The 57084-nt window shown below is 41.3% G+C and carries 61 protein-coding genes (2 of these 61 cut by a window edge); 21 read left to right on the forward strand and 40 right to left on the reverse strand.

What is annotated here, in order from left to right:
• The 5 genes from QT327_RS02220 to QT327_RS02240 all read left to right on the forward strand — a co-directional run.
• Positions 1-345: the 3' portion of an ADP-ribosyltransferase gene (locus tag QT327_RS02220; protein ID WP_130855193.1), read on the forward strand. It extends 213 nt beyond the left edge of the window; 345 of the gene's 558 nt are visible here — the last part of the coding sequence; its start codon lies off the left edge, out of view; the stop codon is at positions 343-345.
• A 1-nt stretch (position 346) separates the two neighbouring features.
• A complete protein-coding gene (locus tag QT327_RS02225; RefSeq protein WP_289551886.1) occupies positions 347-700 on the forward strand; it encodes a hypothetical protein in 354 nt (117 codons plus the stop codon).
• A gap of 148 nt (positions 701-848) precedes the next feature.
• Positions 849-1010, forward strand: a complete 162-nt coding sequence (locus tag QT327_RS02230; protein WP_289551887.1) for a hypothetical protein — start codon at positions 849-851, stop codon at positions 1008-1010.
• A gap of 601 nt (positions 1011-1611) precedes the next feature.
• The gene (locus QT327_RS02235) at positions 1612-2406 is read left to right on the forward strand and encodes an SDR family NAD(P)-dependent oxidoreductase (RefSeq protein ID WP_289551888.1); all 795 of its coding nucleotides are present in this window, start codon (positions 1612-1614) and stop codon (positions 2404-2406) included.
• 17 nt (positions 2407-2423) lie between these two features.
• Entirely contained in the window at positions 2424-3335 is a 912-nt protein-coding gene (locus tag QT327_RS02240; RefSeq protein ID WP_130855186.1) for a helix-turn-helix domain-containing protein, read from the forward strand.
• Positions 3336-3617: 282 nt separating this feature from the next.
• On the opposite strand, the gene QT327_RS02245 is transcribed toward QT327_RS02240, so the two are convergent.
• The 8 genes from QT327_RS02245 to QT327_RS02280 form a co-directional block, all read right to left on the reverse strand.
• Positions 3618-4238 carry an RpnC/YadD family protein gene (locus QT327_RS02245; RefSeq protein ID WP_289551890.1) on the reverse strand — a complete coding sequence of 207 codons (621 nt, stop codon included), beginning with the start codon at positions 4236-4238 and terminating at the stop codon, positions 3618-3620.
• Complete coding sequence (locus tag QT327_RS02250) at positions 4178-4543, reverse strand: hypothetical protein (RefSeq protein ID WP_289551891.1); 366 nt, start codon at positions 4541-4543, stop codon at positions 4178-4180. Before QT327_RS02250 ends, QT327_RS02245 begins: the two co-directional genes overlap by 61 nt.
• 864 nt (positions 4544-5407) lie before the next feature.
• On the reverse strand, positions 5408-6784 hold the full coding sequence (locus tag QT327_RS02255) for a DUF3748 domain-containing protein (protein ID WP_289551892.1): 1377 nt from the start codon (positions 6782-6784) through the stop codon (positions 5408-5410).
• Between the two features lie 3 nt (positions 6785-6787).
• Positions 6788-7759, reverse strand: a complete 972-nt coding sequence (locus tag QT327_RS02260) for a WD40/YVTN/BNR-like repeat-containing protein (protein ID WP_289551893.1) — start codon at positions 7757-7759, stop codon at positions 6788-6790.
• 220 nt (positions 7760-7979) lie between these two features.
• Positions 7980-9449, reverse strand: coding sequence for a RagB/SusD family nutrient uptake outer membrane protein (locus tag QT327_RS02265; protein WP_289551894.1), 1470 nt, complete (start codon positions 9447-9449; stop codon positions 7980-7982).
• A 4-nt stretch (positions 9450-9453) separates the two neighbouring features.
• Positions 9454-12519 (reverse strand): SusC/RagA family TonB-linked outer membrane protein, encoded by a 3066-nt coding sequence (locus QT327_RS02270; RefSeq protein ID WP_289551895.1) that lies wholly within the window; start codon positions 12517-12519, stop codon positions 9454-9456.
• Between the two features lie 80 nt (positions 12520-12599).
• Positions 12600-13538: a dihydrodipicolinate synthase family protein gene (locus QT327_RS02275; RefSeq protein WP_289551896.1), complete on the reverse strand. Its 939-nt coding sequence runs from the start codon at positions 13536-13538 to the stop codon at positions 12600-12602.
• Positions 13539-13565: 27 nt separating this feature from the next.
• Positions 13566-15131 (reverse strand): sodium:solute symporter family protein, encoded by a 1566-nt coding sequence (locus QT327_RS02280; protein ID WP_289551898.1) that lies wholly within the window; start codon positions 15129-15131, stop codon positions 13566-13568.
• A gap of 352 nt (positions 15132-15483) precedes the next feature.
• Here QT327_RS02280 and QT327_RS02285 point away from each other — a divergent pair, with 352 nt between their 5' ends.
• A complete protein-coding gene (locus QT327_RS02285) occupies positions 15484-16200 on the forward strand; it encodes a cupin domain-containing protein (protein ID WP_289551900.1) in 717 nt (238 codons plus the stop codon).
• The gene (locus QT327_RS02290) at positions 16169-16360 is read left to right on the forward strand and encodes a helix-turn-helix domain-containing protein (RefSeq protein WP_289551902.1); all 192 of its coding nucleotides are present in this window, start codon (positions 16169-16171) and stop codon (positions 16358-16360) included. The genes QT327_RS02285 and QT327_RS02290 overlap by 32 nt, the downstream gene beginning before the upstream one ends.
• A gap of 141 nt (positions 16361-16501) precedes the next feature.
• Here QT327_RS02290 and QT327_RS02295 read toward each other — a convergent pair whose 3' ends face one another.
• Together QT327_RS02295 and QT327_RS02300 are read right to left on the reverse strand one after the other, a co-directional pair.
• Positions 16502-16663 carry a hypothetical protein gene (locus QT327_RS02295; RefSeq protein WP_289551903.1) on the reverse strand — a complete coding sequence of 54 codons (162 nt, stop codon included), beginning with the start codon at positions 16661-16663 and terminating at the stop codon, positions 16502-16504.
• Positions 16664-17443: 780 nt separating this feature from the next.
• Positions 17444-18406, reverse strand: coding sequence for a hypothetical protein (locus QT327_RS02300; RefSeq protein WP_289551904.1), 963 nt, complete (start codon positions 18404-18406; stop codon positions 17444-17446).
• A 170-nt stretch (positions 18407-18576) separates the two neighbouring features.
• On the opposite strand from QT327_RS02300, the gene QT327_RS02305 reads away from it, so the two are divergent.
• Both QT327_RS02305 and QT327_RS02310 read left to right on the forward strand, forming a co-directional pair.
• Positions 18577-19230 (forward strand): alpha/beta hydrolase, encoded by a 654-nt coding sequence (locus tag QT327_RS02305; RefSeq protein ID WP_289551906.1) that lies wholly within the window; start codon positions 18577-18579, stop codon positions 19228-19230.
• A 239-nt stretch (positions 19231-19469) separates the two neighbouring features.
• Positions 19470-20876 carry a TlpA family protein disulfide reductase gene (locus tag QT327_RS02310; protein WP_289551907.1) on the forward strand — a complete coding sequence of 469 codons (1407 nt, stop codon included), beginning with the start codon at positions 19470-19472 and terminating at the stop codon, positions 20874-20876.
• Between the two features lie 121 nt (positions 20877-20997).
• On the opposite strand, the gene QT327_RS02315 is transcribed toward QT327_RS02310, so the two are convergent.
• On the reverse strand, positions 20998-21369 hold the full coding sequence (locus QT327_RS02315; protein WP_130855180.1) for a type II toxin-antitoxin system VapC family toxin: 372 nt from the start codon (positions 21367-21369) through the stop codon (positions 20998-21000).
• Positions 21363-21578, reverse strand: a complete 216-nt coding sequence (locus QT327_RS02320) for a hypothetical protein (RefSeq protein ID WP_130855179.1) — start codon at positions 21576-21578, stop codon at positions 21363-21365. The genes QT327_RS02315 and QT327_RS02320 overlap by 7 nt, the downstream gene beginning before the upstream one ends.
• Before the next feature lie 463 nt (positions 21579-22041).
• Between QT327_RS02320 and QT327_RS02325 the strand changes: the two genes are divergently transcribed.
• Positions 22042-23517, forward strand: a complete 1476-nt coding sequence (locus QT327_RS02325) for an aminotransferase-like domain-containing protein (RefSeq protein WP_289551909.1) — start codon at positions 22042-22044, stop codon at positions 23515-23517.
• A gap of 153 nt (positions 23518-23670) precedes the next feature.
• Here the strand turns inward: QT327_RS02325 and QT327_RS02330 are convergent, their stop codons facing one another.
• From QT327_RS02330 to QT327_RS02395, 14 genes are all read right to left on the reverse strand, one after another.
• Complete coding sequence (locus QT327_RS02330) at positions 23671-24417, reverse strand: SDR family oxidoreductase (protein ID WP_130855177.1); 747 nt, start codon at positions 24415-24417, stop codon at positions 23671-23673.
• A gap of 337 nt (positions 24418-24754) precedes the next feature.
• A complete protein-coding gene (locus QT327_RS02335) occupies positions 24755-25663 on the reverse strand; it encodes a helix-turn-helix domain-containing protein (RefSeq protein WP_289551910.1) in 909 nt (302 codons plus the stop codon).
• A 7-nt stretch (positions 25664-25670) separates the two neighbouring features.
• Positions 25671-26027: a hypothetical protein gene (locus tag QT327_RS02340; protein ID WP_130855175.1), complete on the reverse strand. Its 357-nt coding sequence runs from the start codon at positions 26025-26027 to the stop codon at positions 25671-25673.
• A 3-nt stretch (positions 26028-26030) separates the two neighbouring features.
• Positions 26031-26228: a hypothetical protein gene (locus QT327_RS02345; RefSeq protein WP_149105923.1), complete on the reverse strand. Its 198-nt coding sequence runs from the start codon at positions 26226-26228 to the stop codon at positions 26031-26033.
• A gap of 18 nt (positions 26229-26246) precedes the next feature.
• Positions 26247-26681 (reverse strand): DUF2147 domain-containing protein, encoded by a 435-nt coding sequence (locus QT327_RS02350; RefSeq protein ID WP_289551912.1) that lies wholly within the window; start codon positions 26679-26681, stop codon positions 26247-26249.
• Between the two features lie 10 nt (positions 26682-26691).
• Positions 26692-27474 (reverse strand): SDR family oxidoreductase, encoded by a 783-nt coding sequence (locus QT327_RS02355; RefSeq protein WP_130855173.1) that lies wholly within the window; start codon positions 27472-27474, stop codon positions 26692-26694.
• A gap of 132 nt (positions 27475-27606) precedes the next feature.
• Positions 27607-28650 (reverse strand): DUF6268 family outer membrane beta-barrel protein, encoded by a 1044-nt coding sequence (locus tag QT327_RS02360; protein WP_130855172.1) that lies wholly within the window; start codon positions 28648-28650, stop codon positions 27607-27609.
• 28 nt (positions 28651-28678) lie between these two features.
• Entirely contained in the window at positions 28679-29197 is a 519-nt protein-coding gene (locus tag QT327_RS02365; RefSeq protein WP_149105926.1) for a hypothetical protein, read from the reverse strand.
• Between the two features lie 114 nt (positions 29198-29311).
• On the reverse strand, positions 29312-30634 hold the full coding sequence (locus tag QT327_RS02370; protein ID WP_149105927.1) for an MFS transporter: 1323 nt from the start codon (positions 30632-30634) through the stop codon (positions 29312-29314).
• Positions 30635-30675: 41 nt separating this feature from the next.
• Positions 30676-31452, reverse strand: coding sequence for an SDR family oxidoreductase (locus QT327_RS02375; RefSeq protein ID WP_149105928.1), 777 nt, complete (start codon positions 31450-31452; stop codon positions 30676-30678).
• A 91-nt stretch (positions 31453-31543) separates the two neighbouring features.
• Positions 31544-32473 (reverse strand): helix-turn-helix domain-containing protein, encoded by a 930-nt coding sequence (locus QT327_RS02380; protein WP_130855168.1) that lies wholly within the window; start codon positions 32471-32473, stop codon positions 31544-31546.
• 211 nt (positions 32474-32684) lie between these two features.
• Positions 32685-33419 (reverse strand): helix-turn-helix domain-containing protein, encoded by a 735-nt coding sequence (locus tag QT327_RS02385; RefSeq protein ID WP_130855167.1) that lies wholly within the window; start codon positions 33417-33419, stop codon positions 32685-32687.
• On the reverse strand, positions 33391-34179 hold the full coding sequence (locus QT327_RS02390; protein ID WP_130855166.1) for a nucleotidyltransferase domain-containing protein: 789 nt from the start codon (positions 34177-34179) through the stop codon (positions 33391-33393). The genes QT327_RS02385 and QT327_RS02390 overlap by 29 nt, the downstream gene beginning before the upstream one ends.
• Positions 34180-34522: 343 nt before the next feature.
• Positions 34523-35485 (reverse strand): aldo/keto reductase, encoded by a 963-nt coding sequence (locus QT327_RS02395; protein ID WP_289551916.1) that lies wholly within the window; start codon positions 35483-35485, stop codon positions 34523-34525.
• Between the two features lie 100 nt (positions 35486-35585).
• Here QT327_RS02395 and QT327_RS02400 point away from each other — a divergent pair, with 100 nt between their 5' ends.
• Positions 35586-35942: a winged helix-turn-helix transcriptional regulator gene (locus QT327_RS02400; RefSeq protein WP_130855164.1), complete on the forward strand. Its 357-nt coding sequence runs from the start codon at positions 35586-35588 to the stop codon at positions 35940-35942.
• Between the two features lie 438 nt (positions 35943-36380).
• Here QT327_RS02400 and QT327_RS02405 read toward each other — a convergent pair whose 3' ends face one another.
• Entirely contained in the window at positions 36381-37277 is an 897-nt protein-coding gene (locus QT327_RS02405) for an NmrA/HSCARG family protein (RefSeq protein ID WP_289551918.1), read from the reverse strand.
• A gap of 74 nt (positions 37278-37351) precedes the next feature.
• Between QT327_RS02405 and QT327_RS02410 the strand changes: the two genes are divergently transcribed.
• From QT327_RS02410 to QT327_RS02420, 3 genes are all read left to right on the forward strand, one after another.
• Positions 37352-37738: a winged helix-turn-helix transcriptional regulator gene (locus QT327_RS02410; RefSeq protein ID WP_013667659.1), complete on the forward strand. Its 387-nt coding sequence runs from the start codon at positions 37352-37354 to the stop codon at positions 37736-37738.
• Positions 37739-38222: 484 nt separating this feature from the next.
• On the forward strand, positions 38223-38909 hold the full coding sequence (locus QT327_RS02415) for an ATPase (protein ID WP_207303730.1): 687 nt from the start codon (positions 38223-38225) through the stop codon (positions 38907-38909).
• Positions 38910-39163: 254 nt separating this feature from the next.
• A complete protein-coding gene (locus QT327_RS02420; RefSeq protein ID WP_013667662.1) occupies positions 39164-39730 on the forward strand; it encodes a Crp/Fnr family transcriptional regulator in 567 nt (188 codons plus the stop codon).
• 77 nt (positions 39731-39807) lie between these two features.
• On the opposite strand, the gene QT327_RS02425 is transcribed toward QT327_RS02420, so the two are convergent.
• Positions 39808-40098 (reverse strand): hypothetical protein, encoded by a 291-nt coding sequence (locus QT327_RS02425; protein WP_210421319.1) that lies wholly within the window; start codon positions 40096-40098, stop codon positions 39808-39810.
• A 30-nt stretch (positions 40099-40128) separates the two neighbouring features.
• Here QT327_RS02425 and QT327_RS02430 point away from each other — a divergent pair, with 30 nt between their 5' ends.
• Positions 40129-40974, forward strand: a complete 846-nt coding sequence (locus QT327_RS02430) for a helix-turn-helix transcriptional regulator (RefSeq protein WP_130855162.1) — start codon at positions 40129-40131, stop codon at positions 40972-40974.
• Between the two features lie 128 nt (positions 40975-41102).
• Here the strand turns inward: QT327_RS02430 and QT327_RS02435 are convergent, their stop codons facing one another.
• The 7 genes from QT327_RS02435 to QT327_RS02465 form a co-directional block, all read right to left on the reverse strand.
• Positions 41103-41837 carry an RpnC/YadD family protein gene (locus tag QT327_RS02435; RefSeq protein ID WP_289551919.1) on the reverse strand — a complete coding sequence of 245 codons (735 nt, stop codon included), beginning with the start codon at positions 41835-41837 and terminating at the stop codon, positions 41103-41105.
• Between the two features lie 52 nt (positions 41838-41889).
• Positions 41890-42018 (reverse strand): hypothetical protein, encoded by a 129-nt coding sequence (locus QT327_RS02440; protein ID WP_289551920.1) that lies wholly within the window; start codon positions 42016-42018, stop codon positions 41890-41892.
• A 104-nt stretch (positions 42019-42122) separates the two neighbouring features.
• Positions 42123-42626, reverse strand: a complete 504-nt coding sequence (locus tag QT327_RS02445; RefSeq protein ID WP_289551921.1) for a CPBP family intramembrane glutamic endopeptidase — start codon at positions 42624-42626, stop codon at positions 42123-42125.
• A gap of 157 nt (positions 42627-42783) precedes the next feature.
• Complete coding sequence (locus tag QT327_RS02450; RefSeq protein ID WP_289551922.1) at positions 42784-43710, reverse strand: hypothetical protein; 927 nt, start codon at positions 43708-43710, stop codon at positions 42784-42786.
• 199 nt (positions 43711-43909) lie between these two features.
• On the reverse strand, positions 43910-44410 hold the full coding sequence (locus QT327_RS02455) for a DinB family protein (protein ID WP_289551924.1): 501 nt from the start codon (positions 44408-44410) through the stop codon (positions 43910-43912).
• A gap of 53 nt (positions 44411-44463) precedes the next feature.
• The gene (locus QT327_RS02460; RefSeq protein WP_289551925.1) at positions 44464-44874 is read right to left on the reverse strand and encodes a helix-turn-helix domain-containing protein; all 411 of its coding nucleotides are present in this window, start codon (positions 44872-44874) and stop codon (positions 44464-44466) included.
• A gap of 23 nt (positions 44875-44897) precedes the next feature.
• Positions 44898-45311, reverse strand: coding sequence for a hypothetical protein (locus QT327_RS02465; RefSeq protein ID WP_289551926.1), 414 nt, complete (start codon positions 45309-45311; stop codon positions 44898-44900).
• A 546-nt stretch (positions 45312-45857) separates the two neighbouring features.
• Between QT327_RS02465 and QT327_RS02470 the strand changes: the two genes are divergently transcribed.
• The 4 genes from QT327_RS02470 to QT327_RS02485 all read left to right on the forward strand — a co-directional run bounded on the left by QT327_RS02470 (position 45858) and on the right by QT327_RS02485 (position 48781).
• Complete coding sequence (locus QT327_RS02470) at positions 45858-46646, forward strand: AraC family transcriptional regulator (protein ID WP_289551927.1); 789 nt, start codon at positions 45858-45860, stop codon at positions 46644-46646.
• Between the two features lie 80 nt (positions 46647-46726).
• Positions 46727-47080, forward strand: a complete 354-nt coding sequence (locus tag QT327_RS02475) for a cupin domain-containing protein (protein ID WP_013667672.1) — start codon at positions 46727-46729, stop codon at positions 47078-47080.
• Positions 47081-47445: 365 nt separating this feature from the next.
• Positions 47446-48096, forward strand: a complete 651-nt coding sequence (locus tag QT327_RS02480; protein ID WP_013667673.1) for a DUF2306 domain-containing protein — start codon at positions 47446-47448, stop codon at positions 48094-48096.
• A gap of 304 nt (positions 48097-48400) precedes the next feature.
• Positions 48401-48781 (forward strand): VOC family protein, encoded by a 381-nt coding sequence (locus tag QT327_RS02485; RefSeq protein WP_130858361.1) that lies wholly within the window; start codon positions 48401-48403, stop codon positions 48779-48781.
• Between the two features lie 17 nt (positions 48782-48798).
• Here the strand turns inward: QT327_RS02485 and QT327_RS02490 are convergent, their stop codons facing one another.
• The 5 genes from QT327_RS02490 to QT327_RS02510 all read right to left on the reverse strand — a co-directional run bounded on the left by QT327_RS02490 (position 48799) and on the right by QT327_RS02510 (position 53870).
• Positions 48799-50346: an FtsX-like permease family protein gene (locus QT327_RS02490; protein ID WP_354004804.1), complete on the reverse strand. Its 1548-nt coding sequence runs from the start codon at positions 50344-50346 to the stop codon at positions 48799-48801.
• Positions 50328-51194 carry an ABC transporter permease gene (locus tag QT327_RS02495; RefSeq protein ID WP_289551930.1) on the reverse strand — a complete coding sequence of 289 codons (867 nt, stop codon included), beginning with the start codon at positions 51192-51194 and terminating at the stop codon, positions 50328-50330. Before QT327_RS02495 ends, QT327_RS02490 begins: the two co-directional genes overlap by 19 nt.
• 197 nt (positions 51195-51391) lie before the next feature.
• Entirely contained in the window at positions 51392-52306 is a 915-nt protein-coding gene (locus QT327_RS02500) for a helix-turn-helix domain-containing protein (protein WP_130858363.1), read from the reverse strand.
• Between the two features lie 89 nt (positions 52307-52395).
• Positions 52396-53169: an SDR family NAD(P)-dependent oxidoreductase gene (locus QT327_RS02505; RefSeq protein WP_130858364.1), complete on the reverse strand. Its 774-nt coding sequence runs from the start codon at positions 53167-53169 to the stop codon at positions 52396-52398.
• 158 nt (positions 53170-53327) lie between these two features.
• Positions 53328-53870 (reverse strand): RNA polymerase sigma-70 factor, encoded by a 543-nt coding sequence (locus QT327_RS02510; protein WP_130858365.1) that lies wholly within the window; start codon positions 53868-53870, stop codon positions 53328-53330.
• A gap of 142 nt (positions 53871-54012) precedes the next feature.
• Between QT327_RS02510 and QT327_RS02515 the strand changes: the two genes are divergently transcribed.
• A complete protein-coding gene (locus QT327_RS02515) occupies positions 54013-55035 on the forward strand; it encodes a FecR family protein (protein WP_130858366.1) in 1023 nt (340 codons plus the stop codon).
• Between the two features lie 237 nt (positions 55036-55272).
• Positions 55273-57084: the 5' portion of a SusC/RagA family TonB-linked outer membrane protein gene (locus tag QT327_RS02520; protein ID WP_289551932.1), read on the forward strand. Its footprint extends 39 nt past the window's final position; only the first 1812 of its 1851 coding nucleotides appear in the window; the start codon lies at positions 55273-55275; its stop codon lies beyond the right edge, outside the window.

The raw sequence follows: 57084 nt of genomic DNA on the forward strand, positions 1-57084 counted from the left end.
TGTTTATCAAAGTTAGCCAATTATGAGGGGGTGGTTTACAGAAGCATTAATTTAAGCAAATCCGAGCTTGAGAAATACGCACGGGCGTTGGTTTCAAGCCATCTAATTACAGAACCAACATTTTTGTCAACAAGTAAATCTCGGTTGATAGCGATGGCTTTCAATGGAAATACACTATTCAGAATATTCTCCAAAACAGGAAAAGCTATTGAAAAAATCGCTAAATTTGGGATACACAATCCCCCGGATGAAAAGGAAGTACTATTCAGACCAAATAGAGCATTTAGAGTATTAGAAATCAAGGAGGAAGTGTCACGGATTACCATAACAATGGAGGAAGTTTAATATGACAGCTATACAGGAGATACGGGATAAGAATAAAATTGAAAAACAGGACTTTGATACTCTTTCAAATATTGTGTTTGATTCGATTTTAATTAAGGGTAGCTATAAAACCGCCATTCAGTTAGAAAAAAAGGAAAAGCTGATTGATGCGTTTTCTTCTTTTATAGAACAATTGGTAGAGTTACGCCTCGCATCTTCAAAGCAGAATAAGCTTGAGCTAATTAATTTTATTGACAAGTTGAATATGCAAAAGGAACTATTGGAGTTGGAAAAGGGTGAAACCAAAATGGATGATATTCAAACAGCGGCTAATCGATTAGGGAAAAAGGCACAATCTGCTTTTGGCGGGGAATGATTTGCGGACATTCTGCGTGTATTCTAAGGACGTGGAAAGATTACCTGTAAGATCTTTTTAGGACTAATGTTTAAATTTGTAAGGCTTTTTTAAGCCGACACGAAAAAGAAATTTCAGTTAACTTTATCTATATTAAGGAATGCAAGATATGGAAGATCATAAAGACAAAAAGAAGACGCAGAATAAAAAAGAGGCTAAACAAACTGGTTCTGTGGCTCAATACTCCAATTCAACCTTCTTTAGAAGAAAGGATGAAGAAGCTAAAAAGTTTCTTGAGGAACATCCTATCCCATCTAGTTTCTGGGAGTAACCGATTATAGCTAGGTAATTTAATTTTATCTATACTTTTCCTCAGAACAGCTTATTAGCAATTTGTCCAACGGGCTGTTGGACAAACTTTCAAGACAGCCCGATCGTTAGAGATGAGTGCGACGCATAAATTAGCATGGCCACGCCAATTACTAAAAATATCACGTCACCACCTCTTATCTTTTTGATTATAAAAGCTGCCAGATCGTCTTCCATATAGATTACCTTTACCTTCTTACCCTTTTAAAAGACGAAGGCATATATACCTGCTTCAGACGCTGGCTCTCCTACTCAAGCTCCTTCAGGCGTTTCAGTCCCCCCTCCATTCCACCATATTTTTTACGCCAGTAATAAAATGTGCTCTTGTCTATGCCCAGTTCCCAAGATATATCCCCGAAACTGCACCCTCCTTGATCCGCCTCTCACTGAATATGTGTTTTTTCATGATAACAGTTAAGTTCTAAAATAACATTTTTTGGATAAATAACTATCCTATTTCTAGGGAAGGCTACACGCCCCGACATTTGAATACAACATGCCGACATTTGAACACTTTTAACTTTTCAAACAGTCGCAATTTTGCCACATAAAATTTGAAGAAGATGGAGGTTATATTAATTACAGGTGCAACAAGCGGAATTGGTGAAGCATTAGCATACCGACTAGCAAAGAAAAAACACAATTTGCTTTTGGTTGCACGAAATGAACAAAAACTGAAACAGCAATGCGAACAACTATCAAACCAAAACGGAATTACAGCAAGTTACATTGTTGCAGATTTGAGCAAACCCGAAACCGCATATTATGTTTTTGAAGAGGCTAAAAAGAGAAACTTGTCGGTAAACGTTCTGGTGAATAATGCAGGAATTGGTTCAAGTGGAGAGTTTGTAAACAACAATTTGCAGTCCGAGTTAGAAATGTTGCAATTAAATAATTCTTCATTGGTTGCACTTTGTCATCTTTTCCTGCCCGAAATGAAAAACAACAAAAACGGAACTATTATAAATGTCGGTTCTATGGCTTCCTTCTTCCCAAGTCCATATATGAGTGTTTATGCGGCTTCCAAAATGTTTGTACGTTCATTTACCCAGGCATTGACCGAAGAATGCAAACCTTATGGAGTAAATGTAATGCTGTTTTGTCCGGGATTTACGAGTTCCAATTTTATGAATACTGCCGCCAACAATAATGAATGGGGAAAAATACTTGTAAAAGGTGCGTATACACAGACATCTGAACAAGTTGCCGCAGAAATGATAAAAGCATTGAAAAAGAAAAAAACATTTCATGTTTCAGGATTTCAAAATGCAATGTTAGCAAAAATAGGGTCTTTAATTCCATACTCTACTATTACGAGCGTTTTTGCTCAACGAAAAAGAAAAGAAATGGGATTGTAATTCATAAATTTGAACTTATGAACAAGCAGGAAGTTGCAACGGTAAATATTCGGTCATTGGCACAACAACATCAGCTATTGGGTTTAGCGAAACCGAAACATCCTTTGTTTAGTTTACTGCGATTTGAAGATTTCCCAAAAAATGAAGTGGAACAACGCACAAAATTAGTTTCGGATTTATATCAGATCACGCTTAAAAAAGATTGCCCTTGCAAAACGCAATACGGGCAAACGCAATACGATTTTGACGAGGGGGTCATGTCTTTCTTTTCTCCGAAGCAAGTGAACATTTTAGAAGTAGGCAATTTTATTCCGCAAACGGGTTGGTTGCTGTCCGTACATCCCGATTTTTTGAGAGGTTATCCCTTATCGCAAAAGACAAAAACGTATGACTTTTTTCATTATGCTGTTAACGAAGCATTGATATTGTCAGATGAAGAACAAAAGTCCATTGAAGCCATTTTTTTACAGATAGAAAAAGAAACAAGCTTACCGATAGACAAATTTAGTCAGGATGTAATTATTTCAAACATTGATTTATTGCTTACGTACTGCAATCGTTACTATCATAGACAGTTCATTACACGAAAACAAAATAGTAGTGAACTTTTAAGCAAATTTGAAAGCTTGCTAAATGCTTATTTTACGGAAACGGAAAACGGTTTACCGACTGTAAACTATTTCGCTTCTAAACTTAATTTATCACCAAAGTATTTGAGCGATTGTTTAAAACAACTCACCGGTCAAACCGCACAACAGCATATTCACGACAAATTGATTGAAAATGCTAAAGAAAAACTGACAAGCACCGGACTTTCAGTAAGCGAAATAGCGTATCAATTGGGTTTTGATTATCCGCAATCGTTCAGTAAATTATTTAAACAAAAAACCGAAATGTCGCCTTTAGCGTTCCGGCAAAACTTTAACTGATAATTACTTCAAATATCACGCGCTCGTGAATACGCATTCCTCGGATTCGAAAACCTATAGTTATTGGCTCAGCGCGAATTGTGTTCGGGGTTATTGGAAAGTGAACAGAAGATCAACTTTCTGTAGGAGTGCTGGAAGTTCTTATTATTTTACGCTCATTCCATAAGGCTGTTCTGCGATCGCACGAGAGCCTCGTTTGACTTATCTGTTGTAATTGAACAAAAAAGCCATGCACGTTTTTTTTCGGTGCATGGCTCAAATATGTATGATAAATAGATTAGTCTATTTATTCTTATTATCTAGTTTGGCGCGAATTTTTTGAACGAATTCAATTGAAACATCTGCCGCTTCAGCAGCCTGTTCTATGCTAAAGCCAAATTTTTCCAAGAGATTTGAAATAACCTGACTTTTGCTTTTTTGTTCACCCTTTTGTATTCCTTGTTTTGTTGCCCTGTCGAGCATCAGTTCTTCTATGCCCATAGCTTCGCTCCTTCCTTTAACCGTTTGTATTTGTTTATCAAAAATAACATTATTATACTGATTATCAAAATGTACATAATACTTCAAAAAATTCATTAATGCTCTGATCTTCTTACTGCTAAGCTGTGCCTTCGCCAACTTTCGCAATAGCGTTCCTTTGAATTCCAGCAGCTCGCTATCTCTTTTCTCGCTGTCCTCTGCCCTATTGCCAACAAAAGCGCTCCTGCCAACCAGTACCGCAAGAGCAAAGGGATTATCACTCTGCAGTAACTCTTGCTCATTAGAATGAGCCAGCTGGTATGTATTGAAGCGATAGGTTAGGCTGGTGCCCTGATAGCCGGTTTCGTATCTATCGGGTCGCTTCACCTTGTATCCGTCCGTAAAAATGGCATAGGCGCTGATACGTTGGTTATATTTGTCCAATATCCTGTAATAATAAGTAAACATCCTTTGGGAAAATCCTTCTGATACCTTCCCTGTACTTCCACATGGATCAGTACCCATTCCTCCTTCCCTTCCCGGGTGTTTACTCTTGCCAGCTTGTCCACAACTTTTGGTGAAAATTCATCTTCTTCGGGCGGGAATAACTGCTCGAGTTCCTTATCGAGAAAGGCGATACCTTTTTTCAGGTCGTATATCTCATCAGCCTCGGGATGCATGAAACGAAGGAAGTCATCGAAGATCTCTTCCAGTATCCCCTTCCATAACAGATCGTCTTTTTTTGCCATTGATAGGTTCGGCTTTGGTTCTATGGCAAAGATACTGAAAACAGCTGAATATTACTAACATTTTTAGCACAAAACAGTATATTGCTTGAACAGCTACAAAACATGATTAGGTTTTCTGTCAAGAGTTTTATCAATTACGCTTCGCCCTCTTGTTATCCTCCGATCACTAGTAAATATTGTTTGTTGTTAATCTTCACATAACTTGAATTTATCTTTTTAATCATGGAACGTTAAAAAGCATTTTTGATTTCATAATCGGGAAAGATCGTCTTATATTTAAGCAATTAATTGAGCTAAACGGGCTTCAAACTGTCCATTTTGAAATAAGCACTACCAGAACATTAAAATGATAGAAGCTAAAAAAAACAGCACTAATAGTGGCCATAGCATGCTTGCTTAGTAGTTCTGCTTTTTGCCAGAACCAAATTTATAACGAGCGGATTTCTACAACGATTTTAATAGATATGGCATCTGAAAGTAACAAAAGATCTAGGCTGTATGAACTTCGCTAAAGATTCAGCTCCTACACGCAATCCTGTTGAGCCGCTCTACCCGCTAACCGTACTTCGCTTCTTAACATGATTTTTAGTCCACCAAAGGCTAAAGTTATTATATATCTAACCTCCATTCCTTCTATAGTCTAGTCCGATGCGAGTCCGATAGGTATTGCTTAAAAGGCCGTGTTTGCGTCTTTTCACGTACCACATAGGGATATCACTAGGATATAGAGTGAAGGAGACAGGAATGAGACACGGATCAAAGTCGGATCTAAGAGCGTCTCTGGAAAGAAAACGAGGCGGTAACCAACTATGGTTACTTTGATTTTATATTTGGTCTTCTCGTCCGGAGTTATTGCACGGGCCATCAGTTGCGCAGCGCGTGTGTTAAAAGAAAAATCTGCAAAAACCGATGATGCCCGGAACCGACGTAGCGGTTATATGCAATATGTTCTCCATTGTGTGCATATACCGGTGCACCGACAGGTTTTTCTTGGTCTGAAAATCTAGGTGTGATGCGTTGTGTATTGCCAGAAAAGATGTTGGTAATGAACAAGCTATTGTCGGCGGGATAGACAAGCTCTTTACCATTCGGATGTACGTTAAAAGGTCCTTGAATGGAAAAATCATTATCGGTTATTTGTCTAATTTCTCCTCCTATTGTGGCTACGCTGAACAGCTGAACGAGGCCTTTTCTATCTCGTGCTAGATAAAAGATCAGACTTCCATCCGGTGTGCTCCGCAACCAATGCCTAGGCCCACCAACATGCGCCCCGTGAGTAAGGCGTCGCTGCACAACGCCTAATGGAGTATTAGGGAGCGTTGTTGAGGTGCCTTCCAATGGATAACCACTACGCGGCTTTTTTAGATCTTCGGGTAAATCGATCACGAATACTTCGGTAAGGGAAACGCCCGATTCATCATAAACATTGCCCTGAAAGGCGATTGCTCGGTGCTGCCGTGAGCCGTCGGCTTTGATATAACCCTTATTGCCTATCCACGTTTCGTCGAATGCACGATCGACTTCATCACTCCCCCACCGGGGATTGGTTATCACCTGTGCCGCTATTACAGAAAAATAGGTTCCGCTATTATTTTCCAAACTTCTATCCTCGTCAACAGACACAATTCCAGGTACCATAACACCTACCGTTCTTAAATCTTGACCAGCCTTACCCGGCTGCTGTTCTGCGAACACCGCATCATTGTATGTAAAGCTGATCATTTTTCCATCACCGCTCCAGCTGTGCGCATGTGTACCTCCTCGTAAGGCACCGGGGGTATAGGGTGCAGTAATATCACGCGCATCCATAAAAATTGGCTTTAGGGGCTGATCGGTTTGGATGGCAACCCCTGTACGTCTGGTAATAGAATAGGGTTTCTCTTCATCAGCATTGCGGATACCGTGAATGAATAGGACTTTGCTCTCGACGGGTGAAAAACTTGCTGCACCGACTCCTGGGCCGAAGGGTGTCTGCCTTTCGGTACGATAAAGTTCCTTCACCTCAGCACTGTGGATATTGACCATCTCAATACGATCAGTGCTTCCAATTTGGGTATCATCGTTCCGTGTATCATAAACTATCCACTCATTATTGGGCGAAAAAACCTGTCCGTTGTGAATAGTGTGCCCATATGAGCCAGAAGTAAGCTGCTTTTCGTTGTAGTGCATATATAAATCGTCTTGCTGTTGGCTTACCAAACCAAATATCCAACTAAAAAGGTATAAGGATGGCTTTAACATAGATTATTGTTTTTGTTTTCTGAAATTTTTAATGCGATGGAATGTCAGATAGTTGGCATCGTGGTTATTGTGCGCACCTCCCTCTCCATCGTTGTAAGCAGTTCTGGATAAGACGATCAGATCGTTGCCGTCAAAGAGCCAGTCTACATATTGGAAACCGTGCGCCTTAACGTCGGGATGCGATAATAGGGTGCTGTGTAAAGTCCAGGTACGTAAATCGGGAGAACTGAATAATTGGAGCGTATTACGGATTGTTGCGGGATTTTTCCCTTGGTTTGCCTGTTTTACGCTATCAGGTATGGCATTACTCAAGGTCCAATACAAATCGCTTTTTGGATCCCGTCGAATAGCAAATTTTTTGCTGCCTCCGGGAAAATTGATAAAACCTGAAAGCGTATCAAAACTGGCATGCTTCCCATCTGCACTTATATGCACGATAGCAGCTTTCTCATCAAGGGTAGAGTGATCATCTACGCGTAGGATATCCACTATATTGCCATCGGGAGTGGCCACGGCATTGCCCTCCAACCAGCCACCGAAATTGCCATGGAGATAGGTAGAGTCGTACAATAGGCTATTGCTAGCGGTCCAGCTACTGGCCTTCAGTAGATCTGCATCTACCGGTGCAGATAACATCATCGCGCCATAGCGTTTACCCCATTGTAAGATGGGTCCATGAGCCGTTTCTATAGCCCGCCAAAGTCGTCCTTTATATTCCATAACGGGCATAGGAGCACAATGATACTGGCCAGCCAATAGTAAACCATTTTCTTTTCCGGTAGGCTGGGTCCAGGTTTCTCCCCCATCGTTGGAGCGACGGATCAGGGCGGTTCCATGATGGCGATCGGGTCCTAAAAGATAGAGCGCCCCACGGTTGACAAAGAGACTTGACCAGAAGGCGCCGCTGATTTCACTGACTTGCTTCCAACTTTTGCCCTTATCTGATGAGCGAAAGACACGCGTGATTGCCTGCACAAATTCTGAACTATTTGGGCCAAAAAATCGTGAGAGGCAACGTAATCGCCATTCGGTAAAACTGCTAAACTAGGCGAGCCTATGTATTGTCCGCTCGATGCGGGATTATGCGTTACAACCACACCAGGAACTTGATCCATTTTCACTTGGGCCATTGCGTTTATTAAGATCGCTGCACTCAACCCTATTGTTAACAAATATATCTTCATCTTTTTCGTATTTAATAACCTTCGTTCTGAACTAATTTGGGATCGGAATCCATGACCACCTGAGGGATGGGAAAGTGCACATGAAAATCCTTGGCATTGCTTTTTCCTCTGGCCTGTGCCCCGGAAATAAACTGCCCCATACGAATCAAGTCCATCCTGCGATGACCTTCGGCATAGAACTCCCACCCTCTTTCACGCAAGATCTGCTCGCGCAGGCTTTGTTGATCAAAATTACCTTGGTTCAATGCCGCAAGACCTGCACGGGCACGTACTTGGTTGATCAGTGAGATACTCTCGTTATTGGGGCCAGTCAGCTCATTGAGCGCCTCTGCCCGGCACAGCAGAATGTCGGCATAGCGGATGTCTGGAATATCATTACCATGTGACGCTCCCTGCGCGTTGGGATCGGGCCAATATTTAAAACATCGGGTATTATTGTTGTTCAATAAAGAGATGAGCTGTCCTGATTTATCCACGTATTCGCTGATGAGCAGGTTTCGACGCTTATCACCTTCTTCAAAGGAGTTGTAAAAGCCATCAAGTATGCGAAATTCATTTGGCCAATTTAACCATGTATTTGCAAACTCAAGGCCTGTTCTAGGATCTTGTTGGAAATTATCAGGAAATGAGACATTCATCCATGAATTTGCAGACGCTCTATTCGAACTTGCAAAAGCAGGTCTCACAAAAATATATTCCGGATTGCGTTCATTTTCTACTTTAAACAAATCTTCGTAATTGGCGAAGAGCTGATAATGATTCAACGCGATAACTTGCTGCGCATAGGACGCGCTCTGCTCCCAATCTTTTATATTGAGATAAAACTTTGCCAAATAGGCCAGCGCCGCCCCCTTATTGGCTCTGCCATATTGAGCCTCATCGCTGGGGTTTGGTAAATCGTTTACAACTGCAGTCAACTCACTGGAAATAAAGCCACGCATCTCTTCGTCGGACGCCTTGGCCAGTTGAAGCTCCTGCTTTGAGCTTGTTCTTAAGGGTACGCTCCCAAAAAAGAAGTATAACTTATAGTAATTGATGGCTCGTAGAAAACGAAACTCTGCCGTAGATAGGGCCTTTTCTTCTTCGGACATGTTCGTCACATTCGCTATGTTCTCTAGCCCGATATTAGCGTCTCGAATGGCCTGGTAAGGTGGGTCCCAATTGGTAACGAGAAAATCTACCGTGGGATCCCAAGTGAATTCAATATAGTTGCGGGCGTCTCGCTCAACATTATCTCCCGATTGGAACAAGATATCCGTGGTCCATTCTTGGGGTGCAATTACATAGATCGAATTGTTCGAATTCATATTGGCTGTTCGAGCATAGGTATCCGTTAACAAAGATGCAAGGCCCTCTTTGGTATTCAGAAAATTCTCGGGAGCAAGTTGCGAAAAGACTTCTTCTTTCAGAAAATCTTTGCAGCCTTGTAGACTTCCCATTATTATGAACAGCAAACTAGCAATAAATATTGGCTTTTTCATGGTATTAAAAATTTAAGGTTGCACCAAAAAGGTAAGTACGCGGAGCGGGATATGCATTCCAGTCCATCCGGAAATTGGCTCCCCCATTGGGATTTAGCGCCGGATCGAAACCGGTATAATCCGTAATGGTATACAGGTTCTGCCCGGAAACATAGACCGTAGCCCCGGCGATAGGCCCTGACTTAATGGGTAGGTTATAGCTGATACGCACGGTGTTCAAACGTATATAGGATGCATCTTCAACGGTATAATTGTTGACACCCTTTTGCCCCTGTGTATTGGGTGTAACAAAAGACGGATAAACGTTAGAGGGGTTTTGCGGTGTCCACCGATTCAACAAAGGTTCTGCCAGTCGGTTGCGACGCAAATTAGGTGGAAAATACGTATCTACCAGGTTATTATTTAACATACTGACGCCCTGCACGCCCTCAATAAAAATATATAAACCAAATCCCTTGTACTGAAAATTATTAGTTAGTGAATAGGTAAAGTCTGGAAACGATTTGCCGATAATAACGCGATCAGCGGCATTGACTGTTTTGTCGCCGTTTACATCGAGGTACTTGAAGTCCCCCGCTTGTACGTTATCCACCGTGGAGGAGAAATCATCATTTTCCTGCCAAATACCGACAATCTGGTAACCATAAAAGGAGTTAAGGGGCTCGCCTTCTTGGATGATAGCCACCTGACTGGTTGAGCCAGCCGACCCGGTGATGATGTTTGGTATACCGCCTAAGCTCTTGACCTTGTTACGAAGGGTTGTAAACATCGCAGTGGTTGTCCACTGGAATGCTCCAATTAGATTATTGGAGGTAATACCGAGCTCCAGTCCGCTATTTTGTACGCTGCCGACGTTCGTCATCATGGTTGAAAAACCTGATGAACGGGGCACGGGCAGGTTGAGCAACATATCCTTGGTGTCTTTTTTGTACCAATCGATCGTACCGCTAATGCGGTCTTTAAATAGGCCAAAATCAATCCCAATATTTACCTGTTCGGAACTCTCCCATTTCAAGTTCGGATTGGGAATGCGACTGGGTGCAATGCCGATGACCTGCACACCATCCAGTACAGCGGTCCAGCCACTGCTGAGCGTGGATAAAGATTGATAGTTCCCGATTTCCTGATTTCCTGTACGCCCCCAGCTCGCCCTCAATTTCAAGGAGCTAATGCTATTGATCGATTTCATAAAATCTTCCTCCTTAATTTTCCACCCTAAAGCAAAAGAGGGAAAATAACCGAAGCGGTTGTTCTCCCCAAAACGGGAGGAACCATCAGCCCTAAAAGCAGTTGTAAACAGATATTTATCTTTATAGCTATAATTTATTCTCGCTAAATAAGAGAGCAAGCTATTGATCGCCTTGTTACTGGTATTTTGCCGGGTTAAGGGATCACCTAAGTTTAAATTATTGGTCCCCGTAGCATCAGAAGCGAAGCCACGTGCGGAGGCAAAAAAATTGTCGTCAATGAATTTTTGTCCGGTCATGCCGACGACGGCGTTGATTTGGTGTTCGGCAAATGACCGATTATAGGAAAGGGTGGCTTCGCCTAAGTAATTGCTGTTTTTCCCTTGTTCGATGCTACCAATACCTCCGGCAGCCAAACCATCGATGGTACTCCGGTCGACATAGGTATCGGTTCTTTGGCTCACGATATCCCCTCCTACATTTATCTTCGCCTTGAACCCATTTAGAAAATTATATTCAGCATAAGCGGTTCCAAACGTACGGTAACTATTGGAAAAGGCATCCTTACCATTCGCAATGGCCAGTGGATTATCAATATTCATGTTGGGTGATAGGAAATATCGGCCATTATCTGCCCATACGGGTAAGGTTGGATCGTAATTTATGGCAGCATAGATGACGCCTGCACGCTCATTGAGATCAAAGCCATTGGGCACGAAATCATCTTTGGTATAAGACGTATTGATATTAACACCCAGTTTAAAATTTTCCTTAACACGATGCTCCAAGTTCAACCGAGCACTGTAGCGTTTAAATGCCGAATTAATAATCAGTCCATCTTGAGCATAATAATTAAAAGAGGTGTTGAACTGCGTATTTTCATTTCCTCCCGAAAATGATAAGTTATGATTATGCGTTGGTGCATTTTTCCGAAAAACGGATCCCAGCCAATCGGTACCATCATTTGTAAGAGTAGCAACACGATCATTTTCGCTGCCACCGCCCGCGTCTATAATGTCATTCATGACCTGTTGATACTCACCAGCATTTAACAGCTTGATATTATTGGCCACCTGCTGTATGCCCCCATATGCGTCATACGTAATGCTAAGTCTGCCAGCTTTTCCTTTTTTTGTAGTGATCATCACCACGCCATTTGCCCCCCTCGACCCGTAGATAGCGGTAGCTGAAGCGTCTTTCAATATTTCGATTGATTCAATGTCTGCCGGATTAATGGTATTTAAGGGATTTCGTGGTGCCCTTGAATTGGTAAAATTCTCTCCTCCCCCACTTACCACCGTCGAATTGTCGAGTGGAAGGCCATCGACGACGTAGAGCGGACTATTGCCGGCATTGATAGACCCTACACCGCGGATATTGACCGAAAAACCACCACCCGGTTCACCGCTATTTTGTACGACCTGTACACCTGGTGCTTTACCAAAAAACAACTGATCGGCCGAAGCAATTGGTCCCTCATTAAAATCCGCTCTTTTCAAGGCGGTTACCGAACCCGTGATGTCGCTCTTTTTGACTGTACCATACCCTACTACTACAATCTCCTCAAGCTGCGATGCATCTGGTGTTAGCAGGATTTTTAACGCGCTGCGATTATTCAATTTAATTTCTCTGGGTAAATACCCCATGTAACTGACGCTTAAACTGACCTGCAGATTAGGCACCTGCAGGGAAAAATGGCCTTTCTCATCGGTGGAAACACCGATAGTTGCACCGACTACTTTGACGCTGGCGCCCGGCAACATTTCGCCGCTGAGCTCATTGGCGACGGAACCGCTAATGCGCACCTGTGCGAGCACCTCGTTGATGCACATGAGCAAGAGAACGGTGCTTACAACGACCTTTATCTTTACTATAGTTTTCATGGTTAAATAATTAGTTGTTTAACGTGTTATATCGGATGGTGCTCCCCGCACCGCTACTGCTAATTTATTATGGCGACTGTTCAACCCAGCACTGCAGGAATGTCCAATTGCTCGAACAAAAGTTTCCGTTCGCGCTCAAGTTCTTCCAAACCGCTCTTTACGAGGTCATCCAAGTCGGTATGTGCTGTTCTGCAAAAAGTGCCGATGCCTAGACCCCGTTTACGCAAATAGAATTTGGCAATAAGAGGATAATTGGTATGCATGAGGTCCATGTGCTTTATGAAGAACTGCTGTACGCGATTAACCATCGTCTCATTCTCTTTCTGCTCATAATGCTGGCACAACCAAACCACCAATTCCGGAAAATAATTTCCCTGTATGCACGATAGTCCTGCCGCGCCACTTTGCAAAGAGGCTACCGCATGCGCCATATAGGCGTCATAAAGACCGAAGGCTGCGCAATGCTGGGTGCCTGCTATTTTCTCACGTACCTGCTGTATATCTAAAGAGGTATCTTTATGATAAATGACGCGACCCGTATCCACAAACTCTGCCAAGAGATTAGGTTGTAGGAGACGCTTGTAGGGTTCGGGGCATTCATAAAAACCGAAAAGTATTCCCTCCGTACGATCAAGCAATTGATAGAAACGCTTGCGCAATATGTTATCGTCTTCCTTTTTATTCGCCAAAATGCCACTTATCAAGATAATGGCTTCTGTACCCTGGTCATGAAGTTCCTTAATGAAATCCACCTGTTGGGCAGTCGTCCCTCCAAAGCTACCTGTAGCTACTACAGGTACTCTTCCATTGGCTGTTCTGACAATATGTTTGGCAACCTGAATGCGCTCTTCTGGTTGCAGGTGGTACATTTCGCTCGACTGGCAATTGGCAAAAAGCCCAGATGCACCTGCCTCTAAATAGAACTCGGTGAGTTGCGTTAATCCCTCAAAATCAACGGCACCATTTTCTAAAAAAGGGGTGAGCATAACAGGTACAAATTTTTTCTTTTGCTGGTTCATATAATAAATGGATAGATTGTTAAAGGCCTATATATTTTTACGGGAAAATGTGCGTAAACGGGACAGCAGGCTTCCTATCAGAAAAATGCTGAGTGTGCCCACCACAATGATCATATTTTTATCCAGCGGGCTCTTCAAGGATTTCATATCCTGTGGCAGGTACTCCGAAAAGGTCATCCAGATGATGATGATGATCCCAACAGCGGTTGCAATTGCCGCATCGGCATTGTGCGCATATTTGCTAACCAAACCCAGCAGAAACAAGCCTAACATACCGCCGGCGAAAATGCCGGAAAGTATCCACCACAAGTCGAGCACACTGGATATACCGATCATCGCGATTCCTGCAGACATACCGCACAGACCAACAACGACCGTGGCAATATGTAAGGCACGTAATGTTGTCCGCTCGTTGGTAGGGGCTTTGAAATAGCGTTTATAGATATCTTCAACAAAAACGGTAGCACTGGCATTCATACCAGAACTTATCGTGCTCATAGCGGCCGATAGGATAGCCGAGATGATGATACCAATTAGGCCGGTGGGTATTTGCGTCACCATGAAATGCGGCATGACCTTATCCCCATAATCCGCAGGTTGCAGGGTGGCCGCAAGATGGGAGATTTCCGTCGCTGTAGCCCCTGATCCTAGGCGCTCAGCCGCAGCTTGTAATTTTACAGGCTCGATTAATGCGGGATTGGCTTGATAATACACATATAAGGAAGTGCCTATTAGGAAAAACAGCAGAGAAGTAGGCACATAAATCCAAACACATAACCAAATGGATCGTGCAGCATCTTTGGGTGATTTCGCTGCATGATAACGCTGCACATAGTTTTGATCCATTCCGAAATTATTCAGATTGATAAACACCCCATATAGGAAGATGACCCAAAAAGTGGAGTGATTAAAATCAAAATCAAAACTTCCTAAACTGATTTTCTTTTCACTAAGCCCAACCCAATTGATTGTTTCGATGCCTCCATCTATACGATCGATCAGTAAGTAAAGGATGAGCACGGCGCCGAAGGTTTTAATGACACCTTGTACCACTTCTGTCCATATTACAGCTTCTATGCCACCTAATACGGTGTAGATAATGATGCATATACCGGTGACCGTCATGATAAGTTCCATCGAATAACCCGTAAGCGCTTGTAGGCTTAGCGCTACACCAAAAAATACTGAACCGATACGGGCCAGCTGGGTTAATAGAAAACAGGTGACAGCATAGGTTCTGGCCCATGGTCCAAAGCGTTTCTCTAAATGGGTATAGGCAGAAACCTCACCCGAACGGCGATAAAAGGATACGAAGAAACGACTGGCGAAAAAGGCAGCGACTGGCATAGACAAACTAAAAACAAAGGCATTCCAATTGCTTCCGAAAGCTTTGCCAGGAACCCCTAAAAAGGTATTGCTACTTAAAAAGGTAGCGTAGATGGATAGCCCGATCGCCCAGGAAGGGATGTTCCCGGAGGCTTTGGTAAATTGATCCGCACGTTGATTCCGAAATGAAAACCAAAAACCAACACCGATCATTGCGATGAGATACAGGCCGATAATACACAGATCCACAATTGGTAACTTATTCATTGGTTTTGCTTGTTAGGTATAATAATTGGTTTACCAGGAACAAAAATGCTAACTTTTTAGCCGTGCCGATTTGCCCTGAATTGCCGAGTTTTTGTACAATTTTATCCTATGTATAATGGACACCTGTGCTTATTGCCGTCTAATGGTATTTGCAAGCTGGTTAAAATAATTGCTCAAAGATCAATAAGGCCAAAAGCTTGTATAATAAAACCACTTTCTATATGTTTGTGTCGTTATAGGATGTTGACATAAAACTAACGACATTCATACTTAACCAACTATATATCTGTGTAGCAGCGGCTGTCTATCCTAACCCAGATAGCTTATTGTTTAATTGATAGCAAAAGCCAATATGAAACCACATTTTCACAAAGTACCGATACAGATGAGGAGCTCATTTAGTGTTCGACATGACGTACAGCCCAATTTTGGTAATGTTTGGCATTACCACCCTGAGTTGGAATTACATTATGTGGTGAAAGGTGAGGGTACGCGTTTAGTGGGCGATCATGTTGGCAGTTTTCATGCCGGAGAGTTACTTCTGTTGGGAGAAAACCTGCCCCATACTTGGCACTGTCAGGAGGACTATTTTGAAAAATATGCAGAAAATTATGTTGAAGCAATTGTAATACATTTTTCATCCTCTTGTTTAGGACATGAATTCTTGAACCTGCCTGAAACAAATGCCTTAATGCGGCTATTTGAAAAAGCGAAACGGGGTATGCAGATTTTCGGCACCAGCCGCGAGCAATTGAAACAGCTTATGATGCAAGCTGTTATGGCAGAAGACTTACGGAAAGTCATTTTATTATTGGAGATATTGGAGATATTAACCAAAACACAGGAATATCGAAATATCAGTACAACGTTTCCGTTCTTGAAAGCTACAGAGGGAGATATGGTGCGAATGAACAGCATCTATAATTACACACTCAACAATTTCACTAAAGACATTTCGCTGAAAGAAATTGCCTCTGTTAGCAATTTGACGATGACCTCGTTTTGTCGGTACTTTAAAATAATGACAAAAAAAACCTATGCCGATTTTTTTGAACGAAGTCCGCATTAATCATGCCTGTAAACTGTTATCTGAAAACACCTTACAGATTGATGAGATTTGCTATACCTGTGGCTTCAACAATCTCTCTAATTTTTATCGGCAATTCAAACGCGTTACGCGCTACACCCCAAAGGATTTCAGACGACGTTATAATATTTATCTAAGTTAAACTCCTACTTGATTTTCTATCGAACGCTTTTCTCTCCTTGAAAATAAAAAAGCCATGCATTTCTAAATGCATGGCTTGTAGTATATATTTTTAAAACTATTAATCTAGTTTTTTCTTTTTGTTCAATTGCGCGCGAACCTTTTAAACGAATTCAATTGAAACATCTGCCGCTTCAGCAGCCTGTTCTATGCTAAAGCCAAATTTTTCCAAGAGATTTGAAATAACCTGACTTTTGCTTTTTTGTTCACCCTTTTGTATTCCTTGTTTTGTTGCCCTGTCGAGCATCAGTTCTTCTATGCCCATAGCTTCGCTCTTTCCTTTAATCCTTTGTATTTGTTTATCAAAATAACATTATTATACTGATTATCAAAATGTACAGCTTAATCTTGCCAGCTTGTCCACAACCTTCGGCGAAAATTCATCTTCTTTGGGCGGGAATAACTGCTCGAGTTCCTTACAGAAAAAATAGTGTTATATTTGTGCTACCGCAAGATCGGGAAAACGAACGAACATTTATTATCAAACAATATGAGAGCATCTTCGCCGAAACAAACTGACAGAAAAAAGGCTGTCAAGAAACGTTCTCTTTCCTCTTCGGGCAAAGAATTAAACGAGATGCACATACTGGACGTTTCGCCGGCATGCACAGCAACCTCGAAAAAGTTGAACCGGTTTTTATCCCAGGTTATAAACTGCGGGGATAGCGGTTATTTTTCTTAAACACCAAATGAACGCAAAGCTGGAAACCTTCATAAACGCCTAGAGTCAACCAGAACAGATCTATTCAAAAGTCTCCCTTTAAGTTCCGTATTTTTTGTCATTTCTTCTCTAAAATTACTTCAACTAGCTTTAAAATGATCACTGTCCCGAAACAGATCCAGAAGACAATCAACAGATTATTGACCCTTTTTTGAAATTTAGTGGTTTTTATCGGAAGCAAGCAACTCAGACTATGAGTACGGCTCAAAGCATTCAATAGGGATATCATTTTACCATAATCCCATCTATATCTATTAATTAAATAAATGCGATATAATATGCAAAATAACCCAATGACGGCAAGAATAGGCGTTATCACTTTTATCATTTCAAACCTTCAGCTCTTTTCTTAATAATCTGCAAAATATTGCTCTGGATATCCTTCATAATCCAGCATGCCCACCAACTTGCATAGAAATTGAAAGTGGTGCTTAAGGTAAACTGACTGTATAAATGCAAGCGGTAATTGTGCCCGGACAACTCCTTAAGTTGATAGGTGCCGTTTAATACATCAAAATACCTTCCTCCTATGGTTATGTGCTCATCAAGAGTTGTTGACGGAATTTCATAGGGATTTGCTTTAATGGTAAATTCCATTTTTTTTAGCGGCTCGTAATGGGTTACTGTCTCATGGAAAACCAAGCCTTTGCTAAAAATGGCTTCGCGATAAGCACCTACTCCTTCGTAGTTAAGTTCTGCCTTTATTGGACGAGGAAAACCAAGGGTACGTGTAAGCCAACCTTTGTCCTGTTCTCTTGCTATCTCAGAGACTCTTGTAACGTTTTGCCAGATGCTCTCCGGCTTACTTTGAATATCAATGTAAGTATAAGCGCTGTAGGTTCCGGGTATTGCTTTCAATAATTGCTCAATGGGGGAAAACAAAAAGGGCAATAAGACAAGTACCGAGATTTTAAAAGTTTGTCGGTGCTTTTTCTTCTTAAGGTATCCACCAATGAGTCCTCCAATGGATGCGCCTATCAGAAATAAGGGAAGTGCCATGAGCCAACATGCCCAGCCTTCTAGGTTAACTACTATGGTAATTACAAAGAAGAGGAAGATAGCGAGCCAAGGTGTAAAAATCTGATATTCTTTTTTCACCGCTTTTTCTATAGGCGAGAAATAAACCACCAAAACCCCAACGATTAAAGGCAAACAAAATAAAAAGCTCAGGCTCATTACTGAAAATAGGTCTTGCCAAGTATCAACCCCGAAAAATATACGTAGTATAATAGCATAAAGTACGGGGATTAACAGTACTTTGATGGTGGTTGACAGGGATTTCTTCATAGATCGAGAGATACTGATAGGTTTTTTTGTGTTTTTGCGTTAGCTTTATGTTGATCTAGTTTTACTTTGCGAATGTAAGCATTATCAATAGGAATTTTTTAATTTTCAAGTTTGTCACTTGAGAAGAAATAAGCAACATAAAGTCTAAATTAGACGACTTAATATTTTAAATGTATACGGTTTATTTTTTTAGCGGTTTGGGTGCTGACGAACGCGCTTTCCAATATTTGGATTTGGGATTAGATCAGGTCAACATTCATCATATAAAGTGGGTTGAGCCGCTTTCAAAAGAGGACCTTACTCCTTATGCAAAACGACTAGCCGCGAATATGTTAAAAGAAGATCCGATTTTCATCGGTCTATCTTTTGGTGGCATCATGGCTATTGAGGTGGCTAAATTTGTTAATCCGCGAAAAATAATCCTAATCGCATCTGCTAAAACTTATAGAGAAATTCCTTTTTATTTTAGATGGGCGGGTTTGCTTCGTCTGCACCGTTTAACGCCGCTCACTTGGCTTAAAAAACCCTCTTTGTTTAATAGTTGGTTGTTCGGCGCTAGAAGTATCCGCGAGAGAAAATTGCTTAAAATGATACTGCAAGATACAGACGCAATGTTTCTTAAATGGGCGATTCAATGTATTATTGATTGGAAAAATATAGACATTCCGGTCGGACTAACACATATTCATGGAGAGGCAGATCGCATTCTACCTATTCGTTTCGTTAAACCTGATATTATTATCTCGGATGGTGGACATTTAATGACAATCGATAAAGCGAAAGAGATATCGCAATATATCAGAAATATAATCTCCAACACTTAATAAACTACTAATTGAATTCAATAGAACATCCAGAATAACACCAGAATAGATTTTTGTTTTAAATATTTTTGAACATCACGTTAGTAGCGCAGAAAAAGATTTTTGATTTTAAAAAAATGAGAAGATTTAGGAAAGTATAAATTTCCTCCTATCGACGATTTGGCAAGTGTATCTACGCTATTACGTTTGAAACTTTTAAAAAATAACTTAACTTCATACCAATTATAACTTCCTATTTTATGATACAACGAATAAGTCTGTTAAGTACCGTACTTATTTCTCATCTGCTGTTAAACTGTCTGCTTGTCTCAGCGCAGGAAGACGATTCTGTAAAATTTACGGCTATTGAGGATAGTGTCATTTCTATAAGAATGCAGAAAATGCTCGGTAGCGGCCCTGATGGCAACATATCCTTTTCAATAGGGGTACAAATGGATTATCCTGAAGAAATAAAGGCCTGTAACCCTAATGTCACCGGTATTCCGGAAAGCATTCGCCAGGCAACTGCTTCCTTTTTAATATTGGATAATTTTCAATTCTATTTTCAAAATTATATTGCAGGAAAAATGCCTAAAACTTATTTCCTGCAGGAAGCAAAAAAAGCCGGATGGGATTTAAAGGATACCCTGTTCCTTTCTCGCGAACCCCTGCGGTGTATACTGCAATTTGTTACGGGTTTAAACGACAAAGGTGAAGCCATTTTTATTGCAGATATTAATGGGAATAATGATTTCTCTGATGATGCGATAAAACGCTTATCGAGTTTAGCTCATTTAACGTATGGGGCGTCGCCGATTCCCGTTCCGGTGGATTACAGTGAAAGCGGTCAAATTCTTAAAGATACAGTGCATATAATTTTAGCAAGCCACGAAAAGGACAGTGAGGGTAAACCCATGCTTACTATAACGTATCCTGAGTTTTATTACCGAAAAATATACAGTAACGGGATCCCTTATTACTTATGCTGTGGGCGTTCAATCGGTGATCCGCTTAGATTGTATGTCGTGCCGGAACAACCGAATTTCAGTCCAATGCAGAGGGACAAAGGTTACAGATTGGGCGATCTGATCCAATTAAATGGTAATTCATTTATTTTCAAAAATAGTTTGAGTCACGGCAGGATAATACGTTTGGAAGGGAAAGGCCTAGGCGCCATTCAGATCGGTCAACAGCAGCCCGGATACGCAGATGTAACCCGCGCAGATATCGATACGAAATCTGTGAGAAATCAAGTAGGTTTTATCGCCCCAACGGTAGCAGGTACAAATATAATCGATAACAAAAAGATCAATACCGATAGCCTCAGGGACCGCTGGGTTTTTATCGACTTCTGGAGCACTACCTGCGGCCCATGCATAGAGGAGTTTCCAAATCTGAAAAAGCTGTACGGAACGGTGGATAAAAGCAGGGTTGAGTTCATTGCTGTGGTTGATGAGCGTCGTGGAGCTAGCCTTCAGGAATTGATGAGGAAACATGAACTTCCCTGGCCTACACTTAAGATGGGAACCGGCACAACCATGGAAGGCTATGACATTTATTCTTACCCTACCACTGTACTGATTGATCCAAAGGGTAAAATTGTACAAAAGGATATACGCGGGGAGGAATTAAATAATGTATTGCAGGATTTGCAATTGTTGCAATAATTGGATTTTAGAGGCGTACTTCGTACGCCATACGTTCCTCCCTGCCTACCAGCATGCAGATTTAATTTCGATGTTTCTTGATAAATAATGCTCTTCTAGAAGTTTTTGCAGAACTAAGATATTAGAGGATTTCTAAGTTCTCAATGCGCTTGAAATGTTTTTTGTTCAGTGTAACAATCGGCATTTCATGAACCAAACAGGTAGCAGCGATAAAAATGTCTCTAAATTCAATCATCTTATTCTTTAGTCTTAACTCATGATATAACTGAGCCGCCTTTTGTGCTACCGAATCTGTAAAGGGAAGTACAGTAAAGTATGCCGTGATAGCTTCCACATCTCTTATTTTATCGCTCGTAGTAGCTCCCATATAGAGTTCATACAGCGTAACAGCCGAGGTATAAAGACCATTATCCGCAGAGATCTTATACAGTGTGGTTGATAGTTTATCTTTTGCCCGCAAGTGTTCGATAAAAACTCCTGTATCAACTACCATTGCTGTGGTTTTAAACTATCAAAAGCCTTTTTGCTCTCCTCAAAAATTTTCAAATCGTCATCAGACCATACGGACACCTCTGCCAGCTTCGATTTCGCCTCTGCCACATCTGTTCTTTTTTCCTGCTGAATAACTACTCCTAGTTCTTTCAGAATCTGCTTTACTAAAGCAGTTTTATTTTCCGGTATATTGATAGTCAACTTCTCCATATTACAAATTTACTAAAAACATGAGATTTGAAGAAATCGTTAATACGCATGCTTTCCTATATCAAAATGATAAGCTGACAAAACCAGGTATCTTGCCCATGCGCTACATATCAATACTATAGAGAAAACAATTAATAAAAAGAGAGTCCTGCAAATAATAGCACAGAAGATCATTAAGGAACTTCAATACTAAATACTGCCATATAATGAGTAATTACTACGCTTCAATTGTTCGAAGGTAGAAACACAAAAAAATTACGCACGTTTTATCTATTGACGTAAAGATTACATCAGTTAGTGACTATACGAACTTGTTTGGATTTAGACATGCTGCAGACCTATTGGTTTTGATTACCCCTAATGTAGTTGATTATGCCTTAAATCATGATACTTTTAGATAGAAACAAAATTTTTCCGTAAATTATGTTCCATTATTTTGTGCGTCGAGCACACACCTTTAAATATGGCAGTTCAAACATTACCTTTTAGTACCCTCATCGCTGTTGACAGACAGTCCGCAATACCTATTTTCAGACAGGTTGCAAATAGTTTGGTGGAACTGATAAAGAATGGAAAACTAAAACCCGGGTATCAATTACCGGCAAGTCGGGATATGGCGTCAATGTTAACATTAAACCGTACAACGGTAGTTGCTGCCTATGAAGAACTGCAGGCTCAGGGTTGGCTTGAAGCGATAAAGCGGAAAGGCAATTTCGTTGCGCAGCAGTTACCGGTAATGAGCCCCAAGTCGTTCGACATGGGCACCTCAGCGAAATTTCAATCAAAGGACCAAGAGATCTTTTATCGACAGGTGGCTATTCGAAAACCAATAACCAAGCAGCTAAAACCTTACCAGCTAATGATTAATGATGGTTATCCTGATGCCAGAATTGCACCGGTAGACCTGATCGTTGATCGGTACAAATTTTTATCAAGAAAAACGAATGTTCATGATAGGTTATTAGCTGACGGCTCAAAGGGTAGTATATCGTTAAGAACTGAGCTTGCTCTTTTTTTGTCGAAGACCAGAGCCCTCGATATTATCCCTGAGCAAGTGCTGATTACTCATGGTGCACAATTGGCAATAGCTGTCGCGGCCAGTATGATACTCCAGCCTGGTAGTACCGTTGTTGTAGGCGACCTTAATTACGTCTTGGCAGATAGGCTTTTTGAACAGCTAGGCGCTAAGCTTATAAAAGTTAAGGTTGATCAGGATGGTATTGATGTCGATGCAATTGAAAATATCTGCAAGCAATCAACACCGAGTCTGCTTTACATCATTCCACACCACCACCACCCCACAACGGTTACGCTCAGTGCCGAAAGGCGAGTCAAACTTTTAGACATTATTCGCCGCTATCGTCTTCCTGTAATCGAAGATGATTATGACTATGATTTTCACTACGCAAGTGCCCCTATATTACCTTTAGCCAGTGCTGAACACGATGGCTACGTTCTTTACATTGGCTCAATTTCTAAAACATTGGCTCCAACTATCAGGCTGGGATATTTAATTGGCAGTGAAGACTTTATATGGCAAGCATCGAAGCTAAAACAAGTTCTAGATATTCGTGGTGATGTATTATTCGAAGAGTCTGTTGCCCATCTTTTCAGCATCGGCGAAATGCAAAGGCATTTGAGAAGATCTGTAAAACTATACAAAAGAAGGCGGGATGAGTTCTGCGAACTATTAAATTCTTCTTTGGGAGATATTGCCAATTTCAGTACTCCTAATGGGGGTATGGCAGTTTGGACTTTATTTAATCCTGAATACTCCATACCCCAACTCTCAGAAAGGCTTGCTACCCAAGGCATATACATGAACGATGGCAGCATCTATAAATATAAGCATGACGTCAATGGAATAAGGTTTGGCTTTGCCTCGCTGAATATGAGTGAAATGCAATCTTTCGCAAATGCACTAAAACGATCCCGATAAACATCCCTGCAATTATATTAAGGCAATCTAATGGAAGGCTTAGCTCTATGCTTAAAGTGGAGCCTCATTTCCGCTGAAAGCTGGAATGTCACAACCTAAACAGAAAGATTTCAATAATATAATCCGATAGATTTTGTAAAGGTCCTCAATGTATTATGATGACTTTCTTGTCCAATCATCGAACCTTATCTTACCTGGATAGAAATCGCCGGCAGGAACCAATCCTGACTTTGGCATGCTATGGAACATGTATTTGTCATCCTCGTTAGCTACCACAACTTTATCTTCACCTTTCACCTTCAAATAGTTTTCCACGAAGTTGTTCATCAATCCGCGGTCAGGCCCTGCTATTTCAACGATCTTATTTTTAGGCTGTTCCAAAGCGAACATTACCACATAATCTACAACATCTTGCAATGCGATCGGTTGATAGTCAATTGTTGAAACATGGACGTTCCGGCCTTCGCCCTGAACAGCGATGATGGTGCTTACATGTTCATGAAATTGTGTTGAACGGATGATAGTATAGGGTATGCCTGATTCGATTACGGCATCTTCCTGATACTTTTTTGCTTGCAGATACCCTATATGTTGTGCGCGATCTGTTCCGACAATAGAAAGTACTAGGTGGTGCTTAATAGCTGCAAGCTTTTCAGCTTTAATTAGATGTTCAGCGGCGGTACGAAAAAAATCCAAAGCGATTTGATCATCTGGCGATTGCGAATTAGAAAGATCGATTACGATTTCAGTTCCCATCAAGGCTTTTGCCAGTCCTTCCCCCGTCAGGATATTGATGCCGGATGAGGGCGCTCCAACAATTACCTCATTCCCCATACTTTCCAATTTTTTACTTACTCCTTTGCCCACAAGGCCGGTTCCTCCGATTACTAAGATTTTCATGATTCATTTATTTAAATAAAACTTAATCAAACAAAAACAGACGCCGATTATAAATGCGAAGCTACTGCCTTGTTTATTTACAAAATACGATATAAAACAGATAGAGATGACCATCCAATATTCGGATTTGCGACAGTCCAGCTTTTGCATTCAACTAAATAGAATAACGAAAATATCACTGGATACTACGGCCAGTTAGGAAAAGTAGTGTTATCGAAGTGATTAATGTATAGAAAAAGACCCGACCTAATGCTTCCGACGAACCGGCTACAGTCATTTGGTTACAAGTCCAGGCAGAATTTTACTGTTGCATACTGGCCCGAATTACCTGTGCATTTCAGTTGAAGGATTGCCTGAAATCCAATGGGCTTTGCTTAGTCTTGCTTTTAAATAATTTATTGAAAGACTGAGGATGCTCAAACCCGAGTTGGTAGGCGATCTCACTTACAGACATCTGCGTCGTAGATAATTTCTCTTTGGCCTTTTCGATCAGCTTCTCATGGATGATCTGTTGCATCGTCTGACCGGTCAGTTGTTTCAACAGGCTACTTAAATACTTAGCCGATAGGTTCAAAGCTTCAGCAAAGTATTGCACGCTTGGCAGCCCTTTAGAAAGCAGCACTTCGTTCTTAAAATAGCTTGTTACGATTTCTTCCACCTGATTTAAGACGTGATGGTTAGTGATCTTTCGGGTGATGAACTGACGTTGGTAAAAACGCTCGGCGTACTGCAGCAAGGTCTCCAGGTTGGAGATAATAATATCTTGGCTGAATCTATCCATATTGGAATGATATTCAGTTTTAATATTTTTGACCAGGTCATTGATCACTATTTCCTCCTTATCAGAAAGGAAAAGCGCCTCACTGGTACTATAGCCAAAGTAATCAAAACGCTTGATCTTGACAGCAAGTGATGTGTTCCAAAGAAAGTCGGGGTGTACGAAAAGCATCCAACCTTCCAGATCAGGCGGCACACCGTTCGCTTCACCACGCAAGATCTGGCCGGGAGCCATAAAGGCCATAAGGCCTTCGTCGAAATCGTATTTCTGTTGCCCGTAATGTAAACCGTCGCAACCTCTTTTCATAGATATCACATACAAGTCGAAAACGACCGCCTCTATTCCTGTGTCATTTTTCAGGCCTTTCAGATCCACGATGCTGATCAGCGGATGATGGGGTTTCGGTAGTCCCATCAAACGGTGTATCTCCGTTATGGAACTGATTCGGTAGGGTTTCCTGTTTGTCATACTACATTTACTTAAATTTGAACGGATACTTCAGCCATATCATAATTAATGGCATAACTAAAAACGGGATTTCTATCAACGCGATGCGGTAATTTCCTGCTCGTAGCGCCAGCCCCATAATCATAACAATCAGGGCCGCATTTAGCATATTGCCCAGAAAAAAAGTGCGTGGGATGAGTAAAAGTACGCCAACCGCTATGGCTGCACAAGCAAGATATGGAATGAACGTTTCGCTGATTCCTAAGCTTTCCATCATCTTAACGGATTCCGGATTGCTTTTGTAGTATACGGTATCCCAGGCATGTTTAAAACTAAGCGTTACCGAAATGAACAGCAGTGCTGCGGAAATAATGATTCTTATCATAGTTTAGTTGAGGACAAAAGTGTTCATGATGTAACCTCCGATTATCGCTATCGGCACACCGATCATTGCACTTGTTAAAGCTTTTCTAGCCTTATTTGGATGTGCCTTTCTGTGTCTGAAATAAAGGAAAAATCCTATAGGGGGAAGGGCATTGGAAGCGACAAACCAAAACCTCGACAGCCTGTCTTTATTATCTTTCATGAGCGTTGTTTTTATAGTTTACTGAACTCTTTTCCATTTAAATGATTTGCCCATCAATGGGACACCTTTGTAACCCCGGGTTTCCAGGTCATTAGGGCCTTTCAGTTTACCTTTGAGACCATACGTGTTTCCATCCTGTACGCTATACAGGGTACCATCCACGTATTCGCCGTCCTTATAGACAAGGCCGGTGATATGCGTCAAACCTTGCACAGACCTGCTCCGGAGTTTTTCATTCGGATTTTTAACGTCCTTCTTTGATGTTTTGCCATCTGCTTCGAACATCTCTTTCGACCATAAAAGTTTGGCGGAATAGGTGTTGCCCGCTTTGAATACCTCGATCTTGTAATCATCACATTGCCACACCCCTGTGATCCGGTCAGCAGGTAATTTCTGTGCGAAAGAGGTTAGTGATAACAGCAGTGCGAACACGGCTAAAATTGATTTTCTCATAGCTGATTATTTATTGTTGATTATTCAGTTTTTTAAATTTTTTAAATTCCCTGTGTCCTAACTGCATCAGTTGGTTAGGCACCAGTCTGCTTAGAAATTTTATCACATTCACCAGAAATGGCTTGATCTCAGGTGTATCGTTCAGAAGTCCTTTGATGGCTACACTGACCAGTTTATCCACATCCATCATTTGGCTTGGGTTCGGTGGCAACACCCAATCATGCTGAAGATTAGTATTCACCCCCGGAGGAACCAGTTCGAATACCTTGACACTGGTTTTGTTCAATTGAAGGCGTAGGGCTTGCGTGTACGCATGAATTCCGGCTTTTGAAGCGCTATAAACCGGAGCGGTAGAATAAGGCATAAAAGCAATGGCAGAAGAGACGTTCACAATTGCCGCAGCAGGCTTTTTGATCAGGTGCGGTAAGAACTGATGAACCATCCGTATCGGTCCCGTGAGATTAATATCGATCTCACGGGTGACGTTTTCCAAGTCTTTGCCGGCATCCTGAACGTCAAGCAACCGCATTTCACCTGCATTGTTGATTATGATATTCAGATCAGGATATTGTTGCGTCACCTCCTCGTAAAGGCGCTCAATATCCAGCGGATCGCTTACATCGCTCTGAAAGACGTGTATTTTTGGGAAACGCCTTTTGGTATCATTTAAAGCTTCTTGTTTACGACCTGTAACGATGATGGTTGATCCCTGCCGGGTAAGTTGCCTGACAAGTTCCAAACCTATACCGCTGGTTCCTCCTGTGATCAGGATGGTGCTATTCTTTAAGTCCATATTTTCTCACTGTTGTTGATGCAAAGTTCAGCCAATATCGTTGAGCAGATGTATCCAAAAGTCGCGAGGTTGTAGTAAAAACACCATTTGCTTGATAGCGTAATTTCAGCGGGAACGAAATTGTCTAAAAACTTACTTCTTTCGCTTCGAAAAGGGGTTAAAAGAAAATCCGATGTTGGCGTAAGGCGCCGCGTCAGCTCTGCCTTCCCAAGTGTAATCCGTGAACGAACGGTCTTTTTCAAACGTGCGTGCGTATGGATTTATACGGACACCGGCCCGCAACGAAAGGGTGATGCTTCCCGGTAAAATGTGCTCATAAAGCAGTCCCGTGTTCACGTCAACCTGGCGATACTGATAGGTTGTGCCGTTTTCGTCAAGATCGTTCAGAAAGAAAGTGGTTTGCGGGTCGAGTTCCCAACCTGCGGAAAGCCTGCCATTGCTAAACACTTTTTTTCGCAGGTAGGCATACCGTGGCAGAAAAACATCTGCCATCAGGCGCTCATTGAACTTATGCTCTAAAAGGAATGTTGGAATCACACGGATAAATGTACCAGGATCGGTAGTGTATAAAATTCCGACATTGATCTTCGTTCTATTGTTCGCTTTCAGAACAATAGCGCCGGTAAACAGCCCGCGAACCCTTTCCAGCGAACGTTCACTCCAATCAACATTGACACTGCCGCTATAGATGACGGTCTTTCCAAAGAGTTTCGAGAAATAGACAACGTTCAGCCCCTCTGTATGATAATGAAGATCTCTGCTGACCGTTTGTGATGTAGCCGTTGTGGATGTCGGGAAGTTGTACTCAGCAGAGACATATCGGTAAAAACCATTGGCCTGTACCAACCATCGGCGGTTTTGCAAAAGATTAATATTGGCACTAGCACTCAGTTGTGACCATTTGGTAAACTCGCCATCCGGAAGATCCTGTCCTCTTAGGGTAGACGAGGAGTTGTAATTGCCGTATTGTTTGTAGTCTATGCTAAACGGTCTGCGTTCGGCAAACTTATCCGCTTCATATTCAGCGACTTTTTTGGCAAGACTATCCTGGCTCTGCGCCTTACCGGCGAGGGGCAGCATTGCAATACACGTGATTACTGTTAGCGCCTGGATATAGCCGAAAGCTGCTCCTATTGAATGACGCGCGCTAGAAATTAAAAAATTGTGATTAAACATAATTGCTAAGATTAATTGTATGGAACTATTATTTTTTATGGCGGAGCCTGATCCTGACGAACATGTCTATGCCGCAGGTAGTCAGGCGTACGTAGCGTACAGGTGATCTGACGATATTTGTCCTTTGCAGGTGAATTTTGATCGCAATATGGATGATCTGGAAAACGTAAGTCCGCACCAGGTCGGACTTGTAGAGATAGTTGGATTCCATGCTACCGCATATTTTATCAAAGATCGGCGCAAGTGTCAGCACTTCTTCCTCATCCAATTCGATGCTTATGGGATTGCGCTCTTTAAAAAGATCGATGGCCTCGAAATTGCACCAAACACCTTTATCAAAAAATGCCTTTTCAAACGATGTGATATAACCCATATCCTGATCTTCCCATTCAAGATCGCTTGACCTGCAGAAGACAAGGGCCGGACGACCCGTTAAGGTGGCACTTATTTTTAGATAGATGTAAAACGTGTTTTCGTTTGGAAGCAACCTGCCCCTCCCGCTTCGACCCGATGGCCACCATTCGGCATAAAACTGATCACTTTTCATTTTTTCGAAAATATTACCAAGTATGCCAGCCCTAGGTCCAGACAATACCTATTTACACAGCTTTACCAGCCGTTATGGCAAACGCGCAGGTTTGCATGATAGTCAGTGAATATGTTATTTAATAAGTGAAAGTTGGTTGCCCATGTCTGCAGCGACATTTTGTCTGGGTGGTACGGCGAGGTGTCCTCTGATCTTTCTGCTGGCGATGAATAGGGCAATGCTGCTTAGTAAACTGGCAACAGGAACGATCATCATTCCCCAGCGCAAACCGTTTACCTCATAAGCCGCACCGACCGCATCACTGATCATGCCTACGAGCAGCGGCGATAGTGCCGGACCTAATAACCCGGAAGCGATCATAAGCAGACTGGAAGACAGTGCCTGCTTCCTTGCCCCTGCTATAAGATGACCTGCGCCAAAAGCAAATGGAAGCAGAAACGCAAAGGCTAGCATAGCAGGTACAAAAAGCGCAATGGACATCCAGCCTTCGGGCGCCAGGAGCCCTGCAATCGTTGCAATTGCGGCGATGCTGAAAACAATAGCTGGCGGATGCAATAAACGGCTTGCCTCGCGGTTTAAAGCGCTATCAAATAACCGTCCACCGCCTACTGTGCCGATGATGCCCATCAGCCCTTGTAACAAGCCGAAGGATAGCCCCACCTCGCTGGCTGTCATGCCGTGTGTCCGTATCAGGAACGGTGCAGTGAAGGCATAAAATGGCGCAGCGGCAAAACCTAAAAAGTTCGCGCCAATGAACATCCACAGGAACGCAGGTTTCGACAGCAACTCGCGGCCGGCGGACCAGATATTGCCGGTAGCACTGCCGGGCTGCTTCGAAGTAATGGCCGTCTTCCCTGTAAACGTCAACACCAGGATAACCAATAGTAATCCGACACCCCCCGCAACAAAAAGAGCAAAGCGCCAGCCTATATGATCACTTGCCCAGCCACCGACACCAAACCCTATCATTGTACCCAAAGGGATGCCCATCGAAAAAATGCCGAGCGCGCGACCACGCCGATGCTCTGGGATGTTACCCGCAATCAGTGCATGACTGGCGGGTGTTCCTCCGGCTTCTCCAAGGGCTACGCCAAAGCGCGAAAGCGCCATTGTCAGGAAACCTGCCGACAAACCACCCAGTCCTGTCATAATGCTCCAGATCAATACACACCAGAGCAAAACCTGCCTGGATGCCCCACGATCAGCCAACCGTGCAAGCGGCAGGGAGGCCAGTGAATAGATCGCTGCAAAGGCTATCCCATTGATCAGCCCTAACTGCGTATCACTGAGGTGCAATTCTTTTTTAATGGACTCTGCAAGGATAAAAGGTAATATGCGGTCGATCTGGCTGAATGCGCTGACCAAAAATAAGGTAACAATGAAAGCCGTTCTGCGCCAGCGGCTCAGCGGAGTTGTTGAAGTCAATTGATCGTTCATAACCATGATTTTGATTGTAAGTAGAATTTTTTTGAGGGAAATTATTTGCCGGACATGGCTTTCTCGCCCATCTTAGTGGCTTGCGAAAGCATGAATTTGGGGGCAAGCCTGCTCAGGATACGCATGATCTTGGCACTGCCGGGAAAGATCTCGTAGGTATTGTTGATCATCCCTTTAATAGCTTCGTCTACAATTTTTTCGGGTGAGACTAACATTTTGGTATCAACTTCGCCGCCATTCCTGAACTTTTCATTCAGGGGTGTTGTAGAGCCGGGGGCGATCAGTTCGAATACCTTGATGCCGGTAGATTTAACCTGTACCCGCAGACATTGCGTGAAGGATCGTAATCCTGATTTACTGGCGCTATAGACAGGGGCAATTGGAAACGCACCAAGTGCGATACCGGAGGTGACATTTAGGATGGCAGCGGTCTGCTGTTTTTTAAGATGGGGCAGAAACTCCTGGACCATGCGAATGGGGCCCATCAGGTTGATCTCTATTTCGCGGGTAATATCATACAGGTCGTGATCTTCATACAGGGCAATCTTTCGCATCTCCCCGGCATTATTGATCAGCATGTTCAGCTCGGGAAACTTTTCTGTTACCTCTTTGTACAGACAGCTGATATCCTCGACCTTGCTAACATCACTTTTTATAGTGTGGATGCCAGGAAGAATCTTTTTTGTCTCTTCCAGTTTTTGTTCGTTCCTGCCGGTGATGATCACCCTATTGCCGAGTTGAAGGAGTCTGGAGGCAAACTCAAAACCAAAGCCACTTGTTCCTCCCGTGATCAGAATTGTGTTCTTGCTTAATTCCATGTTCTTTAATTTAATAGAACAAAGTTGGCAAGAACGGATCAGGAGGACTTTGCAAGAATCAAAACAATGTTTGCAAAAACGAAACCTTTCTCTAGTTTCTGAAAGTCAGAGGAGAGCAGTCCGTCTGCTTTTTGAAAAAGTTAGAAAAATGTGCGACCTCTTCAAATCCTAAACTAAACGCGATCTCGGACACATTCCATTCCGTTTGCCTGAGCAATATCTTGGCTTCCTGAATGATCCGATTACTGATCAGGCTTTTTGTCGTCTGGCCGGTCTGCTGTTTCAGTACACGGTTCAGATAGTTAACATGGATAGACAGCTGATCGGCATAGTCTTTAGGCGTACGCAGTTTAAGTCCCTGAAATGGCGAGGCGATGGGAAACTGCCGCTCCAAAAGTTCGGCGAACAATGAGGATACACGGGACGAGGCGTTATGCTCCTGGTAAAGATCAGTAGCAGGCTGCAACTTTTGACCGTAATGGATCAGCTCCATTAAATAGTTGCGTATCAGGTCATATTTATACGCATAATCGGAATTGATCTCCTTATGCATCTTTCTGAAAATCGCTTTGATCTCTTCCTTTTCCTGTTCATTGATATGGAAGCAGGGATACCCCCCCGGCTTAAATATAGGCAGTTCATCAAGTACAACACCACTTTTGGACTGTGCAAGAAAATCCGCGCTGAAAAGGCAAAAGTAGCCACGCTGATCCATGTCTTTGGCGATCCAGTTATAAGGGACCTTCGGCGTGGTAAACATCAGTGCCTGCGTTTCGATATCAATTACTTTATCAGCATATTCCGCCCGGTTGCGTCCATCAATTAGGTTGATCTTATAGTAGGCGCGCCTGTTGTAAGTCATATTAGGCTTTACTTTGATCAGTTTTGCCAATTCACTGACATCAAATACATTGAAATGGCCAACTTCCTTTGTAAGCCCCTGGGGTAATAACTGGCTGATGTCTTTGTTTAAATTATCTGAAGCTGTCTTATAAAAACCTTCAAGCGTAGTGATTTCCATATTGATCGATTTGCAATAATCAAACATAACCATTCTATTCCACCTTAACAAACATTCTTTAAAACTGCGCTTGAAATTCAAAATTGTGGTGCCATCAAAAGCGGATAACGGTGTAGATTTACGAAATTTAGGACAGCATAAAATTCAGATAAAAATAATTTCCGCAAATTACTTTTACACTACGACTGGCACTTTGTAAAAATGCGACAAATTAAAGTAATGATGGTGAAAGTCCCGTATTTCGTTTGATGTCATTGCTAAGATGTGAATGATCATAATAACCGCATTCAAATGCAATATCGAACAAGCTGCGGTTTTGCTTCGAATCTTTGATTAAAGACAAAGCATGCTGAAAACGAATAATGTTCGAATATTCTTTTGGTGATAGTCCGATGAGCTTTTTAAAATTTCGCTCCAGTTGTCTTACGGTTGTAAAATTTCTTTTCGCCAGATCGTAAATGTTAGCTGTTCCGTTTGATGAATGTATATGGTCAATAACAGCATGTAATGGATTGGTTTTGGTTTTTATTCTTTCGGAATAAAAATGGTCAAAATAATTGAATGGATTTTCAAATGCTTTATCAACACGAAATGAATTGGATTTTTCTAATTCGACCGTGTTATTTGTCAATTCGTCTTGCGAAGCATGACGATAGAAATTCGCAAAAGTTGCCGGTTTTAGGCACACACCAATTAAATGCGTATCGTTATCAATAAAGCTATCTTTAAAAGAATTCATGGCACCCACTACGTACGTCTTTCCAAATTCCATCGAAAGCGCCCCGTTATCTGTCAGGCATTTATTTCCTAAATTCAGTATAATGCCCGCACAGCCATCGGGAAAAACCCGTTCCCATTGCTTTTCATTTTCAGCTCCCTTCAGTTCCCAATAAAAATGAATGAAGCGCGCTAATTCTTTATAGGGTTTTATTTTTTTGTATTTCATCAAAATAATTCATCACTTTTTTGTCTGTGTCGTTTTGTAATCTCACTTTGCTGTCAAAAAGTTCCGTCCTTAATTGTCTGTATAAGGATACTCCGTTTCTCAAACTAGCTAATAAGGATTGCCGATCATAGGTTGGAATCGTGCGTTTTAACTTTTCTAAATCTGCGGATTCCAGTTCTGTTTCTACTTTTCTAACACCACGGGGTAAATTGTCATTTTTGATATGGAGCAATGGTCCAAAAACAACCATGCGTAAAAATCCCATAAAGTCATATGCTTCAAAATATTCTCCCCGCCCTATTTTTAGCAATGCGTAATGGATCCAAGTCCAAAAACGATCTTCAATCCATTGATAGTCCGGGTAAGGAAACTTCGCTTCGGTACAGTGAATTGCTCTTTCAAGTTGTCTATCTTTGTCGATTAGCAAAGTTGGAGTTTCAATACGGACTTGAAATTCGTCAAGTGTTAAAAATTTTATATCTACGTGCAAAAGAGGATTGTCATAAAGACAAATCAATAATCTCGGTTCTCCAACGTGCTCACCCGTAAATCCCGACAAAAAATCCCCTAATCTTTTTGCATAGTCGAGCATACGATTGCTGTCGTTGGAAATTTTTTGTTTCGTTACCAGAATTAGGTCGAGGTCAGAAAATTCATCTATTTCATTGGTCAGCCACGAACCGGCAACAGCCAAACCAATCACGTTGTCGTCCGGCTCTAAAATCTCTTTAGCTTTGTCAGCAAATTCTCGTTGTATCATTGTATCACTGTCATTTCTTCAGGTTACCTGTAACTGATAAATACACGTAATGCGAATTTAAAATAGTTGTTAGCATTAGTTTCAAATTTACAAAATAAATTCTTCCGTAATTATTGTTTGAATGCCAAGTGTGTCTTTCAACGTCAATCAACACCACCTTTCCCATCCCTTCAAAATACCTTTATAAATTCGACTTCCACAGCAAATGAGGCTGCTCTCTTTTTTGCTTTTCCCGAGGCTAAGCTAATCTTCCAAAGTAATAGCCATAATTGGAATTTTTCCGTAAATTATGCTCTATTATCTTCTGCGTCGAGTACACACCAGGTTCCCTTACTGAATAAGCCTACCCTCTTACTTTTACAAGCAAGTCGTGCGGATAGCCTAACACGATTTTACTTAATTCATCCAATCGGGAAAGTTCTTCAGGGTTTAATTCTATCTCTGCTGCTTTTAAGCTGTCTTCCAAATGATTAATATTACGGGCACCCGCCAATGGAAAATGACCAGTGGATAACGCCCAGGCAAAAGCGACCTGCCCCGGCTTTGCATCATGTTCTTTGGCCACTAACTCCAGGTAGTTAAGGATCTCCTTCGTAATATCATCCTCCCGTTGCGCTTCATCAGCTATTTTGGCCAAGCGCCCGGTTGCACCCTTCCTGTATTTACCGGTTAATAAACCGCCGGCAAGCGGAGAATAAAGCATGGTTCCTAATCCAAACTCTTTGGCCATTGCCAGAAATTCCCGATCTGCTGTTCGTTGTACCAAATTGTATTCAATCTGGATGGCGTTCAATGGAATCGAGGAGGCAATCGCAGCAGTTTTCCAGGCAGGGAAATTGGTTAGCCCCATATAAAGCACCTTGCCGCATTGTACTAAATCTTCCAATCCGCGGGCAATTTCCTCCCAAGGGGTGCAACCATCGTCATAATGCGGCATATAAATGTCGATATAATCGGTTTGCAATCTTTTGAGGCTTGCGTCCACGGCCTGACGCATCGCTTTACGGTGATTTCCGAAATTGCTGATACCAGGATTCGGACTGCTACTTTGCGTATATTTTGTGGAAATAATAAAATTCTGGCGTTGACCTTTCAGAAATCTCCCGATGATTTCTTCCGATTCGCCCAACTGGTATCTATCGGAAGTGTCGATAAAGTTACCACCTGCCTTAGCATAGCTTGTTAGGATACCGTGTGCTTCCTCCGGAGTTGATCCATAACCGCTGCGGATGCCCAAACCGGCTCCGCCTAGAATAATTTCACTTGCATACAGACCGGTGCGTGTGCCGAATAATTTGTACTTCATTTTTTTTGTTTACTTTTATTATACAAAAGTATCTGAAGGTAATTTTGTGTGCAATAACGGATAAATTTGTCCGTATCCGAATCGTTTAGCAATTGGCCTTATGTATCAAAAGAAAATACCGGTGATGCTGGATTGTGGCCTGCATCTTTTTATGGAAGTGATGAGCGGAAAATGGAAAATAAGTCTTCTTTGGAGCATTTACCACGGCATCAAACGACCGGGAGAAATTCACAGAACCCTATCCAAAGCTTCCAGAAGGGTGTTGGATGTACAGCTGAATCAATTGGTAGCACATGGTTTAATTTTAAAGAAAGATTATAACACCAAACCCTTTAAAGTGGAATACGAATTGACGGAACTAGGAAAATCACTTATTCCTGTTATTGAATCAACTGCCCGATGGGGAGAAGAAAACAGAGAAATTTTAGAAGAGCGGATTTTATCCGAAGGAGTGTAATGAAGGGTTACGTTTTTTTTCTCTCCGCAAAAAACAACCTAAAGTAAGGTAAGTTCATTATTCCAAAAATGGTTCCCGGTTAACATGATGCTATGAATTCGGACAGTATATTCCTGATTTTATTTCCCTTAATAAAACAGGTACAGAAATGCTTACCAAAGATTAGATCAGCATAGTTGATGGTGCACCACCTTAAAAGAGTTGCCAAAATAGCTTATTAGGTAGCCGACGGACGGGATTCCTTACAACTAAACACCTCCGAAGCTAAAATTGGCAACCAGTACCTTTATCAAAGATTCTATATTTGGATCAACTACAATTCATTAGCGAGTTATTAGAAAATGGATGATCTTTTATTATACAATCAATATCAAAAAATAAAGACTTTTATGTATCAAGCTGTCTAGCGAAAGGTCTTATGGGGGAGCAGAAGGCATATCACTGTTTTGAGATGTTGGATGTTTTATGTTGTAACGCCCTGATGTTTTTTGTGCCAACCTCATCCATCCATTGATCAAAAGTCGTCAAGCTTGGCATCCATTGATTAATAAGCGAATAATCTATTGGATCGTAGCCTTCCTTTTCGATCATTTCAACCAGTTGCGCGAATGTTTTGCTTTGTTGATATAATAGCTCTTGAGGGACTTCTATAAACTCGATGGATTGGTTTAATTTACTTTCCAGTAGCTGTAAAATTTGCTTCGGCGTGTACAGGTCGCTTCCTAAATCAATCGTTTTCCCTTCGAATTGTTTTGGGTTTTGAAATACAATTCTGGCAAAGGTTCCTATATCCTTAGTGGCAACATAAGGGATCGCACGATCTTCAGGTAAGGGATTTATAAATTTCCCCTCTCCTAAACCGAAACTTGGCAGCAAAAGATTTTCCATAAACGATGCTGGCCTGAGAACCACACCCTTTAACCCGCTGGCCCATAAGTATTGTTCAATACTGAATTTGAATTTTGGACGGAAGGTTGCTTGTTTATCTGATGCCATGACCGAAGAATATACAACGAAATTGACTCCGCATTCTTTGGCTACCTCTAAGATCTGAATTCCCATCGCTGCTTCCTGTTCATCAGTCTCTTTGCTGGATATCCAAACCGGTGGCAGCACAAGATATAGTCCGTCTATGGTTTGCAACGTTGGGCGTAAAGCATCAATGTTTTCCAGATCTCCTTGTAATAAATGAGCACCTTTGTTTTTTAAATGCTGTGCTTCCGGACTATTTGGATTTCGGGTTAAAGCAGTCACGTCGAAACCATGATCTAATAACTCTAAAACGGTGGCGCTTCCTTGATTTCCGGTAGCACCTGTAACAAAAATCTTTTTCATTTTCTGTAATATATCGGACAAAGGTAGTTCGCGATATCGTTATATTTGCGTTTAGTTTCCTCAAGGAAAGCGCTATGGAAAAAAAGATAAAGCCCTGTATCGACGATGAAGAAATGTTGAATAAAAGATTTTTGGCATTGCGAGACACGTTAGAATTATTTGGAGGTAAATGGAGGTTCTGTTTACTTCTTAATATTTATTATCATGAGCGATTACGGTTTAAGGATTTTTTTGAAGTTTCAAAGGGTATTTCCCCAAAAGTCCTAAGTAAGGAATTGACAATTCTGGAGGAACACCAACTTGTTCAGAAAGTTGTCGAATACACGCCTACGCAAGATATTGCGTATTATCAACTCACTTCCCATGCGCAGATGATTTGGCCGGTTCTGAATAGTTTGATCGAGTTTGGACTCTCAAACAGAAAAGAGGTAATTGAGGCCATCTTAAAAAGTAAATCTTGATGGTATTTTTTGTTGAACGGGGTGATGTAAGATCAATACCCTCTACTTCGCTTCTTCACATAATTTTTCGGCTGTGACAAACCTAAATCATCTTTGCGCTCATTCCATAAGGTCAACCCAGTGATATAACGGCTGTGTTTAAAATATAGTTCTTTTTTATTAAATTTGAGCAAAGCGGTAATAGAATGGGTAATGTAGCAAAATCGTCAAATAGGTTGTCCAGTATAATGGAAAGAAACGCAGTCAGCAAAGCGGCAAAGAAAGCATCGTCACGCGCTGCGAGGATTTCCAAAGCATTAGAGATCCCAGTTCAAGTAATCATGAAGGGCACTTTGATCGAAAAGTCCGCTGACGGATCTGTTAGGACAATTAAAAAAATCAAAAAATCACCTAGTAATATAAAACTCAAAAAAGGAGCGACGTTATGCCTAAAGCCAAAAGGCTAAGGGTTTTTGCGGGCCCGAATGGATCTGGCAAATCTACCTTGTTCGAAGATATCAACCAGCAATTTGATACAGGCTATTTCGTAAATTCAGACGCTATCGAAAAAGAAATCAGTTCGACAGGCTTTGTTAATTTAGAAAATTTTGGATTAAGCCTTACGGAAAAGGATTTGCATTCTTTTTTTCGGAAGCCCAATACGCAATCGCTTCTGGAAAAATCTGCGGCTGAGGGACATAAAATTGATATTCGGATTAAAGAAAACGTAATCGTTGATAGGTCACGGGATACACATAGTTATGAAGCTTCACTTATAACCTCTTTCATTCGTAAACACTTACTGGAAAAAGGGATTTCCTATTCTTTTGAAACGGTGATGAGTCATATTTCAAAATTGGATGAAATTCAAAATGCCAAAGATTTGGGGTATAAAACTTATCTTTACTTTATATGTCTTGATGATAGTCAGCTTAATATTTCTCGCGTACAAAACAGGGTAGAAAAAGGAGGGCATGCTGTTCCGAAAGATAAAATTATCACACGATATACGCGAACTTTAGAAAATCTTCTACCAGCAGTTCTATTAGTACAAAAGGCGTATCTATTTGACAATTCCGGGCAAACCATGCTTCTAGTCGCTGAAGTAAAAGATGGACAACTAACTATTCTTGTGGAAGAAGAGAAACTTCCAAACTGGTTTATAGAGTATATCGTAAATAAAGTTAAATAGCGCGGGGCAAAATCTATGTATGGCTGGAGCTTAAAGCCAGCTTGCTATTGCCGGGAAGTCGTCGTTCGGACGGCAAATAGTATTATTAAACAGAAAGCCATGAGCGTTGTTTAATGCATAGCTCAAATATGTACGATAAATAGATGTATTTAGCCTATTTCTTCTTCTTGTTTAATTTCAACCAGCATATTGGCATATTACAGTTTTTATCAAATGGTAAATAAGTAAAGTGATATTATGTTTAACTTGCCTTAATGGAAGAAATGATTGAATATATGCTGCGATTTGGCAACCTTAATAAACAGCAAATCGATCTGGTCGTAAGTAAAGCGCAACCACGCGAATTAAAAAAAGAGGATTATTTCTCTGAAGCGGGAAAAGTGCCAAAGGAGGTCGGCTTTGTAGTTGAAGGTGTTATTCGTGGCTGTTATTACAATAATAAGGGTGATGAAATTACACGTTGTTTTATTAGTGAAAACAGCTTGGTATGTGATTATGTTAACTTGGAGGCAAACACTTCATCTTCTGAGTATCTACAAGCCATTACAGATTGTAACCTAATTGTATTTTCAAAAAAAGATTGGGAAGAACTCTCCCATATTATCGTTGGTTGGGATAACATTAAGAATAAAATGGTGCAACTATGTATGTACCAAAAATCCAGAAAAGGCCCCGTAATATCGCAAGATGCTACCACAAGATATTTAGAATTTATGGAAAATTACCCATCGCTCATCAATCGTATTCCACTGGCTTATATTGCCTCCTATTTAGGAGTAACTCAACAATCTCTTAGCCGAATACGGAAAAATATCCGGTAATATAACTTTTTACTATTGGTAAATAGCATGACTGTTTAATGCTCAGGTTTTGTGATTAACATGATGCCGTCATATAATTACTCCACTTTCCATTCCCTACGCTGCTTGTGCTGCTGCCTGAATTTGGCATAATAGCCGTTTTGCAGCAGCAGATCATGAGGGCTTCCCTGCTCTATGACACTGCCGTTTTCCAGTACAACGATATGGTTGGCCGCCTGAATAGTGGCAGGGCGATGGGCAATGATGATGATGGTCCGGTTTTGGTCGCTGGAAATATTAGCAATGGCGTTGCTGATAGCCTGTTCGTTTTCCGGGTCAAGGGCTGATGCGGCCTCATCTATTAACACAATACGCGCATATTGGAACATAGGCTTTCGTATGAAGATAATTCGCTATCGATGGAATTATCTGACATCTCTTTAAATGATTTTCATTTAATACGTGGCAGGCAGGCAGCCAACGAGGATATCAGCTTTGTTATCCACTTCGACACTTCATTTTATGTCACCCATTTTGTGCTAGGTGATACCTTAAATACCTCAAAGCAGAATCCCTGGGCACCTTCTCTAAACACCTATCGGCTATACTATCAAGACAGGGATCAATCGGAATCCGGATATATAGGTAAAAACCAGCAATATAACTTCTTTGAAATGGCTTTTCGGAAAAGCTTTTTAGACGGGCTCGTTGAAGAAGATGAGCTGCTTGCAGACAAGTTATTTAGCCGCTTTGGTAAGGAAGAATATAGAAACGCTCCTGCTTCTCCTATAATCCCTGATATGTACAGTTGTCTTGGCGCTATGGACAGTAAGGTTTTTACCGGGCCGCTGCAACAATTGTACCTAGAGACGAAAGCCCGTGAGCTTTTGTTGCTACAGATTCAGACGCTAATGAAAACAGAAAGTGCAGTATCAACGTTAAAACCTGCGGATATTGACTGCCTGCATGAAGCAAAGCATTACATCGAGCGGAACTACCGAAGGCCTTGCTCCATTATTGATTTAGCCAAAATTGTCGGTATTAATCAAACCAAACTGAAACGCGGTTTTAAAGAGTTGTTCGGCACCACGGTATTCGGTTATGTGAGAGATTTGCAAATGGAAAGGGCTAAGCAGCTACTGCTGGAAGAAGGCCTTTATGTTAGCGAAGTGGCCGATCAGGTAGGATATAATCACCCTCAGCATTTTACCGTGGCGTTTAAGCGTAAATTCGGTGTATTGCCAAGCGAACTGAAAAATAGTTAGATTTCATTCCATGAGACTGTTCTTAGCACGGGAGCCTCGTTTGAACTGCCAACAGTATTTTAAACAGAAAAGCCATGCACGTTGTTTAATGCATGGCTTAAATATGTATGATAAATAGATGTCTTAGTCTATTTCTTTTTCTTATCTAGTTTGGCGCGGATTTTTTGAACGAATTCAATAGAAACTTTTGCGGCTTTGGCCGCTTGCTCATCGGTAAAACCGAATTCGAGCAATAGATTCTCTACAAACTCTTTGCTCTTTTTTTGTTCACCTTGCCTAGTAGCTCTATCCAACAGTAATTCTTCTATGCCCATAGCTTCGCTCCTTCCTGTAACCGTTTGTATTTCTTGTTCAAATTTAACATTATTATCATCATTTTCAAAACGTACATAATACCTTAAAAAGTTCATCAGTGCCCTGATTTTCTTTCTTTTAATCCTTCTTTCAGTCAGCTTGCGTAGCAATTGTAGCTTAAAGCTCATCAGCTCTGCCTCGCTTTCTTGACTATCTCCGTACTTGCTTCCTATAAATGCTGCCCTTCCTACCAATACTGCGATTGCAAACGGATTACCACTTTCCAATAATTCTTCTTCATTCTGCAGCGCCAGCTGGTATGTATTAAAGCGATAAGTTAAACTGGTTCCTTGATAGCTGGTTTCGTATCTATCAGGTCGCTTCATCTTGTATCCGTCCGTAAAGACGGCATAGGCACTGATACGTCGGTTGTATTTGTCCAATATCCTGTAATAGTAAGTGAACATACGCCTGGGGAAATCCTTTTGATACCTTCCTTGTACTTCTACATGAATCAGTATCCATTCCTCCTTCCCTTCCCAGGTGTTTACTCTTGCCAGCTTGTCCACAACTTTTGGTGAAAATTCATCTTCTTCGGGCGGGAATAACTGCTCGAGTTCTTTATCGAGAAAGGCGATGCCCTTTTTTCAGGTCGTATATCTCATCAGCCTTGGGATGCATGAAACGAAGGAAGTCATCGAAGATCTCTTCCAATATCCCCTTCCATAACAGATCGTCTTTTTTTGCCATCGACAGGTTCGGCTTTGGTTCTATGGCAAAGATACTGAAAACAACTGAATATTACTAATATTTTTAGCAAAATAAACAAACGTAATTAATAACTATTTTTACTGTTAGAAGAAATTAAAAACATTGTTGTTTAAAAAGGATACCAGATTGGAGGCAGCATGTAAAGAGGCAACAAAAAGTGTTGCTTTAGCGATATCGTACTGGTTCCGGATAAACACGTATGAGTAGGCAAAAATGAATCCGGTAAAGACCATCACCATCGCATACACCCAATTATAATAGTGAGAAATACCAAATAAGATAGCTGATAATAGCACCGGCAATCTTCCCCTCAACTTAAACTCGTATCCTATTTCGATAACGGCCAGCTGGAAAATAAAGGTCTCTATCACCGGTGCAACGATAACAGATATTATAAAGATAACGTAAATACTTTCCTTTTCAATCGGATTATAGGTTAAGTCGGGGTCAATCATGGTCGCGATAAAAGCAGTGACACCTGAAAAAGTCATTTCAGCAATAAGAAAAATGAAAAATAATTGGATATAGGATTTTGATTGCAGGTAGGATGTCAATTGAGATTGTATTTGGTAAGCTATTTTAATCATCGGTTTATTAGCTAATAAAGAAAAATAAGGAAAGACATGTTGATTTCACCATTCAGCGTAGAAATTTAGAAACGGTATTCTTAAATAAAAAAGTCATACATAGCAATTAAATTATTGACGTCTATAAACTTACAGTATTATTCTTAACGTTTTTTACTCAATTCCGGAAATACTTCAAACTATTTCCGGAAATTTCGGCAGCCCCGAACAATCCTTTTATGCCATATTTCTTCACTGCCTCTATTCCATTCAGGTAGTGTACAGAACCGCCTGTTGCTTGTACCCTACTAAGGGGCTCCTTAATATTCTTGCCATTAACGGTTAATACGTGGTGATTACCCAAGACGCCGACAAGGGTGTTTGCTGCCCATTTGTGATAGATGGCTATGCCTCTGTTATAGGTATATACGTTTGAGCCGGGTTCGATGTTTCCTTCAATCTTTATCCGGCCATTTAAAATAGTGTCTAATTTCCCATAGCGATAAATAAGTAAGCGTCTACTTTTTTCCTTTTTTGTCTCACTGTTGCTGACGTAATATAGGTTATCCGGTGTTAATGTCAGCAACGTATCACCTTTTAAACGGTAACTTAAGGATCCTAGAAATAGCGTATCATCTATTTCTCCAGTGGAATGAATGGCGTTAAGGCCCAGGTTTAAGCGAGAAGGAACGGAACCGGTATTATGAGCCAAGAGAAGAGCCATTTTTTTATTCATACGAACACTATCTTCCCTTCCATAAAAGATCTGTGCTTTGCCTCCTCTTATCTCTACTGCACCATACTGCCCGGCATCTCCGAATTTTTCCATCGCCTTTTCCCTGCTGTATTCCACTATAGTGGATGCATGACTTACGCCAGGTGCGTATTTTCCTTCTTCCGGATGGAAAATGGAGTCGTTCAGGAGAATTAGTCGATCATTTGGTCGGACATACCCTTTGATTCCGCTGGAAACATTGTCAAAGAAATAATCCGGCAAATATCGTTTTCCGAAAGGAACTAGTGACCAGCCGCTTAAAGAAATAGATAAGACGACAAGAATTATTATGCTAACGGCGATCAAAGATTTACGATGATTATTACGCATAATTTAGGGTTTAAGGAATTGTCCCAAATGAATTGATTCTCTAATATACAGATTTTAGCTAAATTAATGGAGGGTTAGCTTCTATCCTACTTGCATTACTGTCTATAAAATGATTTGAGAAAGTCATAATGGCCAGTATAAAGCTTTAAGCCATTCATTTTTTAAATCAGCGGATAACAGCGTATTCAGCTTGCTATAATCACCCAACCGAACCGGTGACAAAATAAGTTGCCAAATCTGTGTTAGAAAAACCAGTAAAACCGACTTGCCGTAGCATGGTTACCAATTGTCCGCGATGGTAAGTAGCGTGATTGTTGTGGTGTAAAACGGTTTGTGCAAACTCCATTTTCCATTCTTTCCCTCTTACCTTAAACGAAATTATCTGGGAATAATTTGCTTCGGGGTAATTCGCAATGAGATCTTGGTAATCGTCCATTGTTTTCTTCCAGATTTCAATCAGCTCGCTTTTTGTTCCCGTAAATCGAGCTGAAAGAAAAGCCGGATTAGCTACATTTTTCCAAAAATCAATCCAAATCTTTTTAGCACTCACTAGGTGAATTGCTGTTTTTGCAATTGAATTAAAACTGCTTGCTATTTCTTTTTCCCATTGCTCATCGCTGATTTGTTCAAGCCATTTGATTACAGCGCTATCAGCCCAGTTGCTATAATTAGCAATTTCCAACAGATACTTTTTTGTCATTTTTTGTTGCGTTAAAGTGTAACGCAAAAGTAGAAGACTTGTATATGGCAGCGTTATCGCAGATCGTTCAATTGCTGTTGAGGAACAGCCATATTCTGCTGCTGAAATTGTTTAGGGCTTATACCATAAACCTGTTTGAACGATTTCGAAAAACTTGAATGATTTTCGTATCCAACTTTATAATATACTTCGCCCGGATTTTCGTTCTGTAACAACAGGGTCTTTGCCATTTCCATTTTTTGTTGCTGGAAGTATTGGCTTGGCACTACATGGTAGAGTTTTACAAATTTTCGCTTGAAAGTAGATACGCTTGTGTTGCACAAAAACGCCAATTCTTCTAAGGTGAGATTGTTGGTTATGTTTAATTCAACTGCTTTCCGTATTTCAAAGTCTGAATATTTTTCTTGATTTTTTACTTGGAACGCAAGCATTTCGTTCGGGTATTTTTCAAGTAGATGCAACATTAATTCTTCAAATTTCAGTTCTATTATTTTTTCAGAAAAGATGCGGGTTTTGATTGAATGAGCTTAAGCGAGGTGATGTAGGTTCTGATAAATTCGTCTTTCTCAAATACGACAAACGGCTGATTGGGTCTGTCGGGTTTTGATGGAATTTTGTCAATTATAGAAGCGTATTTAATAAAGAATGTGGCTAATGTCGTATTATCAAAGAACAACATCAAGCTACGATAATGATTGTTTACCGGAAGTTTTTCGGTCATTAAACAATTACCGGAAGAAAGTATCGCAAATTGCTTGTCTGTAATAATGGTTTTGCTGTTGGCATAATACACTACTTTCTCGCCTTGTTCTAATAACGAAATCAGATTTTGTGGAAGAAAGATTTTGTTTCTGGGCGCTTGCCGGTCTGAAACGTAATCGTGTATGCTCAATGTATCCATTTTAGATTGTTTATCCTTAGTCTAACGTCACTCCCTGCAAAAGAATACGTTGCTCCAAATTTAGTAAATGTTTTAATCGTCTTCTTTCTTTGCCGTGAAGAAAGAAGCAAAGAACCTCGCAGCGGCAAAATTTTCTACCACGTAACTGCTCTTACTTAGCCTATAGCTACCGAAAATTTTGGAGGCTGCATTTTATGTTTATGATTGTTACTCCTTCGATCATCATACTCGAACGGAATCAGTCAATATCACCTGTAGTTCTTGCTTCCAAGTATTGTTGGTATAATATTTAGTGGAAATGCTTAATGCAGTCACCTTAGATCGCCCGTCATATCCTAGCGTCGCAATAGAAATACCTCTGTTCGAATTTAGTAGAATGTGTTTTAATCGTCTTTTTTCTTCGCCATGAAGATTAGAAAACTTCTTCTTATTTTCGGTACGTATCAAAGAAACTATCACATGGAAATTATGTTATACTTTTTTTTACCGTGTGGTATAAGCGTTGACAACGATTTACCAAGATCGAATAAATTATATTAGAAGGCTATGATTAGTTTGTATACGCTTAACGGTGTTGATAGCGATAAACCTACACGAGTACTCAGATATAAACTGATTTGGTGCCAACAGGGTTCTGCCAGTATTGTTATTGACGCGCAACAGTTTTCGCTCACCGAAAATGAACTGGTTTCCATCACCTCTGGTCAGGTCCATTATTTTAAAGAAATAATAGGATGTATAAGAGTTTTAGAATTTACGCTGGACTTTATATGCAAGGATGAAAACGATATCGAACTAATTTTCCACACCGGCTTATTCTGCCATTTTGGAATGAATGAGGTAATATGCATTTATGAAACCGAAAAATTTGAAGGGTTACTGAATGCTATTGATATCGAACTAAGCACACAGCCTTATCAATACCATATTGCGCTTCGTACATACATCGAACTGTTAATCGTGGAAGTTAATCGGGCTAAAATTGCTCGTGGAGATGAAATATGGAAGCCTAGCGCTCTGTTTTTATATTTTTTAGAGCTTGTGAGGAATAATTTTTCTCGAAATTACTCTTTGGTTGATATAGCTGCTATCCTCAATACGACAGAAACAAAGTTAAATGAACTAGCTAAACTTCATACCAGTAAAACCGCGCAAAACGTAATTTACAGCCTGGTTGTGTCTGAGGCGAAACGACTGCTTATTTATCAATCGCACCGTTCCATTAAGGAAATAGCTTTCGAGCTAGGTTTTAGCGATCCTTTCTATTTTTCTAACTTCTTTAAGAAACACACAACACTATCGCCAAAAGATTATAGAAAGGCCTATCTCCTCTAAATATTACATGTTTTTCCAAGCTTTGTCCATTTTATGGCTTCGCATCTATATGGATCTTTGTAAAGCATTAAAAACAAGTTATGGACACTAATATTAACAATTACATTGTTCAAAGCGAAGCCATTGAATGGATTCCTTTAATCGAGAATAATCATCATTACGAAGGCATATTTGTAAAGTCGCTTCGATACGACAAGCTAACAAAGCGATCTAAAACCATCCTTCTTAAATTCGAACCTGGTGCTGCTTATCCTTACCACAACCACCCGGCGGGAGAAGAGTTGTTTGTATTGAAGGGAGAAGCCATTATTGAGAAAACAAGACTCTCCGAGGGCTCTTATTTATATACACCCCCCAACTTCAAACATAGTGTGCATACAGAGCTGGGTTGCCTTCTCTTATTGGTAATCCCTGAAGAAGTGGAAATTTTATAAGCCTACACCCCTATCATGATTAAAAAAAGAAGCCATGCACGTTCTTGACTGCATGGCATAAATAGGTGTGAACTCATTACAAAGCTTAACTCCCGATAGATAACAAGCGTTACGTTAAAATTATTCGTTTTTCTTTTACTGTGCTACTATCAGAACAAACTTTAAGGCCAATTGTAGACCATTCATTATTATCTTTAAGCTCTCTATTGCCGACAAAGAGGCTCAATAGTTACATTATTTGAATATAAAAATATATCTTTAGTGTAAGAAATAAGTAGATCTGACTTGACTACCCGGCGATAAAAGTGATCAACCTCATTTCTTGTTAAACAGGCATGTCTTCTTGGTAAACTTAAATGATGATAATGATAAAAAAGATTTCTTGGATTCTATTTGCTGCTTTATCGATAATAATTGGGCTATATCCGCTGCAATATTTCTTAATTGCCGGAAGAGTGGGAATATTAAATTCAAAACCGGCATGGCTTTTAACAGATACATTCTGGAATGTTGCCTTTTACACGCATATTATTTTAGGGGGGCTTGCCTTACTTATTGGGTGGGTTCAATTTAGTTCAAAACTGCGGATTAAAACACCCTTGCTTCACAGGCAAGTTGGTAAAATTTATGTCGGATCGGTTTTATTAAGTTCTCTAGCTGGCTTTTACATCGCATTGTTTGCAGATGAAGGCCCCTGGACCTCCTTTGGATTTGCTTGCTTGGCCGTGATTTGGTTTTATACGACGTTGAGGGCTTACTTAACTGTCAAGAAAAAACAGTTTCTGACCCATCAAATTATGATGGTATATAGTTATGCATCTTGCTTTGCTGCCGTAACGCTAAGAATTTGGTTGCCTATTTTGATTTCAATCATCGGCAATTATAGATCAGCTTATATTATTGTGGCTTGGTGGTGTTGGCTACCTAATTTGTTTATCGCCTATTTGATCGTAAAAGGGTTAAAACATAAAAATGAGCCGGATGGTTTGGAACCTGCGGAAACGATCAATCGTTAACCTGCAATTCGTTTTCAACAAGCGCTAATGCAATACGAAATGCATTAATTCTACGCATCATTAAGGTATGTTGAGCCGAATTTTCTCTTAATTTGAGTATGGCTTTTTCGCATTTGCCAAGTGTTGAATTTAAAGCCTCTAGCGCCTCTTCTAGTTAGCCTTTGGAATATTTTGTCATATGAACAAAGTTACCATTAACTTATAAACTCCTATAATCTGAATATATAAAAAAATTCAACTGCTCCTGACATACAGTTGTCATAAGGCTAACTTACTTTTGAAATGTACAATTAAAGAAGACAGCATGAATCTAGTATCAATCCGAATTATAACGGCCAATATAAATGGCTTAATCGCATTTTATGAACAAGTGACCCAAAGTTCTGTTGTGCATTACACGCCTGATTTTGTGGAGTTGAAAACAAAAACGGCAACCTTAGCGATAGGAAGTACTCGAACGCTGCAGTTTTTCGGTGGCGATTCTGTTGCCCAGTCCGCCACAAACCGTAGTGTGATCATAGAATTTAGGGTTGAAGATGTAGATCGTGATTATGAAAGATTGGCGGATCTTTTACAGCCCTATCTTGTTCAAAAACCTACGCTAATGCCTTGGGGAAATAAATCATTATTATTCCGTGACCCTGACGGTAATTTGGTCAATTTGTTTACACCGGTAAAGAAATAAGGAGTCAATTACCAAAATTATTCTGCTCTCAACGACTTCGTGGGATTCATCCAGGCCGCTTTCAATGACTGAAAAGCCACCGTTAGCAAAGCGATCATAAGGGCAAATATACCTGCTAAGGCAAATATCCACCAATCCAGGTCAACCCGATATGCAAAATTCTCTAGCCAGCGATTCATAAAATACCAGGCCAAGGGTACGGCGATAATAAAACCGACAAGTACGAGTTTAATGTAATCTTTGCTCAACAGCCTTACGATACCTGGAATACTCGCACCCAGCACTTTCCTTATTCCGATCTCCTTCATGCGTTGTTGTGTAGAATAGGCTGCCAATCCGAATAGTCCCAAAGAGGCGATCAAAACGGCAAGTAGCGTAAATGAGGTGAATAGCTCCCCAAGTCTGATGTCATTCTTATATAATTTATTAAAATTATCATCGATAAACTGATAATCAAAGGGATATGGGGTAACATTCCTAATCACCCGCTCAAACTTCGCAATAGTCTCCTGCAAATTCTCCGATCGGATCTTCGCAGAAATATATCCTGAAGGTCCTTGATCTAGTGTCAGTACAAGTAGTCCGAGTGGTTGGTGTATGGAATTGAAATGAAAATCTTTCACCACCCCCACAATTCGCCTTTGACCACGCCCATCGGAGTAATTAAACTCCTTACCAATAGCTTCTTTTGGTGTCCAACCCAAGGCCTTAGCAACAGATTCATTTATAAGTGCAATGGGAGCACCAAGTGTGTCTGTTCCGAATTGACGCGAAAACCCTCGTCCAGCAACAAGTGGTATCCCATAAACATCGAGAAAATCATAATCTATACCAGTGGTTTGGGTTGGCAATAGTTTGCCATCACTACCTTCCCAACCAGACATGCTTTGACTGGTAATCACATCCGTGGGTAAGTATAACGAATAGCTCATTGCAACCACATGAGGATCGTGCAACAACGTTTCACGAATAGTGGAGTAGCGTTGACTCAAGTTAGCATCACTGACTTTTATGGTAAGGATATGCTCCCGATCGTATCCAAGCTCTTTATGCTGGACAAATTGCATCTGTCTATATATAATGAAACTCCCTGCCAGCAAAGCGATAGAAACAGCATATTGTCCGACAGTTAATACGCGTTGTAATGTAAAACGACTAGCGGGCACTGTATTCTTGCCCTTGAGTATAGTAACGGGTTTAAGCCTGCTCATCAGCAAGGCCGGATAGCTACCTGAAATTAGGCTTACTAGCACAACAAGCGTTAATAGCGCTGGCAACAACATGGGATTACTTAAATAATCTATATGAATGGGGCGCTCCATTAACTGGCTAAATGAAGGCAACAGTAGGTGTACCATCGCTAATGCCAGCAGAAGTGCTAGCAAAGTCATGATTACAGATTCACCCAAAAATTGTCGCATAAGTTGCCATCGCCGGGCCCCCGCTACTTTTCGTACACCAACTTCCTGAGCACGTTGGATAGACCGAGCTACCGCTATGTTGGTATAATTGGCACAAGCGAGTAGTAGCACAATGAAACCGATTGCTAAAAAAGGTATACGTATCTTTGACTTCCCCCCTTCTCAAAGGGAAATGTTTTCAGATGTTGCGATTTGAGATGAATGTCTCGCAAGGGTTGGAATAAAAAAGCCATACGATCTTCCGGTCTCCAATCAGCCAAGTTTCTGTCAATGTAAGCACGCATTTTTTCCTCTACCCTATGGGTATCCACTCCTGATGCTAAAACCACATAGGTATACAAACCGTTATTGTACCAAGGTTCTCTGGTGATACAATCTCGATAGTACTGATCAGATAATGCAGGGAGAATATAACTGAAGGCTAGATGCGAGGTTTCAGGTACATCAGCCATAATACCCGTAACAATATGCGGTTGTTGGTTTTGGTATGTCAACGTTTGACCAATAGGGTTTTGCTCACCAAATATTTTTCGAGCAAAAGAGGCGGTAAGCACAATGCTATTGGGACTTTCAAGAGCTGTTGCCGCATCGCCCTGTAGAAACGGAAAGGTAAATATTTTTAGGAAATTAGTATCAGCAAGAATTCCTTCCTCCGTAAAGCGTTTGTCACCTAAACTGATCAGTGGATTAAAGGTTGGAAACACCGAAGTCGCGCTCGTAACTTCCGAAAGTTCTTTCTTGAGGGTAGAAGCTAATGCGGGTGATGTAGCAGCCCAATGATCCGCTCCTTTAGAATCTGGACGCCGCTGTATAACGCGATATAGCTGATCACTATTTTTATGAAATCGATCATACGATAATTCATGTTGCACAAAAATCAATATGAGGATAAAACAGGCTAGTCCTGAAGCGAGGCCAAATATATTGATAAACGAATAAACCGGATTCTTGCGGAGGTTTCGCAGTGCAATCTTAATATAATTTCTTATCATAAGACAGAAGCTTTATCCTGAGAAAACAAGAACACTGCCATATGCATTAAATCTCTTCTAAGTCGTGCCATCCGCACTTTGGCTGGCATCTACTGTTCGTTTATGGACGGCTAGTGTTCGAAAGCGCACAGTAGATTTCCAACGGCACGAGATAAGCTGCACTAAATACGCTCAGAAATATTCCTGATTTAGGTAAATCAAATGGCTGCCCTGAATTGCATCGGCGAAAGTTTCGTTTTCATTTTAAATAGCCTACTGAATGACTGCGGATGCTCGAAACCTAACTCATAGGCTACTTCGCTGATTGTTAAGGTAGTGATTGCGAGTAGTTCTTTGGCTTTCTCAATGAGCTTTTCATGTATATGCTGCTGGGCATTCAGACCGGTGAGCGAACGCAGCATATCGCTTAGATAATTGGCGGTGTAATGTAAATGTTCGGCCAAGTATTGTACGGTTGGCATACCGTGCTTTACCGCCTCGCCTTTCTCAAAGTAGGTATTCAGTAGTTCTTCCAATTGTTGAAGTAAGTCGCTGCTAGCCGGCTGGCGGGTCAAGAACTGACGCTTGTAGAAGCGCTTGGCATAACTCAGCAGCAACTCGATCTGTGCAATAATTACTTCGCGGCTGAAATCGTCTATCCGGCTATTGAGTTCGTCGCGAATGATGGCAAAGATGGACGATACCGTTGTCCGCTCCTTCTCGGACAGGTGCAGCGCCTCGTTTGAGGCGTAGGAAAAGAAACCGTATTGTTTAATTTTCGCAGCTAGCGGATATCCTTGAAAAAAATCCTGATGAATAATCAACGAATAACCTTCATTCCCTTGGTAGTTTGAGGTATTACCAACAAGCTGGTTAGGTGCTGTAAACAGAAGACTTCCCTCGTCAAAATCATAATAGCCTTGGCCGTATCTAAACTTGCCACCTAACTTTGTTATAAAGGAAATTTTGTAAAGACTGGTTACGTAACTTAATGGTAATCGACTTAGGTTGATCCGCCCTTCTGTGGTATCCAGTAAACTGATCAGCGGATGACCAGGGCCCGGAAGACCGAGTATACGGTGTATCTCGGTTATGGATTCGAGTTTGGCGACTTTTGGCGTTTGCGGTTTCATGCTGTAAGATAATGATTATGACCGTTTCTTATTTCAAGCAACGGTCATAAAGTAAGCAACCTTAATACTATCTTGTACTTGATGACGGTTTACCAAGGTAGCGGGCCATCCGGACCGGTAAAACGACCGGTGGGGCCGTCCGTCTCCAGCGCTACGCGAACCGGTTCGCGGGACCCCACTTCCAGACTGTCCGTGCCCTGAAAGTTATTCAGCGCAGTGGCTGTAAAACCCGGGCTCGTAGCGTTAACCTTGATGTTTTCTTTTTCCAGTTCTAGGGCAAAGGAAAGGGTAACGGCATTAAGGGCTGTTTTTGATGCGGCATATACTACACCAAAGTGCTCTCTTGCCCAACAAGCCGGGTCGGATACCCAAGTGAGTGATCCCAGCCCGCTCGATACATTGACGATGCGGGCCGCATCAGACTTACGCAGTAAGGGTAGCGCTGCCTGTGTTACGGCAATGACGCCGAATACGTTGGTTTCCCAAACTGCCCGCACTTCGTCAAGCGATGCGGTGGTAGCACGGCCTTCTGCCAAAACCTCTTCCATTGGTCGACCGGGTTTTCCAGCATGGGATATACCCGCGTTGTTGACCAGCAAATCAAGGCGGCCATATTCTTGCTCGATACGCGCTACTGCGGCGTTAATGGATTGTTGTTGGGTAACATTCAGCTGGATAGCCGTGGCATTCTCACCGATTTCAGCGGCTGCTTTTTCGCCATTGCTTAAGTTACGTGAACCTACATATACTTGATAGCCATTTGCTGCTAACGCTTTGGCGATTTCATTACCTACACCCTGATTGGCGCCTGTCACCAATGCAACCGGCTGCTTATTGTTCTTTGACGCTGCTTGATTTTTCATAAGTATTACAATTAACAATTACTGATACAAAAATCTGCATTCGGCTCCGCACCCTTGTAACTAAATCAAGGAGTCTTGTAACTGAAATGCCTGATCTTGAGACGACCTGCTTTTCTCCTAATAGGACGGCATACGTGATACCGACCAACTGATGGTACTCAAAATAGCATCATGTAATCTTTTAATTTACCTCGCAATATTTTCAACGATTTGGTTATTCGATACTCCACCGTTTTAATGGACACATCAAGTTTGGATGATATCTTTGCATTGGTCAGCCCTTCAAAACGACTCATTTCAAATGTTTCGCGATAGCTTTCCGGGAGATCTCGAATGGCATCGTTTATCTTAAGGGCCAATTCATCTGCCATATAAAAGTCGGGATCATCTAGCTGCTCTCCTTCTAAACTGTCGTAAAGTTTAGCATGTATGCGTTCGCGGTATTTTTGCTTGCGGATGGCGTTGAACGATCGATTCTTTACAGCAATAAAAAGATAGGATTTGAGGGAAGTGGCGATGATTAAATGCTTTCTTGCTTCCCAAATATAGAGCATCAGATCCTGCACCAACTCCTCTGCATCCGTATCGGATAAAAACTGGGCAGCGTAGGCACACAAAGGCGCATAATATTTCAGAAACATCTCTTTATACGCAAGCAAATTCCCTTCTCGTATGGCCTCGAAGAGATCTAGATCATTCATAATATCATCAGGTTGCAAACAAAGATAGGGATTATCACTATAGCAACAAAAGCAATTGTTTACTCTAAAACACAAGAAAAAAATATTTTAGTTTAGGGTATGCGGAGAGTTATGTGTCGTCCGTGTATAAAACAGCATAAACTTGAATAAAGACCAATATAACGGAATACCGGAGGCGTCTACCTTGATGGGCTATCTCGCGGGAACACTTACTGCTGAAGAAAAACAGCTGGTAGAAAAGTGGGCCAATAGCTCCGTTCTCAATCAACTACTCCTACAACGCATGGCCTTTATTTATGATGCACGACAAGTAGAACAGAGACTAAAATATACAGATTCACACACTGCATTCAACCATCTTGAGCAGCGCATGCGGGGAAAAAAGCGGTTGCGGATTCTCAAAAGAGTAAGCATCGCTGCAGCCATTTTTATCGGATTAGTCGGCTTGGGTACGCTATTTATTACCCCCAGCCCAAAAGCAACTTCCTCTACCCTTGTCACGGTTTCTGCTCAAAACCATGCGCAAACCAAACTGACACTGCCAGACGGATCTCAGGTTTTTCTTGGCGCAGGAAGCAGTATTAGTTATCCGGCTTTAATGGATCAAGAAAGGCACGTTACCTTGCATGGCAAAGGATACTTTTCGATCGTACCGAATGCAAAGGCACCGTTTCAGGTGAAGGTTGGTGATGGCGCTATGTATATCAACGTTTTGGGAACGGCTTTTAGCATAGAAGAAAACCGAGAAAGCCAAACCTTTCAGACCACACTGATATCCGGAAGTATTGAGTTGGCTTTTCCGGAAAAAAAGATAAAAAAACGTTTAAAACCTACTGAAAAAGCAATTTATACAACAGAAGACAACAATCTATCCATAACAACAGTTAACACGGATCGAGCATTAGACTGGCTGCACAATCGCTTGGTATTCAGAAAAACACCGATGAAAGAGGTACTGAATCGCATCAGTACGTTTTACGATGTTGACATTGAAGTCGCTGATAGGTCTGTTGAACAAGGGACCTTTACGGGTACTTTTGAAAATAAACCTTTACTTCAAGTACTGGATTATATTACGCTTGCATCGAAAATGACTTATTCATTTGAACATGCGACACCAAAAACCGGAACAAAACCTTTAATAAAAATAACCAAACAACGCTAACAAAAAGATTGGGGACGATCTTGGTATAAACCTAATGTAATTGCCTATGATAAAATAAGAGCACCTAAAAATAAAAACACGGAAACATGTTACCAGCATGTTCCCGCGTAAAATAAATCAAAAACAAATTTATTTTTTTACTTAAATCATAACAAAAATATGAAAATTGTCTATCAACTCCAACGCGCGTGGAGCTGGCATTATTGTTATTGCAAATTCTCCAATATATTACGTACTATGAAATTAATACTGGCATTTTTTTTCTTGTCAGTCAATGTTGTATTCGCAATAGATTCTTATGCGCAGCAAACCAAATTATCATTTGAGCTTAAAAATAAACGAATCATTGATGTACTAGATGCGATTGAAGAACAATCTGACTTTCGTTTCTTTTACGATGGAAACCTCATTGATGTAGAACAGCCCATATCTATAAAGGCTGATAAACGAGCGGTTCTTGCAATTTTATCAGATATTTTCTCCACACGTGAAGTTGATTATAAAGTTATTGGCAATGATGTGATTTTAACAGCCGTAAGCCCTAAAAGCGCCAAGCAGACGGCAACGGGTAAACAGCAAATGGTTAGCGGACAAGTGCTTGATGAAATGGGAGAGCCCTTACCAGGTGTAAGCGTGCTATTAAAAAACACCAAAATCGGTACGTTAACTGATGCAAACGGTAAGTATAGTCTCCGAGTAAGTGAAACAGAGGGTGTATTGATTTTTTCCTATCTCGGTTATAATTCCCTTGAGGAAAGCATCGGCGCCCGAACAACGGTCAGTGTTACGCTGACGGGAGAAATGCAACAAATGGAAGAGGTAGTAGCTGTAGGTTACGGCACGGTCAAACGCGCGAACTTAGGAGGAGCGGTATCCACCCTAGATTCACGTACCTTCGAATCACGACCGGTACGGAATGCCGCCAACGCACTGCAAGGACAGGTTCCGGGGCTTACTGTGGTCCGTAATGGTGGGGCACCCGGTAGCAGTCCGGCATTGCGTATACGCGATGTATCCTCTGTTAACGGCGGTTCTCCACTGGTACTCATCGATGGAGCAGAAGGTGATATCGGTCTGATTAATCCAGCCGATATCGAAAATATTTCGGTTTTGAAAGATGGAACGGCTGCTATTTACGGAGCCAGAGCGGCGGACGGCGTTATTTTAGTGACCACAAAGAACGGTCGGAAAAATCAAGACCTTCGAATTTCTTTAGACAGCTATTACTCGCTTAAAACACCGGCTTTGGTGAAGGAAGCAGCCAGCCTATACGAGCACGCTGCAATGGCCTTGGAAATCAGCGATGGTTCTTTCCCCATCGAATATACTCAAGAAGAACTGCAACTTATTCTGGAAGGTAGCGACCGTGTAGACCCTACTTCTAATTGGGGACGGTGGACGGGCTATCCCAAATTCTATAAAAATCAAGATTGGAACAAATTAATCATTGGCAACGGCAGTCTACAGAACTATCATCTTGGTATTTCGGGAGGTGGCGATAAATATACCTACCTGATATCTTTGGGGCATGCCCGCGAAGAAGGGTTACCTAAATTTGGCATTGATAATGACAAACGCTATTATGCGCGGGCAAAATCAACCATTGATCTCACCAAAAACCTACAGTACGATTTTAATTTATCGTATGAAGCCAATAACCGAAACTATTCCTCGGGTATCAGTGAAGGGCAAAACATATGGGAACTTACCTATAAAACGCGAAGCTGGGCACCACTCCGTAATCCTGCAGGCAATTTTTACACCTTCGAAGGTTTTGACAATCCGGCACAGGTATTGGAAGAGGGTGGAGAATCTTCGCTTACCGGAGGAAACCTCACCTTTAACAACCAGTTGACCTATAAAGTAACCAAAGACCTGAACTTGGTAGGAAGAGCGGTGGTACGTAAGAATGACATTGATAGTTCCATTGTGCAGAAAATATTATATAGCTACAATTGGGATAATGTCAACCATCGGACAGCTAGACTCCCTAATAGTGCCGAACGAAAATATGCTAAAACGCTTTATAAGAATTTTACTTTATATGGC

This window comes from Olivibacter sp. 47 (assembly GCF_030372825.1).
Lineage (GTDB): Bacteria > Bacteroidota > Bacteroidia > Sphingobacteriales > Sphingobacteriaceae > Olivibacter > Olivibacter oleidegradans.

Excerpts from the sequence above, each read along its gene's own strand:
- QT327_RS02225 (WP_289551886.1), top strand. The coding sequence starts at position 347 with ATGACAGCTATACAGGAGATACGGGATAAGAATAAAATTGAAAAACAG.
- QT327_RS02230 (WP_289551887.1), top strand. The coding sequence starts at position 849 with ATGGAAGATCATAAAGACAAAAAGAAGACGCAGAATAAAAAAGAGGCT.
- QT327_RS02235 (WP_289551888.1), top strand. The coding sequence starts at position 1,612 with ATGGAGGTTATATTAATTACAGGTGCAACAAGCGGAATTGGTGAAGCA.
- QT327_RS02240 (WP_130855186.1), top strand. The coding sequence starts at position 2,424 with ATGAACAAGCAGGAAGTTGCAACGGTAAATATTCGGTCATTGGCACAA.
- QT327_RS02250 (WP_289551891.1), bottom strand. The coding sequence starts at position 4,543 with ATGGCAAAAAAAGACGATCTGTTATGGAAGGGGATACTGGAAGAGATC.
- QT327_RS02255 (WP_289551892.1), bottom strand. The coding sequence starts at position 6,784 with ATGTTAAAGCCATCCTTATACCTTTTTAGTTGGATATTTGGTTTGGTA.
- QT327_RS02265 (WP_289551894.1), bottom strand. The coding sequence starts at position 9,449 with ATGAAAAAGCCAATATTTATTGCTAGTTTGCTGTTCATAATAATGGGA.
- QT327_RS02270 (WP_289551895.1), bottom strand. The coding sequence starts at position 12,519 with ATGAAAACTATAGTAAAGATAAAGGTCGTTGTAAGCACCGTTCTCTTG.
- QT327_RS02275 (WP_289551896.1), bottom strand. The coding sequence starts at position 13,538 with ATGAACCAGCAAAAGAAAAAATTTGTACCTGTTATGCTCACCCCTTTT.
- QT327_RS02280 (WP_289551898.1), bottom strand. The coding sequence starts at position 15,131 with ATGAATAAGTTACCAATTGTGGATCTGTGTATTATCGGCCTGTATCTC.
- QT327_RS02285 (WP_289551900.1), top strand. The coding sequence starts at position 15,484 with ATGAAACCACATTTTCACAAAGTACCGATACAGATGAGGAGCTCATTT.
- QT327_RS02290 (WP_289551902.1), top strand. The coding sequence starts at position 16,169 with ATGCCGATTTTTTTGAACGAAGTCCGCATTAATCATGCCTGTAAACTG.
- QT327_RS02295 (WP_289551903.1), bottom strand. The coding sequence starts at position 16,663 with ATGGGCATAGAAGAACTGATGCTCGACAGGGCAACAAAACAAGGAATA.
- QT327_RS02300 (WP_289551904.1), bottom strand. The coding sequence starts at position 18,406 with ATGAAGAAATCCCTGTCAACCACCATCAAAGTACTGTTAATCCCCGTA.
- QT327_RS02305 (WP_289551906.1), top strand. The coding sequence starts at position 18,577 with ATGTATACGGTTTATTTTTTTAGCGGTTTGGGTGCTGACGAACGCGCT.
- QT327_RS02310 (WP_289551907.1), top strand. The coding sequence starts at position 19,470 with ATGATACAACGAATAAGTCTGTTAAGTACCGTACTTATTTCTCATCTG.
- QT327_RS02315 (WP_130855180.1), bottom strand. The coding sequence starts at position 21,369 with ATGGTAGTTGATACAGGAGTTTTTATCGAACACTTGCGGGCAAAAGAT.
- QT327_RS02320 (WP_130855179.1), bottom strand. The coding sequence starts at position 21,578 with ATGGAGAAGTTGACTATCAATATACCGGAAAATAAAACTGCTTTAGTA.
- QT327_RS02325 (WP_289551909.1), top strand. The coding sequence starts at position 22,042 with ATGGCAGTTCAAACATTACCTTTTAGTACCCTCATCGCTGTTGACAGA.
- QT327_RS02330 (WP_130855177.1), bottom strand. The coding sequence starts at position 24,417 with ATGAAAATCTTAGTAATCGGAGGAACCGGCCTTGTGGGCAAAGGAGTA.
- QT327_RS02335 (WP_289551910.1), bottom strand. The coding sequence starts at position 25,663 with ATGACAAACAGGAAACCCTACCGAATCAGTTCCATAACGGAGATACAC.
- QT327_RS02340 (WP_130855175.1), bottom strand. The coding sequence starts at position 26,027 with ATGATAAGAATCATTATTTCCGCAGCACTGCTGTTCATTTCGGTAACG.
- QT327_RS02345 (WP_149105923.1), bottom strand. The coding sequence starts at position 26,228 with ATGAAAGATAATAAAGACAGGCTGTCGAGGTTTTGGTTTGTCGCTTCC.
- QT327_RS02350 (WP_289551912.1), bottom strand. The coding sequence starts at position 26,681 with ATGAGAAAATCAATTTTAGCCGTGTTCGCACTGCTGTTATCACTAACC.
- QT327_RS02355 (WP_130855173.1), bottom strand. The coding sequence starts at position 27,474 with ATGGACTTAAAGAATAGCACCATCCTGATCACAGGAGGAACCAGCGGT.
- QT327_RS02360 (WP_130855172.1), bottom strand. The coding sequence starts at position 28,650 with ATGTTTAATCACAATTTTTTAATTTCTAGCGCGCGTCATTCAATAGGA.
- QT327_RS02365 (WP_149105926.1), bottom strand. The coding sequence starts at position 29,197 with ATGAAAAGTGATCAGTTTTATGCCGAATGGTGGCCATCGGGTCGAAGC.
- QT327_RS02370 (WP_149105927.1), bottom strand. The coding sequence starts at position 30,634 with ATGAACGATCAATTGACTTCAACAACTCCGCTGAGCCGCTGGCGCAGA.
- QT327_RS02375 (WP_149105928.1), bottom strand. The coding sequence starts at position 31,452 with ATGGAATTAAGCAAGAACACAATTCTGATCACGGGAGGAACAAGTGGC.
- QT327_RS02380 (WP_130855168.1), bottom strand. The coding sequence starts at position 32,473 with ATGGAAATCACTACGCTTGAAGGTTTTTATAAGACAGCTTCAGATAAT.
- QT327_RS02385 (WP_130855167.1), bottom strand. The coding sequence starts at position 33,419 with ATGAAATACAAAAAAATAAAACCCTATAAAGAATTAGCGCGCTTCATT.
- QT327_RS02390 (WP_130855166.1), bottom strand. The coding sequence starts at position 34,179 with ATGATACAACGAGAATTTGCTGACAAAGCTAAAGAGATTTTAGAGCCG.
- QT327_RS02395 (WP_289551916.1), bottom strand. The coding sequence starts at position 35,485 with ATGAAGTACAAATTATTCGGCACACGCACCGGTCTGTATGCAAGTGAA.
- QT327_RS02400 (WP_130855164.1), top strand. The coding sequence starts at position 35,586 with ATGTATCAAAAGAAAATACCGGTGATGCTGGATTGTGGCCTGCATCTT.
- QT327_RS02405 (WP_289551918.1), bottom strand. The coding sequence starts at position 37,277 with ATGAAAAAGATTTTTGTTACAGGTGCTACCGGAAATCAAGGAAGCGCC.
- QT327_RS02410 (WP_013667659.1), top strand. The coding sequence starts at position 37,352 with ATGGAAAAAAAGATAAAGCCCTGTATCGACGATGAAGAAATGTTGAAT.
- QT327_RS02420 (WP_013667662.1), top strand. The coding sequence starts at position 39,164 with ATGGAAGAAATGATTGAATATATGCTGCGATTTGGCAACCTTAATAAA.
- QT327_RS02425 (WP_210421319.1), bottom strand. The coding sequence starts at position 40,098 with ATGTTCCAATATGCGCGTATTGTGTTAATAGATGAGGCCGCATCAGCC.
- QT327_RS02430 (WP_130855162.1), top strand. The coding sequence starts at position 40,129 with ATGGAATTATCTGACATCTCTTTAAATGATTTTCATTTAATACGTGGC.
- QT327_RS02440 (WP_289551920.1), bottom strand. The coding sequence starts at position 42,018 with ATGGCAAAAAAAGACGATCTGTTATGGAAGGGGATATTGGAAGAGATC.
- QT327_RS02445 (WP_289551921.1), bottom strand. The coding sequence starts at position 42,626 with ATGATTAAAATAGCTTACCAAATACAATCTCAATTGACATCCTACCTG.
- QT327_RS02450 (WP_289551922.1), bottom strand. The coding sequence starts at position 43,710 with ATGCGTAATAATCATCGTAAATCTTTGATCGCCGTTAGCATAATAATT.
- QT327_RS02455 (WP_289551924.1), bottom strand. The coding sequence starts at position 44,410 with ATGACAAAAAAGTATCTGTTGGAAATTGCTAATTATAGCAACTGGGCT.
- QT327_RS02460 (WP_289551925.1), bottom strand. The coding sequence starts at position 44,874 with ATGTTGCATCTACTTGAAAAATACCCGAACGAAATGCTTGCGTTCCAA.
- QT327_RS02465 (WP_289551926.1), bottom strand. The coding sequence starts at position 45,311 with ATGGATACATTGAGCATACACGATTACGTTTCAGACCGGCAAGCGCCC.
- QT327_RS02470 (WP_289551927.1), top strand. The coding sequence starts at position 45,858 with ATGATTAGTTTGTATACGCTTAACGGTGTTGATAGCGATAAACCTACA.
- QT327_RS02475 (WP_013667672.1), top strand. The coding sequence starts at position 46,727 with ATGGACACTAATATTAACAATTACATTGTTCAAAGCGAAGCCATTGAA.
- QT327_RS02480 (WP_013667673.1), top strand. The coding sequence starts at position 47,446 with ATGATAAAAAAGATTTCTTGGATTCTATTTGCTGCTTTATCGATAATA.
- QT327_RS02485 (WP_130858361.1), top strand. The coding sequence starts at position 48,401 with ATGAATCTAGTATCAATCCGAATTATAACGGCCAATATAAATGGCTTA.
- QT327_RS02495 (WP_289551930.1), bottom strand. The coding sequence starts at position 51,194 with ATGATAAGAAATTATATTAAGATTGCACTGCGAAACCTCCGCAAGAAT.
- QT327_RS02500 (WP_130858363.1), bottom strand. The coding sequence starts at position 52,306 with ATGAAACCGCAAACGCCAAAAGTCGCCAAACTCGAATCCATAACCGAG.
- QT327_RS02505 (WP_130858364.1), bottom strand. The coding sequence starts at position 53,169 with ATGAAAAATCAAGCAGCGTCAAAGAACAATAAGCAGCCGGTTGCATTG.
- QT327_RS02510 (WP_130858365.1), bottom strand. The coding sequence starts at position 53,870 with ATGAATGATCTAGATCTCTTCGAGGCCATACGAGAAGGGAATTTGCTT.